The 54,404-nt window shown below is 64.2% G+C and carries 59 protein-coding genes (1 of these 59 only partly in view); 39 read left to right on the plus strand and 20 right to left on the minus strand.

What is annotated here, in order from left to right; all coding sequences use genetic code 11:
- The 3 genes in view from EBB56_RS10425 to EBB56_RS10435 are tightly spaced (at most 12 nt apart) and all read left to right on the plus strand, a layout consistent with a single transcriptional unit that may run on beyond the window.
- A protein-coding gene (locus EBB56_RS10425) for a VacJ family lipoprotein (protein ID WP_240184119.1) crosses the window boundary here: on the plus strand, positions 1–426 show its 3' portion. It extends 345 nt beyond the left edge of the window; only the last 426 of its 771 coding nucleotides appear in the window; the start codon falls outside the window, past its left edge; it ends in the stop codon at positions 424–426.
- 12 nt (positions 427–438) lie between these two features.
- A complete protein-coding gene (locus tag EBB56_RS10430; RefSeq protein WP_045993226.1) occupies positions 439–1,632 on the plus strand; it encodes a PP2C family protein-serine/threonine phosphatase in 1,194 nt (397 codons plus the stop codon).
- Entirely contained in the window at positions 1,619–2,128 is a 510-nt protein-coding gene (locus EBB56_RS10435) for an STAS domain-containing protein (RefSeq protein WP_045993227.1), read from the plus strand. Before EBB56_RS10430 ends, EBB56_RS10435 begins: the two co-directional genes overlap by 14 nt.
- Before the next feature lie 210 nt (positions 2,129–2,338).
- Here the strand turns inward: EBB56_RS10435 and tal are convergent, their stop codons facing one another.
- Positions 2,339–3,277, minus strand: a complete 939-nt coding sequence (tal, locus tag EBB56_RS10440; protein ID WP_108447650.1) for a transaldolase — start codon at positions 3,275–3,277, stop codon at positions 2,339–2,341.
- 132 nt (positions 3,278–3,409) lie between these two features.
- Between tal and EBB56_RS10445 the strand changes: the two genes are divergently transcribed.
- From EBB56_RS10445 to pstB, 6 genes are all read left to right on the plus strand, one after another.
- On the plus strand, positions 3,410–4,609 hold the full coding sequence (locus EBB56_RS10445) for a Bcr/CflA family multidrug efflux MFS transporter (protein WP_045993229.1): 1,200 nt from the start codon (positions 3,410–3,412) through the stop codon (positions 4,607–4,609).
- Positions 4,606–5,376 (plus strand): sulfite exporter TauE/SafE family protein, encoded by a 771-nt coding sequence (locus EBB56_RS10450; protein ID WP_308812435.1) that lies wholly within the window; start codon positions 4,606–4,608, stop codon positions 5,374–5,376. The genes EBB56_RS10445 and EBB56_RS10450 overlap by 4 nt, the downstream gene beginning before the upstream one ends.
- Before the next feature lie 318 nt (positions 5,377–5,694).
- Positions 5,695–6,708: a substrate-binding domain-containing protein gene (locus EBB56_RS10455; protein ID WP_108132630.1), complete on the plus strand. Its 1,014-nt coding sequence runs from the start codon at positions 5,695–5,697 to the stop codon at positions 6,706–6,708.
- Positions 6,709–6,814: 106 nt separating this feature from the next.
- Positions 6,815–8,071: a phosphate ABC transporter permease subunit PstC gene (gene pstC / locus EBB56_RS10460; protein WP_045993231.1), complete on the plus strand. Its 1,257-nt coding sequence runs from the start codon at positions 6,815–6,817 to the stop codon at positions 8,069–8,071.
- An 18-nt stretch (positions 8,072–8,089) separates the two neighbouring features.
- Positions 8,090–9,256: a phosphate ABC transporter permease PstA gene (gene pstA, locus EBB56_RS10465; RefSeq protein WP_045993232.1), complete on the plus strand. Its 1,167-nt coding sequence runs from the start codon at positions 8,090–8,092 to the stop codon at positions 9,254–9,256.
- A 63-nt stretch (positions 9,257–9,319) separates the two neighbouring features.
- A complete protein-coding gene (gene pstB, locus EBB56_RS10470; RefSeq protein ID WP_045993272.1) occupies positions 9,320–10,129 on the plus strand; it encodes a phosphate ABC transporter ATP-binding protein PstB in 810 nt (269 codons plus the stop codon).
- Between the two features lie 182 nt (positions 10,130–10,311).
- Here pstB and EBB56_RS10475 read toward each other — a convergent pair whose 3' ends face one another.
- Positions 10,312–11,502, minus strand: a complete 1,191-nt coding sequence (locus tag EBB56_RS10475; RefSeq protein WP_124804336.1) for a nitrate/nitrite transporter — start codon at positions 11,500–11,502, stop codon at positions 10,312–10,314.
- A gap of 194 nt (positions 11,503–11,696) precedes the next feature.
- On the minus strand, positions 11,697–12,881 hold the full coding sequence (locus EBB56_RS10480) for an acetyl-CoA C-acyltransferase (protein ID WP_045993234.1): 1,185 nt from the start codon (positions 12,879–12,881) through the stop codon (positions 11,697–11,699).
- Between the two features lie 231 nt (positions 12,882–13,112).
- On the opposite strand from EBB56_RS10480, the gene EBB56_RS10485 reads away from it, so the two are divergent.
- The 9 genes from EBB56_RS10485 to EBB56_RS10525 all read left to right on the plus strand — a co-directional run bounded on the left by EBB56_RS10485 (position 13,113) and on the right by EBB56_RS10525 (position 23,175).
- Positions 13,113–13,679, plus strand: coding sequence for a TetR/AcrR family transcriptional regulator (locus tag EBB56_RS10485; RefSeq protein ID WP_045993235.1), 567 nt, complete (start codon positions 13,113–13,115; stop codon positions 13,677–13,679).
- A 380-nt stretch (positions 13,680–14,059) separates the two neighbouring features.
- A complete protein-coding gene (locus tag EBB56_RS10490; protein ID WP_045993236.1) occupies positions 14,060–15,712 on the plus strand; it encodes an AMP-binding protein in 1,653 nt (550 codons plus the stop codon).
- A 106-nt stretch (positions 15,713–15,818) separates the two neighbouring features.
- Complete coding sequence (locus EBB56_RS10495; protein WP_045993237.1) at positions 15,819–16,580, plus strand: SDR family NAD(P)-dependent oxidoreductase; 762 nt, start codon at positions 15,819–15,821, stop codon at positions 16,578–16,580.
- A 121-nt stretch (positions 16,581–16,701) separates the two neighbouring features.
- Positions 16,702–18,513: an acyl-CoA dehydrogenase C-terminal domain-containing protein gene (locus tag EBB56_RS10500; RefSeq protein WP_124804337.1), complete on the plus strand. Its 1,812-nt coding sequence runs from the start codon at positions 16,702–16,704 to the stop codon at positions 18,511–18,513.
- Between the two features lie 259 nt (positions 18,514–18,772).
- Positions 18,773–20,842: a biofilm regulation protein phosphatase SiaA gene (siaA, locus tag EBB56_RS10505; RefSeq protein WP_185696416.1), complete on the plus strand. Its 2,070-nt coding sequence runs from the start codon at positions 18,773–18,775 to the stop codon at positions 20,840–20,842.
- Entirely contained in the window at positions 20,830–21,360 is a 531-nt protein-coding gene (gene siaB / locus EBB56_RS10510) for a biofilm regulation protein kinase SiaB (RefSeq protein ID WP_124804339.1), read from the plus strand. The genes siaA and siaB overlap by 13 nt, the downstream gene beginning before the upstream one ends.
- A 15-nt stretch (positions 21,361–21,375) precedes the next feature.
- The gene (gene siaC, locus EBB56_RS10515; protein WP_249742852.1) at positions 21,376–21,768 is read left to right on the plus strand and encodes a biofilm regulation phosphoprotein SiaC; all 393 of its coding nucleotides are present in this window, start codon (positions 21,376–21,378) and stop codon (positions 21,766–21,768) included.
- Positions 21,765–22,550, plus strand: coding sequence for a diguanylate cyclase (locus EBB56_RS10520; RefSeq protein ID WP_124804340.1), 786 nt, complete (start codon positions 21,765–21,767; stop codon positions 22,548–22,550). Before siaC ends, EBB56_RS10520 begins: the two co-directional genes overlap by 4 nt.
- An 85-nt stretch (positions 22,551–22,635) precedes the next feature.
- On the plus strand, positions 22,636–23,175 hold the full coding sequence (locus tag EBB56_RS10525; protein WP_185696417.1) for a GNAT family N-acetyltransferase: 540 nt from the start codon (positions 22,636–22,638) through the stop codon (positions 23,173–23,175).
- 11 nt (positions 23,176–23,186) lie between these two features.
- Here the strand turns inward: EBB56_RS10525 and EBB56_RS10530 are convergent, their stop codons facing one another.
- Positions 23,187–24,092: a cation diffusion facilitator family transporter gene (locus EBB56_RS10530; protein WP_124804342.1), complete on the minus strand. Its 906-nt coding sequence runs from the start codon at positions 24,090–24,092 to the stop codon at positions 23,187–23,189.
- Between the two features lie 110 nt (positions 24,093–24,202).
- Here EBB56_RS10530 and EBB56_RS10535 point away from each other — a divergent pair, with 110 nt between their 5' ends.
- Positions 24,203–24,553, plus strand: coding sequence for a hypothetical protein (locus EBB56_RS10535; protein WP_124804343.1), 351 nt, complete (start codon positions 24,203–24,205; stop codon positions 24,551–24,553).
- Between the two features lie 50 nt (positions 24,554–24,603).
- Here the strand turns inward: EBB56_RS10535 and EBB56_RS10540 are convergent, their stop codons facing one another.
- A complete protein-coding gene (locus EBB56_RS10540) occupies positions 24,604–24,921 on the minus strand; it encodes a helix-turn-helix domain-containing protein (RefSeq protein WP_045993245.1) in 318 nt (105 codons plus the stop codon).
- Positions 24,922–25,144: 223 nt separating this feature from the next.
- Here EBB56_RS10540 and EBB56_RS10545 point away from each other — a divergent pair, with 223 nt between their 5' ends.
- The 4 genes from EBB56_RS10545 (at position 25,145) to EBB56_RS10560 (ending at position 28,463) form a co-directional block, all read left to right on the plus strand.
- Positions 25,145–25,690 carry an iron transporter gene (locus EBB56_RS10545; protein WP_108132645.1) on the plus strand — a complete coding sequence of 182 codons (546 nt, stop codon included), beginning with the start codon at positions 25,145–25,147 and terminating at the stop codon, positions 25,688–25,690.
- 12 nt (positions 25,691–25,702) lie between these two features.
- Positions 25,703–26,101, plus strand: coding sequence for a cupredoxin domain-containing protein (locus tag EBB56_RS10550; RefSeq protein WP_231498632.1), 399 nt, complete (start codon positions 25,703–25,705; stop codon positions 26,099–26,101).
- Positions 26,098–26,940, plus strand: coding sequence for an FTR1 family protein (locus tag EBB56_RS10555; RefSeq protein WP_124804344.1), 843 nt, complete (start codon positions 26,098–26,100; stop codon positions 26,938–26,940). The genes EBB56_RS10550 and EBB56_RS10555 overlap by 4 nt, the downstream gene beginning before the upstream one ends.
- Positions 26,941–27,047: 107 nt before the next feature.
- On the plus strand, positions 27,048–28,463 hold the full coding sequence (locus tag EBB56_RS10560) for a 4Fe-4S binding protein (protein WP_260425332.1): 1,416 nt from the start codon (positions 27,048–27,050) through the stop codon (positions 28,461–28,463).
- Positions 28,464–28,503: 40 nt separating this feature from the next.
- On the opposite strand, the gene bioA is transcribed toward EBB56_RS10560, so the two are convergent.
- From bioA to EBB56_RS10625, 13 genes are all read right to left on the minus strand, one after another.
- Positions 28,504–29,778 carry an adenosylmethionine--8-amino-7-oxononanoate transaminase gene (gene bioA / locus EBB56_RS10565; RefSeq protein ID WP_124804345.1) on the minus strand — a complete coding sequence of 425 codons (1,275 nt, stop codon included), beginning with the start codon at positions 29,776–29,778 and terminating at the stop codon, positions 28,504–28,506.
- Positions 29,779–29,942: 164 nt separating this feature from the next.
- Positions 29,943–30,467, minus strand: a complete 525-nt coding sequence (locus EBB56_RS10570; protein WP_124804346.1) for a hypothetical protein — start codon at positions 30,465–30,467, stop codon at positions 29,943–29,945.
- A 51-nt stretch (positions 30,468–30,518) separates the two neighbouring features.
- Entirely contained in the window at positions 30,519–30,788 is a 270-nt protein-coding gene (locus tag EBB56_RS10575; protein ID WP_045993249.1) for an HPr family phosphocarrier protein, read from the minus strand.
- A gap of 2 nt (positions 30,789–30,790) precedes the next feature.
- On the minus strand, positions 30,791–31,672 hold the full coding sequence (rapZ, locus tag EBB56_RS10580) for an RNase adapter RapZ (RefSeq protein WP_045993250.1): 882 nt from the start codon (positions 31,670–31,672) through the stop codon (positions 30,791–30,793).
- A gap of 53 nt (positions 31,673–31,725) precedes the next feature.
- Entirely contained in the window at positions 31,726–32,211 is a 486-nt protein-coding gene (gene ptsN / locus EBB56_RS10585; protein WP_045993251.1) for a PTS IIA-like nitrogen regulatory protein PtsN, read from the minus strand.
- A gap of 5 nt (positions 32,212–32,216) precedes the next feature.
- Complete coding sequence (gene hpf / locus EBB56_RS10590; protein ID WP_045993252.1) at positions 32,217–32,525, minus strand: ribosome hibernation-promoting factor, HPF/YfiA family; 309 nt, start codon at positions 32,523–32,525, stop codon at positions 32,217–32,219.
- Positions 32,526–32,684: 159 nt separating this feature from the next.
- Entirely contained in the window at positions 32,685–34,097 is a 1,413-nt protein-coding gene (locus EBB56_RS10595) for an RNA polymerase factor sigma-54 (RefSeq protein WP_124804347.1), read from the minus strand.
- A gap of 270 nt (positions 34,098–34,367) precedes the next feature.
- Positions 34,368–35,093 carry an LPS export ABC transporter ATP-binding protein gene (lptB, locus tag EBB56_RS10600; RefSeq protein WP_045993254.1) on the minus strand — a complete coding sequence of 242 codons (726 nt, stop codon included), beginning with the start codon at positions 35,091–35,093 and terminating at the stop codon, positions 34,368–34,370.
- Complete coding sequence (gene lptA, locus EBB56_RS10605; RefSeq protein ID WP_083970449.1) at positions 35,093–35,623, minus strand: lipopolysaccharide transport periplasmic protein LptA; 531 nt, start codon at positions 35,621–35,623, stop codon at positions 35,093–35,095. The genes lptB and lptA overlap by 1 nt, the downstream gene beginning before the upstream one ends.
- A gap of 12 nt (positions 35,624–35,635) precedes the next feature.
- The gene (gene lptC, locus EBB56_RS10610) at positions 35,636–36,211 is read right to left on the minus strand and encodes an LPS export ABC transporter periplasmic protein LptC (protein ID WP_108447662.1); all 576 of its coding nucleotides are present in this window, start codon (positions 36,209–36,211) and stop codon (positions 35,636–35,638) included.
- On the minus strand, positions 36,208–36,774 hold the full coding sequence (locus tag EBB56_RS10615; protein ID WP_108447663.1) for an HAD family hydrolase: 567 nt from the start codon (positions 36,772–36,774) through the stop codon (positions 36,208–36,210). The genes lptC and EBB56_RS10615 overlap by 4 nt, the downstream gene beginning before the upstream one ends.
- A gap of 32 nt (positions 36,775–36,806) precedes the next feature.
- Positions 36,807–37,805: a KpsF/GutQ family sugar-phosphate isomerase gene (locus EBB56_RS10620; protein ID WP_124804348.1), complete on the minus strand. Its 999-nt coding sequence runs from the start codon at positions 37,803–37,805 to the stop codon at positions 36,807–36,809.
- Positions 37,806–37,835: 30 nt separating this feature from the next.
- Positions 37,836–38,786, minus strand: coding sequence for a calcium/sodium antiporter (locus EBB56_RS10625; protein WP_124804349.1), 951 nt, complete (start codon positions 38,784–38,786; stop codon positions 37,836–37,838).
- A 249-nt stretch (positions 38,787–39,035) separates the two neighbouring features.
- Here EBB56_RS10625 and EBB56_RS10630 point away from each other — a divergent pair, with 249 nt between their 5' ends.
- The 9 genes from EBB56_RS10630 to hisD all read left to right on the plus strand — a co-directional run bounded on the left by EBB56_RS10630 (position 39,036) and on the right by hisD (position 46,059).
- Positions 39,036–39,848: an ATP-binding cassette domain-containing protein gene (locus EBB56_RS10630; RefSeq protein WP_045993258.1), complete on the plus strand. Its 813-nt coding sequence runs from the start codon at positions 39,036–39,038 to the stop codon at positions 39,846–39,848.
- Positions 39,845–40,627: a lipid asymmetry maintenance ABC transporter permease subunit MlaE gene (gene mlaE / locus EBB56_RS10635; RefSeq protein WP_045993259.1), complete on the plus strand. Its 783-nt coding sequence runs from the start codon at positions 39,845–39,847 to the stop codon at positions 40,625–40,627. Before EBB56_RS10630 ends, mlaE begins: the two co-directional genes overlap by 4 nt.
- A 17-nt stretch (positions 40,628–40,644) precedes the next feature.
- Positions 40,645–41,109 (plus strand): outer membrane lipid asymmetry maintenance protein MlaD, encoded by a 465-nt coding sequence (mlaD, locus tag EBB56_RS10640; protein ID WP_045993260.1) that lies wholly within the window; start codon positions 40,645–40,647, stop codon positions 41,107–41,109.
- Positions 41,110–41,143: 34 nt separating this feature from the next.
- Positions 41,144–41,794, plus strand: coding sequence for a phospholipid-binding protein MlaC (locus tag EBB56_RS10645; protein ID WP_124804350.1), 651 nt, complete (start codon positions 41,144–41,146; stop codon positions 41,792–41,794).
- Positions 41,791–42,126, plus strand: a complete 336-nt coding sequence (locus tag EBB56_RS10650; RefSeq protein WP_260425333.1) for a lipid asymmetry maintenance protein MlaB — start codon at positions 41,791–41,793, stop codon at positions 42,124–42,126. The genes EBB56_RS10645 and EBB56_RS10650 overlap by 4 nt, the downstream gene beginning before the upstream one ends.
- 283 nt (positions 42,127–42,409) lie before the next feature.
- The gene (locus EBB56_RS10655) at positions 42,410–42,664 is read left to right on the plus strand and encodes a BolA family protein (protein WP_045993263.1); all 255 of its coding nucleotides are present in this window, start codon (positions 42,410–42,412) and stop codon (positions 42,662–42,664) included.
- A 13-nt stretch (positions 42,665–42,677) separates the two neighbouring features.
- Positions 42,678–43,940 (plus strand): UDP-N-acetylglucosamine 1-carboxyvinyltransferase, encoded by a 1,263-nt coding sequence (gene murA, locus EBB56_RS10660; RefSeq protein ID WP_045993264.1) that lies wholly within the window; start codon positions 42,678–42,680, stop codon positions 43,938–43,940.
- 88 nt (positions 43,941–44,028) lie between these two features.
- Positions 44,029–44,679: an ATP phosphoribosyltransferase gene (gene hisG, locus EBB56_RS10665; RefSeq protein WP_045993265.1), complete on the plus strand. Its 651-nt coding sequence runs from the start codon at positions 44,029–44,031 to the stop codon at positions 44,677–44,679.
- 66 nt (positions 44,680–44,745) lie between these two features.
- Complete coding sequence (hisD, locus tag EBB56_RS10670; protein ID WP_124804351.1) at positions 44,746–46,059, plus strand: histidinol dehydrogenase; 1,314 nt, start codon at positions 44,746–44,748, stop codon at positions 46,057–46,059.
- Positions 46,060–46,215: 156 nt separating this feature from the next.
- On the opposite strand, the gene EBB56_RS10675 is transcribed toward hisD, so the two are convergent.
- Positions 46,216–47,469, minus strand: a complete 1,254-nt coding sequence (locus EBB56_RS10675; RefSeq protein WP_124804352.1) for a Do family serine endopeptidase — start codon at positions 47,467–47,469, stop codon at positions 46,216–46,218.
- Between the two features lie 122 nt (positions 47,470–47,591).
- Here EBB56_RS10675 and EBB56_RS10680 point away from each other — a divergent pair, with 122 nt between their 5' ends.
- The gene (locus EBB56_RS10680; protein WP_124804353.1) at positions 47,592–48,353 is read left to right on the plus strand and encodes a Nif3-like dinuclear metal center hexameric protein; all 762 of its coding nucleotides are present in this window, start codon (positions 47,592–47,594) and stop codon (positions 48,351–48,353) included.
- Between the two features lie 81 nt (positions 48,354–48,434).
- Here EBB56_RS10680 and EBB56_RS10685 read toward each other — a convergent pair whose 3' ends face one another.
- Positions 48,435–48,878, minus strand: a complete 444-nt coding sequence (locus tag EBB56_RS10685; RefSeq protein WP_052704392.1) for a YhcB family protein — start codon at positions 48,876–48,878, stop codon at positions 48,435–48,437.
- Between the two features lie 215 nt (positions 48,879–49,093).
- Here EBB56_RS10685 and zapE point away from each other — a divergent pair, with 215 nt between their 5' ends.
- The 6 genes from zapE (at position 49,094) to EBB56_RS10715 (ending at position 54,321) form a co-directional block, all read left to right on the plus strand.
- Entirely contained in the window at positions 49,094–50,266 is a 1,173-nt protein-coding gene (zapE, locus tag EBB56_RS10690) for a cell division protein ZapE (RefSeq protein ID WP_124804354.1), read from the plus strand.
- Positions 50,267–50,487: 221 nt separating this feature from the next.
- Complete coding sequence (gene rplM, locus EBB56_RS10695; RefSeq protein WP_045993422.1) at positions 50,488–50,916, plus strand: 50S ribosomal protein L13; 429 nt, start codon at positions 50,488–50,490, stop codon at positions 50,914–50,916.
- Between the two features lie 13 nt (positions 50,917–50,929).
- Positions 50,930–51,319 carry a 30S ribosomal protein S9 gene (gene rpsI / locus EBB56_RS10700; RefSeq protein WP_045993363.1) on the plus strand — a complete coding sequence of 130 codons (390 nt, stop codon included), beginning with the start codon at positions 50,930–50,932 and terminating at the stop codon, positions 51,317–51,319.
- A 373-nt stretch (positions 51,320–51,692) separates the two neighbouring features.
- On the plus strand, positions 51,693–52,292 hold the full coding sequence (gene petA, locus EBB56_RS10705) for a ubiquinol-cytochrome c reductase iron-sulfur subunit (protein WP_045993364.1): 600 nt from the start codon (positions 51,693–51,695) through the stop codon (positions 52,290–52,292).
- The gene (locus EBB56_RS10710) at positions 52,292–53,551 is read left to right on the plus strand and encodes a cytochrome bc complex cytochrome b subunit (protein WP_045993365.1); all 1,260 of its coding nucleotides are present in this window, start codon (positions 52,292–52,294) and stop codon (positions 53,549–53,551) included. Before petA ends, EBB56_RS10710 begins: the two co-directional genes overlap by 1 nt.
- On the plus strand, positions 53,551–54,321 hold the full coding sequence (locus EBB56_RS10715; protein WP_045993366.1) for a cytochrome c1: 771 nt from the start codon (positions 53,551–53,553) through the stop codon (positions 54,319–54,321). Before EBB56_RS10710 ends, EBB56_RS10715 begins: the two co-directional genes overlap by 1 nt.
- Positions 54,322–54,404: the final 83 nt, after the last annotated feature.

A 54,404-nucleotide genomic window follows, 5' to 3' on the forward strand; every position in this document is an offset into this window, starting at 1 on the left:
ATGAACACCACCTTCGGTCTGGGTGGTCTTCTGGATCCGGCGACCCACGCCGGCTTTATCGCCGACGAGGAAGACTTCGGCCAGACTCTGGCTGCCTGGGGCGTGGGCGAGGGGCCCTTCGTGGTGCTGCCGTTCCTCGGCCCCAGCACAGTGCGTGACACCAGCGCCTTGCCGGTCGACTGGTACACCTACCCGCTGACCTACGTCGAGGACGACACCGTGCGCTACTCGCTACGCGGTCTCGAGCTGCTCGACGCGCGTGCCAGCCTTCTCGATCAGGAGGATCTGATTCGCGGTGATCGCTACAGCTTCATTCGTGACGCCTGGCTACAGCGTCGTCGTTTCGAGGTCACCGATGGTGAGCTTGGTGACGACAGCTTTATCGACGATGGCTTTGACTACGACGAAGATGCCTTCGCCGAGTAAGGTGGCATCTGCATGCAAGCAGCCAAACCTCTGATCGGGGTAATCGACCACCCGGGCGAGCACCGCGACGCCCTGGTGGACGCGATTGCTCGCGACGGACTTGCGGTCTTTGCCGCCGCCAGCGCCGATGAGCTTCCCGGCTCCACGGCGCTGGTGGTAGCACATTCGCTGGCGGTACCGAGTCGCGAGTGGATGGTGCTGGCCGAGCGCTGGCCCACCCTGGTGGTCAGCGAGGACCGGCGAGACGACGATCTGCTCAAGGCCGTTGACGCGGGCCTTGTCGACTACGTGATCGACCCCTTGCGCCATGCCCATCTGCTCAGGCGGATGATCCGGCGTGTGGTGGACGTCAATCGTCTGGCCCGGGAGCGCGAAGAGGATCGAGCGCGACTGGAAGAGCTCAACGAGAGCCTGGAGACCCACCTGGCGATGCTCCGGCTCGACCAGCAGGCCGGCGGCCAGATCCAGCGTCGCATGCTGCCGCCGAGGCCGCAGCAGCTGGGGGCGATCGGCTGTGACTACTGGCTTGCGCCCTCGTTGTATCTGTCAGGCGACTTTCTCGATATCCAGGCGTACAATGAGCGCTATACATTATTCTATTTCGCTGATGTGTCGGGCCACGGAGCCTCGTCCGCCTTCGTGACGGTGCTGCTCAAGTATCTGTTCAATCGCTGGCAAGGCGAGTGGGACGGTGAGGCACCCGAGGCATTGCCGCCGCGCTGGCTGTCCCAGTTGAATCGGGAGCTGCTGGACACGGGGATCGGCAAGCACGCCACCCTGTTCGTCGGCGTGATCGACCAGCAGAAGCGCTATCTGCACTATTCTCTCGGCGCGCAGCTGCCGATGCCACTGTTGAAGTCCGACGAGGGCGTCACCACGCTGGCGGGAGAGGGCATGCCGGTCGGGTTGTTTCCGGAGGTCAGTTATCCGGCACTGGGATGTGACTTGCCCGATGACTTTTCGCTCTGGCTTTGCTCCGATGGAGTGCTGGAGTGCTTGCCGGGGGACAGTCTCGAGGCGCGCCTTGACGATCTCAGGCAGCGGGTCGAAGACAGCGATTCCCTGGATACGATGCGTCGGGGGCTGGCCCTGGGGGCGCTCTCCAGCGATGAAGAAGCGCTGGAGGACCCCACCTCGGGGCGCGAAGAGCTGCCCGACGACTTGACGATCATGTTGGTGAGCGGGTTTGGCGATGAAAGTGCATGAAGGTCGACTGAAGGCGGCATTCGAGGCCGGTGTGTTCGTCCTGAAGCTATGTGGCGACGTGCGCCTGACCCTGTGTGCCACCCTGGATCTCCAGGCCCAGCAACTGGCCGACACGCCGGGACTCAAGGCGGTGATGATCGACCTGCGCGAGGCCAGCAACGTCGATTCCACGGCGCTTGGCTTCCTGGCCAAGGTGGCCATGGCGCTGCGCGGCAAGCTCGAGCAGGCGCCGACCATCGTGGCCGACAATCCCGACGTCAAGCGGATGCTCGAGGTGATGGGCTTTGGCGCTTTCTTTACCTTGCTGGAGCGTCCCATCGCCGAGGTCGACGACTTCGAGGAGCTCCCCGAAGTGCCCGCCGATGAAGAGGGGCTGCGGGAGCGCATCCTCGAAGCGCATCGTATCCTGATGCGCATGAACGAGCATAACCACGAACAGTTCCAGCCGCTGGTCGAGATGCTCGAGGCCCAGAACGACGCTTCGCACAAGGCCTGATCCAGCCCGTGCCGGGCCTGACGTCGACGCGCCGAAGGCGTGTTCAGCAGAAGGCGCCGAAGGCGTAGAAAATGGCGAACTCCAAAAGCGGAAAGCGGTGTCAGATCGCCGTAAGCTGGCAAGCGCATAATGCAAGAGGGCGATCCATGGATCGCCCTCTTGATCATCTGCAGCCAGGCCCAGCCAGGCTTGCCGGTGGTGCGCTCGTGATCATCCCTGGCGCAGTTCGGTCAGCAGGCTTTCCAGCTTGCGCTGATCGGCCATGAACTTGCGGATGCCTTCGGCCAGTTTTTCGGTGGCCATGGCGTCTTCGTTCATCGCCCAGCGGAAGTCGTCTTCGGTCTGGGGCTCCGGTGCGCTGGTCTCGGCGTCGCTACGGACGAGGCGGCGTTCGAGAGCGCCTTGCTGACCGTGCAATTCCTCGAGCAGTGCCGGCGAGATGGTCAGACGATCGCAGCCGGCCAGCGCCTTGACCTCGTCGGTGTTACGGAAGCTCGCGCCCATCACGATGGTCGAGTAGCCGTGGCCCTTGTAGTGGTCGTAGATGCGCTTGACCGATTGCACGCCGGGATCGTTGTCGCCGCTGAAGTCGGCCTCCGGCTGCTGGGCCTTGTGCCAGTCGAGGATGCGGCCGACGAAGGGCGAGATCAGCGTGACTCCGGCGTCGGCGCAGGCCTGGGCCTGGGCGAAGCTGAACAGCAGCGTCAGATTGGTGCGGATGCCTTCTCGCTCCAGCGTCTTGGCGGCACGAATGCCTTCCCAGGTGGACGCCACCTTGATCAGGATGCGCTCGGCGCCGACGCCTTTGCGGGCATAGCGCTCGATCAGTGAATGGGCGCGAGCCAGGGTACCTTCGGTATCGAACGATAGCCGTGCGCTGACCTCGGTCGACACATAGCCAGGCACCAGCTCGCTGATCTCGCTGCCGATGTCCACCGCCACGGCGTCGAGAGCGTCATCGATGTCGTTGGCCTCCTTGGCGATGGCGGCCAGGCGGGCGCGACGATCGGCGTGGCTGGCGGCCTGCAGGATCAGCGACGGGTTGGTGGTGGCGTCGGTGGGCTGGAAGCGACGAATGGCGTCCAGGTCGCCGGTGTCGGCGACCACCGTGGTCATCGCCTTCAGTTGGGTCAGCAGATCATCTGCCATGTGGCAATCTCCGTAGTTGGGCGGTGGTGAGCTGGACCTACTGTACCAAGGCGTCGATGTGGACAACAGCCGCAGCGGCGTCACGATCAACCCGATGACAATTTTTCAAACCTTGTTCTTCATGGAGCGCCTGTGTCCCTGAATGCCCGGCGTGTCGCCCTGCTGGTGGCCGCCAATACCGCCCTTGCCCCCTTCGCCATCGACGCCTATCTGCCGGCCATGCCGGCGCTGGCCGAGTCGGTGGGGGCCAGTGTTCATCACACCGAGCTTTCACTCAGCGTGTTCATGGTCGGCTTTGCCGTGGGCCAGCTCACTTGCGGGCCGCTTTCCGACCGCATCGGACGCAAGCCGGTGCTGCTGGCCGGACAGATCCTGTTCTTGATCGCCAGTCTGGTGATCGTCAGCGTCGATTCGTTGACGGAGCTTCTGGTCTGGCGCTTTGTCCAGGCGCTGGGCGGCGGCGCCTGCGTGGTCAATTCCGCAGCCATCGTGCGCGACTGTTTCAGTGGCCGCGAGGCCGCCAAGGTCATGTCGACCATGGCGATGATCCTGATGCTGGCGCCGCTGGTGGCGCCGATGGTCGGCAGCCTGCTGCTGTACCTGGCCGACTGGTGGCTGATCTTCGTCTTCCTGGCGGTCTATGCCGCCTTCCTGATGTGGCTGCTCGGGGCCTTTCTGCCGGAGACCCGGCCTGCAGGGGCACCGGTGGCCTCGCCCCGTCAGGTGCTGCGCAACTACGCAAGTGTGCTGACCGACCGTCAGGCCATGGGCTACATCCTGGCGGTGGCGGCGTCCTTCGCCGGCATCTTTGCCTTCGTCACCTCGTCGCCGTTTCTCTACATGCAGCACTACGGGCTGTCGCCGGCGGCCTATCCCTTCGTCTTTGGTGCAAATGTAGTGGTGATGGCGCTATCCAACCGGGTCAATATTCGCCTGCTGCGGCGGCGTACACCCCAGCAGAACCTGCGTCTTGGTCTCGCCATTCAGCTGGTCGCCGCCGGCGGCCTGCTGGTGGTAGTGGCCACGGGGACGGACTCGCTGTTCACGGTGGTGCCTCTGGTGATGGCGTTTCTGGGCGTGGTGGGGCTGATCTCGCCCAACGCCATTTCGTCGCTGCTGGAGCGCTTCAGTCATATGAGCGCTACCGCCACGGCGCTGCTCGGCAGTATCCAGTTCAGCAGTGCAGCACTGTCCGGTGCCCTGGTCACCGCCTTTGAAATCGACTCTGCCTGGCCCATGGTGATCGCCATGGTCACGGTGGCGTTGATCGGCAACGTCGGCCTGCGCGTGCTCGCCGGACGTCCGCCTCGGGTCGAGGAGGCGGCGTCATGATGGCGTCGTTGCTGGCCGCAGTGCAGGACTGCGCAAGGGAGTGGTGGGTGCTCAGCGAGCTGACCCTTGGCTCGTGGCTGTGGGTGGGGGCGGTACTGGCGCTGGGGACCTTCGTCCAGCGTACCACCGGCTTCGGCATGGCGGTGGTGGGGGCGCCACTGATCCTGTTGAAGGCGCCGTCCCTGGTGCCGGTGGTGCTGGTGGTCTACGGCTTTCTGGTGTCCTGTCTGGTGGTACGCCGCTATCGTCGGGAAGTCGCCATGACCGATATCTCCATGGCCCTGGTGGGCAAGGTGCCGGGAACCCTGCTCGGGGTCTGGCTGTTGCTGGTGGCGCCCATGGCGACGCTGGAGGTGATGATCGCCAGCATCGTGCTGTTTGCGGTGGTGGTGACGCTGTTCAAGCTGCGCCTGCCGGTCAACCGCTCGTCACTGTTTGGTGCTGGTTTTCTGTCGGGAGTGTTCGGTGCCGTGGCGGCGATCGGCGGACCGCCCATCGTGCTGCTGATGCACGGCATGCCGATGGACCGCCTGCGGGGCAACCTGGCGGCGTTCTTTCTTATCTCGTCGTTGATGACCCTGGCGAGCCTGGCCGCCGTGGGCAGGGTGCCGCTGTGGCTGTTGGGCGTGAGCCTCAGTTTCATGCCCATGGTGGTGGCGGGCCACGCCCTGGGGGCGGTGCTGGCGCCGAAGTTGCCTCGGCGACTGTTGCAGGCGGCGTCCTTGACCCTGTGCGCCGCGGCGGCATTGGGGCTATTGATCAGCTGACCCCGTTGTTTCATGTCGTCGCTATCGCAGCGACACCAGATGGGCCGTCCGGCGCAAAGCCGGGCGGCCTTTTTTTGCGGCACCTTCTTTTGTGTCCGCTCAGGTTGCCGTCGGCTGTAAAAGCGTGGCGATGACCGGGGTCGCGGTGACAGGGCCGTGACGCCGTCATGACATGGCCGGGCAGGAGGAGGGGCAGGGGGGAAACGTAAGAGGTATCGGGAAGGCGTCAACCGGAGTGCACTGTCATGAAGCTGTCATTTTTCTGCGGCATTGTGTGTTTCGCGAAGGTTGACCATCTCATCATCAGGAGCTTTCTCCATGAACCGCATCCTCAAGACTACCGCTATCGCCGCCGCCGTCATGGGCGTGGTGGGTGTCGCTCAAGCCCGCGATCAAGTCCGTATCGTTGGTTCCAGCACCGTCTACCCGTTCTCGAGCTACGTGGCCGAAGAGTTCGGTGCCACCACCGACTTCCCGACGCCGGTCATCGAGTCCACCGGTTCCGGTGGCGGCATGAAGCTGTTCTGCTCCGGTCTGGGTGACGATACCCCGGACATCACCAACGCCTCGCGTCGCATGAAGACTTCCGAGTTCGAGACCTGTGAAGCCAACGGCGTGACCGACATCACCGAAGCCTTCATCGGCTATGACGGCATCGCCTTCGCCCAGTCCGGCGACAACGAGGCGATGGACGTCACCCGCGAGCAGATCTTCCTGGCGCTGGCCGCCAAGGTGCCGGTCGATGGTGAGCTGGTCGACAACCCCTACACCAAGTGGAGCGACATCGATTCCTCGCTGCCGGATCGCGAGATCGCCGTCTATGGGCCGCCCACCACCTCCGGTACCCGTGATGCCTTCGCTGAGCTCGTGATGGAAGCCGTTTCCGAGGACATGGAGGCCTACGGCGGTGAAGGTTACACCGACGTGCGCGCCGACGGTGCCTTCATCGACGCCGGCGAGAACGACAACCTGATCGTTCAGCGCCTGGCCGAGAACACCGATGCCTTCGGCATCTTCGGCTACTCCTTCCTGGAAGAGAACTCCGACACCCTGATCGGCTCCAGCATCGACGGCGTCGAGCCGACTCCGGACGCCATCGGCAGCGGTGAGTACCCGGTGTCTCGCTCCATGTTCTTCTACGTGAAGAACCAGCACGCCGAAGACGTGCCGGCCATGTACGAGTACGCCAACATGTTCATGAGCGAGCAGATGGTCGGTGACCTCGGCTACCTCAAGGGCATCGGCCTGATCCCGGCGCCGGAAGACGAGCGCGCCGAGGCTCGCAGTGCCGTCGAGAACCACGAGACCCTCGAGCTGGCCGACCTGAAGTAAGGGACACGGTCCTGATCACGCCGGCCGGCATCCTGCAACGGGTGTCGGCCGGTACACGTTCCGGCAAGCCTATGCTTGCTTGAGCACAGAACCCCGAGAGACACCCATGCAGACCAATCAACTCCTGGCGATGTTCAGCGGCTCGCTGCTTCTGCTCGGTCTGATCGCCTTCTTCCTGGCCCGCGGCAAGGCCGCCAGAGTCCGAGCCTCCGGCACCTCCATGTACGCCCAGCCCGATCAGTACGGCTGGTTCACCGTCATGTCAACGGCGGGTCCGGCGCTGGTGGTCGGTGCCGTGGGTGGCTTCATCATGCTGCTCGTGGGTGCCGAGATTCCGCCGCTGCTGCTGCTGGCCAGTTGCCTGGTCATCGCCTGCATCGGCCTGGTGTTGGGCGTGGCGATGGTGCGCCCCGACTTCCACGCGCGTCAGGCGATCGAGCGGGTCATCCGCTTCTTTCTTGCCGGCGCGGCTCTGATCTCCATCTTCACCACCCTGGGGATCCTGCTGTCCATCGTCTTCGAGGCGATTCGTTTCTTCCAGATGCAGAGCTTCTGGGACTTTATCACCGGCACCACCTGGAACCCGGGTGCCAGCTTCCTCGAGGCCGCCGGTCGCGCCGAGGAAGGGGCCAGTGCCGCCAAGTTCGGTTCGGTGCCGCTGTTCGCCGGTACCTTCATGATCACCTTCATCGCCATGCTGGTGGCGATTCCGATCGGTCTGCTGGCGGCCATCTACATGGCCGAGTTCGCGCCGCCCAAGGTGCGCACCATCGCCAAGCCGGTACTCGAGGTGCTGGCCGGCATTCCGACCGTGGTCTACGGCTTCTTCGCCGCCATCACGGTGGCGCCGATCATCGTTGCCGTGGCCGGGTTCTTCGGTCTCGAGGCCTCGTTCAACAACGCCCTGGCCCCGGGCATCGTCATGGGCATCATGATCATTCCGTTCATCTCCTCGCTGTCCGATGACGTCATCAACTCGGTGCCCAACAGCATGCGCGAAGGCTCGCTGGCGCTGGGCCTGACCAAGGGCGAGATGATTCGCGACATCGTGGTGCCGGCAGCCCTGCCGGGCATCATCTCGGCCTCGCTGCTGGCGGTATCCCGGGCGCTGGGCGAGACCATGATCGTTGTGATGGCGGCAGGCATGCGCCCCAACCTGACCTTCAATCCGCTGGAAGACATGACCACCGTGACCGTGCGCATCGTCGCCGCGCTGACCGGTGACCAGGAATTCGCCAGTGCCGAGACGCTGTCGGCGTTCGCACTCGGACTGATGCTGTTCGTGGTGACCCTGAGCCTGAATCTGGTGTCGGTGATCATGATCCGTCGCTTCCGCGAAAAGTATCGCGTCAACAACCTGTAAGCCGTGGAGCCAAAGCCAATGAGACAATCCTTCGATGACATCAGCGCCCAGCTCCGCGCTCGCCACCGCAGGTCGGCCCGACTGAAGTGGGCGTCCATGGGAGCGCTCGGCCTTGCCGGCCTGTTCCTGGTGCTGTTCTTTGCCGACATGCTGGTCAAGGGGCTGCCGGCCTTCCAGCAGGCCCAGATCCAGGTCGAGGTGGACTACTCCGAGCAGGCCAGCCAGATCCCCCTGGCGGCGGTTCAGGAAGACGTCCGCCCGCTGGTCAGTCGCGGCTATCTGCGCCTGATCCCGGGTCGCATGGAAGACAACCCGGACCTGCTCGGCACCACCCGCATGGAGTGGGTGCTGGCCGACGGCCAGGTGGACCAGTACCTCAAGGGCCACCACGCCAAGCTCAGCAACAAGGAAATGGCGGTGGTCGATCGGCTGAAAGAGGATGGGCGGGCCGAGTTGCGTTTCAACTCGACCTTCTTCTCCAGCGGTGACTCCAAGATGCCCGAGCTCGCCGGTATTGCTTCGGCGGCCATGGGCACCGTGCTGACCCTGCTGGTGACCCTGGCGGTGGCCTTTCCCATCGGCGTGATGACGGCGGTCTACCTGGAGGAGTTCGCGCCGGACAACCGCTTTACCCAGTTGATCGAGATCAACATCAACAACCTGGCGGCGATTCCCTCGATCCTGTTCGGTCTGCTGGGCCTGGCGATCTTCATCAACTTCTTCGGCGTGCCGCGCTCTTCCCCGGTGGTCGGTGGCCTGACCCTGGCGCTGATGACCCTGCCGGTGATCATCATCGCCACCCGGACCGCGCTTCGCAGCGTGCCGGACTCCATCCGTCATGCCGCCTTCGGCGTCGGCTGCTCACGCTGGCAGATGGTGCGCGATCACGTCCTGCCGGTGGCGCTGCCGGGTATCATGACCGGTTCGATCATCGGCCTGGCTCAGGCCATGGGCGAGACCGCTCCGTTGATCATCGTCGGCATGGTGGCCTTCATCCCCGATGTGACCAACTCCTTTACCGAGGCGGCCACCGTGCTGCCGGCACAGATATTCACCTGGGCGGGCGAGCCTGACCGGGCCTTCATCGAGAAGACGTCGGGCGGCATTCTGGTGCTGCTGTCGATCCTTATCACGCTCAACGCCACCGCGGTGGTGCTGCGCAAGAAATTCGAGCGGCGCTGGTAAACCGGCCCCCAAACAGGATACGTTGCCATGAACATGAAAGTTGCCCAGCGCGGAGATAGCGTGATGAAGCAGGACCAGCCCGGCCAGCCGGTCACTCGCAACGAGGATGCCAACCACGAGTTGAGCATTCGAGTGAACGACCTGAATCTGTGGTACGGAGACTTCCACGCGCTGAAGTCGATCGACATGGATCTGTACCAGAAGAACGTGACCGCCCTGATCGGCCCGTCCGGTTGCGGCAAGTCGACCTTCCTGCGTTGCCTGAATCGCATGAACGATCTGATCCCGAGCGTACGCGTCAAGGGCCTGATCGAGATGGACGGCCGCGACGTCTACGAGCCCAAGATGGACGAGGTCGCGCTGCGGCGTCGGGTCGGCATGGTGTTCCAGAAGCCGAACCCCTTCCCCAAGTCGATCTACGACAACATCGTCTATGCCCCGAAGATGCATGACCTGGTCAGCCGCAAGGCCGACCAGGACGAGCTGGTCGAGCGCGCCCTGCGTGACGCCGGCCTGTGGGAAGAGGTCAAGGACAAGCTGCACCAGCCCGGCACCTCGCTGTCCGGTGGCCAGCAGCAGCGTCTATGCATCGCCCGTGCCATCGCGGTCCAGCCGGACGTGATCCTGATGGATGAGCCGACCTCGGCGCTGGACCCGATCTCCACCGCCACCATCGAAGACCTGATGGACAAGCTCAAGCAGCAGTACACCATCATCACGGTGACGCACAATATGCAGCAGGCGGCTCGTGTCGCCGACTACACGGCGTTCTTCCACCTGGGAGAGGTCATCGAGTACAACGACACCAAGACCATGTTCTCGACCCCGCATACCAAGAAGGCCGAGGACTACATCACCGGTCGTTACGGCTAGGCCGAAAAGCGTCGGTCAGCGTGGTAGCGTTCACCGCGGTAGCAAAGGGAGGCCTTCGGGCCTCCCTTTTTACTACCTGTGAACCGGGGCCAGTAGCCGTGGTGGCCCGCTCTGGTGGCAGGATTGGTGTCTGCATCTGATGTCAGGGTCTGGTGCAGGGGTCTGGTGTCAGGGGGCTGGCATCAGGAACTGGCGGGCTGGCGGCGGACGTAGGCGGCGACACCACGCATCGACCACAGTCCCAGCACCGGTCCGGGCAACAGTAGCCACAGCACGCTCAGTTCGTGCTCCTGCCACAGGCTGGCACCGAGCCAGATACCGGGCAGGGTAAGGGTGAAGCCGATGGCGTTCATCACTGCCAGGGTCGCGCCGATGTGTGCCCTGGGGGCGGTGGCCGAGGCCAGTGACGAGAACTGGGCCGAGTCGGCGATGACGCTGAAGCCCCAGAGGTACAGCAGGCCCAGCAGCAGCAGGGGGCTGGCCTGACCAAGCCAGGGGTAGATCAGGCACAGGGCGCCGGAGGTGGCGAGCGCCAGGTTGGCCGCACTGGCGCTGCCGTGGCGTCGGCTGAGGGCGCCGGCCAGGATGCAGCCCAGTGCCCCCACGGCGATGACCGAAAAGCTCAGCCAGGGCGCCCAGTCGGCTGGCGCCTGAAGGCGCGTGACCTCACGGCCGACCAGGAAGGGCACCAGCAGCCAGAAGGCGTAGAGTTCCCAGCAGTGGCCGAAGTAGCCGCCGGCGACGCTGAGAAAGTGGCGATCACGAAAGGCGGCAAGGCCATCCTTCAGTCTGGCGCGAGACGCGTTTGCTGGCAGGTGCGGGCCGTCGCCCAATAGCGCCACGGCGATGCCACCGGCCACCGCCAGGGCCGAGGACAGGATCAGGGTCCAGGCCCAGGGGAGGTCCAGGGTGGCGCCGCGCAGCAGATGGGGCATGGCCGTGCCGAGTGTCAGCATGCCCACCAGCCAGGCCAGGGCGACCCCGGTGTGACGCGGGGTCCAGCCGATCACCAGCTTCATGCCCAGCGGGTAAATGCCGGCCAGGCAGAGCCCGGTGGCGAAGCGCAGCAGCAGGGCGAGGGCGTGCTGCTCGGCAACGGTGATAAAGGCGAGGTTGACCAGAGCGCCTGCCAGGCTAGCGCTCAGAAAGATGCGACTGGCGCGGTAGCGATCGGCGAGACCGCTGGCGGCGATCGTCAGGGTGCCGACGATAAAGCCGAGTTGCACTGCCAGGGTCAGGTGACCGATTTCGGCCTCGCGAATGCCGAGGTCGCTTCCCAGCGAGGCGGCAACGCCGTTGATGCTGAACCACAGCGATGTACCGCACCACTGTGCCAGCACGATCAGCGGCAGGGCCAGGCGAGAGCGCTCCATGCGTGAGTCCTGTTGTGGATCCAGACCTGAGGTCAAAAAAATGGCCGGGAGCGCCTGTGAGCGCCCCCGGCCATGCTGACCGCTTATCGGCGTGGAAGGCAAGCGTCGCGCCTGCCTTTCAGACTACGACGTTGGCTAACCAGGTCTCGACGTCAGTCGATCAGCTCTCGGCCTCATTCGATCAATGGCCGGCCTCAGTCGATCAGTTCCACCGCCACGGCGGTGGCTTCACCGCCGCCGATGCACAGACTGGCGATCCCTCGTTTTCCGCCCTTGGTGCGCAGGGCGTGGATCAGGGTGGCGATGATCCGTGAGCCAGTGGAGCCGACCGGGTGACCCTGGGCGCAGGCGCCGCCGAAGACGTTGACCTTGTCGTGGGGCAGTCCCAGATCGTCCATGGCCATCAGGGTGACCACGGCGAAGGCCTCGTTGATCTCGAACAGATCCACATCATCCACCGACCAGTCGAGCTTCTTCATCAGTGACTCGATGGCGCCCACCGGGGCAATGGTGAACTCGCTGGGGTGGCGCGAGTGGGTGCTGTGGCCGAGCATGCGGGCCAGCGGGGTGGCGCCGAGGCGATCCGCCGCTGCCTGGGTGGACAGGATCAGGGCAGAGGCGCCATCGGAGATGGAGCTGGCATTGGCCGCCGTGATGGTCCCGTCCTTGGCAAAGGCCGGCCTCAGGGTGCGAATCTTGTCCAGACGAGCCTGGAAGGGTTGCTCGTCATGCTCGACAAGGGTGTCGCCCTGACGGCTGGAGACCGTGACGGGGGCCATCTCGGCGGCCAGGTGGCCGGCCTCGGTGGCCTGCATCGCCCGCTCCAGCGAAGCGATGGCGAAGTCGTCCATGCGCTCGCGTTCGTAGCCGCGCTCGCTGGCGACTTCCTGGGCGAAGCCACCCATCAGCTTGCCGGTCTCGGCGTCCTCCAGGCCATCGAGGAACATATGGTCCTTGAGTTCGCCATGGCCCAGGCGGTAGCCGCCACGGGCCTTGGTCAACACATGGGGGGCGTTGGACATGGACTCCATGCCGCCGGCCAGCATGACCTCGGCGGTGCCGGCCCTGATCAGGTCGTGGGCCAGCATGGTGGCCTTCATGCCCGAGCCACAGAGCTTGTTGATGGTGGTGGCGCCGCGGTGGTCGGGAATGCCGGCCTGGCGCATGGCCTGACGGGCCGGCCCTTGCTTGACCCCGGCCGGCAGCACGCAGCCGAAGATCCCTTCTTCGATGGCGTCTGCCGGAATCCTGGCACGCTCGATGGCGGCGCGAATGGCGCAGGCGGCCAGCTCGGGGGCGGTCTGACTGGACAGGGAGCCCAGCATGCCGCCCATGGGGGTGCGGGCAGCGGCAAGAAAGACGATATCGGACTGACTCATGGCGTGACTCCTGAAACCGTTGCATGTCGATTCTGCGATCGAGCGGCAAGGTGTTGTGTTTGTGTGGGCCGTGGACACGGCGCTGTGATGTCAGTGTGGTTCAGTCCCCGGGGTTTCGCTCGCGACGCGAATCGCGTACGACAAGGTCAGCAAACGACGTTGACCCCGAGGGTGGGCTATGCTTTTCTCAACGAAACCAAGCAAGCGCTAGTGTAACTGTCGATGAATGTAATGAATGACTCGCCCCGTCGCAAGGAGCTGACCCGGCTCGCCGCTCAGCTGTTTGTCCAGGAAGGCTTCGATCGCACCACCGTGCGCATGCTGGCACAGGAAATGGGGATCAAGTCAGGAAGCCTCTTTCACCACTTTCGTGACAAGCAGGAGATTCTTGCTGCGGTCATCGAAGAGGGCACCCAGAACGCCTTGACGTTGGCTCGAGCCGCGCTCAAGGACAGTGCGCCCGACCCCTTGTCCAGGCTGCATGCCATGGCGCGGGCCCATCTGGATACGCTGTTGACCGACCGCAACGCCCACGTGGTAGCGCTGTATGAGTGGCGGCGCCTCGACGATGGCGCTCGGGACCACCTGACCCACCTGCGTGACGCCTACGAGGCGCTGTGGAACGAGGTGCTGGATGACGCCATCGCAGCGGATCTGGTCACCGGCGATCGCGCCCTGGTTTCGCGCTTTGTGCTGGGCGCCCTGAACTGGACGGTGCGCTGGTACGACCCGGACGGGCCGCGTGACCCCGAACAGCTGGCCCACGAACTGGTCGTGATGATCACCCGCCGTCCTTGATCTGCCAAGGGCAGAGTAGCGGGCCGCCCCCTGTGATGGACAGCTGGGGCGCGCCGTGTGCCTGGTAGTCGGTTCTGCTCGTCTTTTCTCTTTCTCTTTTCTCTTTTGCTCCTGTTCTCCTTTTCCCATTCCCGCGTTGTCGTTGCCTCGATGAGGTTCATTCTTTCGCCGAGTGCGCGGGCACGTCCGTCGTGCTCGGTCGGTGCGGTACTTCGAGGTATTCCTAGACGATGGTCTAGCGCACTCTTGCTTGTGTCATGACGTTGAAGCCTCTAGCTTCAACCCTAGCGCTTGCTAGGTTGACGCTTACGTCAACGGAATATTGCTGCCGGGGTCACCCTGGAGAGCTTCATCAACAATCACAACGCAAGAGGCCCGTCATGAGCCACGTCACGCCCGTCGATGCCGAGAGCTATCGCGAGACCTTCGACATCCAGCAGGTGATCGATCGTCTGGACGACCACCAGGATGGATATCTCAACGCCTATCATGCCTGCTGTGGTCGACATCTAGGGCAGGGCAGGGGCGACGTCCTGGCGCTGGTGCATGAGGACACCGCCGGTCAGGTGAGCCGGTTGACCTATCGTGAGCTCGACCAGCAAAGCGCGCGCCTGGCGGGCTGGATGGCGGCTCGGGGGCTGGGTGTCGGTGACCGTATCGCCTGCATGCTGCCGCGTTCGCCGCAACTGCTGGTCGCCGTGGTGGCGACCTGGCGTCTGGGTGCGGTGTACCAGCCGCTGTTTACCGCCTTCGGGCCGGATGCGGTGGACTATCGCCTGGGACGCGCCGACACCCGCCTGGTCATCACCGACGCGGCCAATCGTCACAAGTTCGACGGCCTGGAAAGCTGTCCCCCGGTGCTGGCGCTGGGTGGGGCCAGCGAGACGCATCCGCAGGACCTGTCCTGGGATGAGGCCTTGGCCAGCGAAGCGCTTCAGGACTCGCCGCCGCGGCTGTCGCCAGACGCCCCCTTTCTGCAGATGTTCACCTCCGGCACCGTCGGCAAGCCCAAGGGGGTGGCGGTGCCGCTGTCGGCCATGCCGGCCTTTGCGCTGTACATGGAGCTGGCCGTGGACCTGCGGCCAGAAGACCGCTTCTGGAACATGGCCGATCCAGGCTGGGCCTATGGCCTCTACTACGCCATCGCCGGGCCGCTGCTGCTGGGCGTCACCACTCACTTTTGCGAGGCGGGGTTCAGCGCCGAGGGAGCGCTTGCCTTCATGCAGCGCCATGACATCACCAATTTTGCCGCGGCGCCCACCGCCTATCGACTGATGAAGGCCTCGGGTCTGTTCGACAATGCCCATGAGACGCTGTCGCTGCGCGCGGCAAGTTCAGCGGGCGAGCCGCTCAATACAGAAGTGGTGAGCTGGGTGGAGTCGGCGCTGGGCTGTCCGGTGATGGATCACTACGGCCAGACCGAGACCGGCATGACCTGCAACAACCACCATCGGCTCGAGCACCCGAAGCACATCGGCGGCATGGGCGTACCCATGCCCGGCTACCGCCTGGTGATCCTCGATGCCGAGTACCAGGAGTTGCCCCCCGGTGAGCCCGGCGTGCTGGCGGTGGATATCGAGCGCTCGCCGGCGCACTTCTTCCCCGGCTATACCTGGCAGGAGAAGCATCCCTTCGCCGAGGGTTACTACCTGACCGGAGACGTGGTGGTGCGCAACGAGGACGGCAGCTTCCAGTTCGCCGGGCGCGACGACGACATCATCACCACCGCTGGTTATCGGGTCGGCCCCACCGACGTCGAAAACTCGGTACTGACCCACCCCGCGGTGGCGGAATCTGCGGCAGTGGGGCAGCCGGACGAGATCCGCGGCGAGATCATCAAGTCCTATGTGGTGTTACGTGACGGCTTCGAGGCCAGCGATGCCCTGGCCGACGAAATTCGTCAGCAGGTGCGAGAGCGCCTGTCGACCCACGCCTTCCCTCGGGTGATCGAGTTTGTCGATGAGTTGCCGAAGACCCCGAGCGGCAAGATTCAGCGCTTCAAGCTGCGAGCCGATGCCGCCGAAAAGGCCTGAACGAGCCGTCGGTATGGTGTCGGGCCAGGCATCCAGATAGACGTTTTTACCTTACGCCCCGAGCGAGTGCTCGGGGCTTGTTGCATGATTGATCAGGAGAATTCGCATGCGTATCGAGAACGCGACCTTTGTCATCACCGGTGCCGGCTCCGGCCTTGGCTCCGCCTGTGCCGAACGCCTGGTGGCCGCCGGTGGTCGAGTCGTGCTGTGCGACTTGAGCGAGGGCGTGCAGGACCAGGCCAGACGTCTGGGCGACGCTGCCATCGCGGTGCAGGGCGATGTCACCTCGGCGGATGACATCCAGGCGGTGATCGACGCGGCCCAGGCCCACGGTGACGGCCTTGCCGGAGTGATCCACTGCGCCGGTGTGGTCAGTGTGGCCAAGCTGGTGGATCGCCACGGCAACCCGGCCGACCTCGACGCCTATGCACGCACCGTGCAGATCAACCTGGTCGGGACCTTCAACGTCATGCGCCTGGCGGCGGCGGCCATGAGCCAGAACCCGCCGGGAGACGACGGTGAGCGTGGGGTCATCATCAATACCGCTTCGGTCGCCGCCTTCGATGGCCAGGTGGGGCAGTGCGCCTACAGCGCCTCCAAGGCGGGGGTGGTAGGCATGAGCCTGCCGGCCGCCAGGGAACTGTCGCGTCACGGCATCCGGGTGATGGCGATCGCGCCAGGCGTGTTCGAGACGCCGATGATGGCGGACATCCCCGAGGATGCCGTCGCCGCGCTGTCCCAGGCGGTGCCTTTCCCCAAGCGGCTGGGCAAGCCCGATGAATTTGCCCGCCTGGCGGAGCAGATCATCACCAACAGCATGCTCAATGGCGAAGTCATTCGCCTGGATGGCGGTATTCGCATGCAGTGAATCCTGCCCTGAAACGAACGCTTGACTTAGAGGGCGGTCGTCGCTACTTTCAAACACATGTTTGAAAGTGCGTCCTGGCGAGGTCCATCGCAGGCGCAGCCACCGAATCCAGGAGTGCCCCATGCCCGACTATCAGGCCCCGCTGCGCGACATGCGCTTCGTGATGGACGAACTGTTCGACTACCCGAGCCATTATGCTCGTCTTCCTGCGGGGGATGATGTCTCGCCCGACGTGGTGGCGGCGATCCTCGAGGAGGGCGCGCGCTTCGCCCGCGAGGTGCTGCTGCCTCTCAACCAGAGCGGTGATCGCGAGGGCTGTCGTCTCGAAGGTGGCGAGGTCAAGGCGCCGAGCGGTTTTCGCGAAGCCTATCGACAGTACGTGGAGGGTGGCTGGCCAAGCCTTGCCGCAGAGCCCGAGCACGGTGGCCAGGGCCTGCCGCCGTCACTGTCGATGCTGCTGTCGGAGATGATCTGTGGCTCGAACCTGGCCTGGGGCATGTATCCGGGTCTGTCCAACGGGGCGGCAGACGCGCTGCGACACCACGGCACCGAAGAGCAGCAGCGTGTCTACCTGACCAAGCTGGTGGAGGGGAGCTGGACCGGCACCATGTGCCTGACGGAGCCCCACTGCGGTACCGACCTCGGGCTGATCAAGACCCGCGCGCTGCCCCAGGATGACGGCAGCTACCGCATCAGCGGGACCAAGATATTCATCTCCGCCGGTGAGCATGATCTGGCCGACAACATCCTTCACCTGGTGCTCGCCAAGCGGCCGGATGCACCCGAGGGATCCAAGGGCATCTCGCTGTTTCTGGTGCCGAAATTTCTGCCAGATGGCCAGGGCGAAGCGGGGGAGCGCAACGGCGTGGTGTGCGGCTCTCTCGAACACAAGATGGGCATCCACGGTAACGCTACCTGCGTGATGAACTTCGACGGCGCCACCGGCTACCTGATCGGTGCGCCGAACAAGGGTCTGGCGTGCATGTTCACCATGATGAACGCCGCGCGTATCGGGGTCGGTATCCAGGGCCTGGGGCTCGCCGAGGCGAGCTTCCAGAACGCCCTGGCCTACGCCCGGGATCGACTGCAGATGCGCGCGCTGTCGGGCCCCAAGGCACCCGAAAAAGCCGCGGATCCGATCATCGTCCATCCGGACGTGCGGCGCATGCTGCTGACCCAGAAGGCTATCGCCGAAGGCGGCCGGATGCTGGTGCTGTATACCGCCCAGTTGGTGGACGTGGTCGAGCAGTGTTCGGCCGGCGAGGAGCGCGAGCGGGCCGAGACCCTGCTGGGCCTGTTGACCCCGGTCGTCAAGGCGTTCCTGACCGAGCTTGGTTTCGAGGCCACCAATGAAGGGGTACAGGTGTTCGGCGGCCACGGCTTTATCCAGGAATGGGGCATGGAGCAGATGGTGCGTGATGCACGCATCACACGGCTGTACGAAGGCACCACCGGGATCCAGGCGCTGGACCTGCTGGGACGCAAGGTGCTGATGAACCAGGGCGAGAGCCTGAAGGACTTCACCAGAGAGATCCACAAGTTCTGCCAGGCCAATGCCGATGACGAGGCCATGGCGCCCTTTGTTGGCCCGCTGGCCAAGCTCAACAGTCAATGGGGCGAGCTGACCATGGGCATCGGCATGAAGGCCATGAGCGATCGTGAAGAAGTGGGGGCAGCCTCGGTGGACTACCTGATGTACTCGGGCTACGTGACCCTGGCCTATCTGTTCGCCCGGTCGGTCAAGTGCGCCCGGGAAGCGCTGGCGGACTCGCCCAGCGACGCCAGCTTCTACCAGGCCAAGATCCACACCGCGCGCTTCTACTTCGAACGGCTGTTGCCGCGCACCCGTACCCACGCCGCCCAGATGCAGGCAGGGGCCGAGGGCCTGATGGCGATGGACGCGGAAAGTTTCGGCCTTGGTTTCGAGGTGTAGACGGGACTGCCTGTCGACACGATGTTTTGCTGAGCTCTCTCGATCGGGTGACTGATCGTTGATGGGCGGCGAGCCTGGCTCGCCGCCCTTTTTTATCGAGGCGAAGCGAGCCCGGGGGATGCGTCTGTCGGAGCAGAAGACTGAGACACTTCATTAGCCGCCATACGGGTTTCATGGCATGATGCGCCGATACGCATATTCTTATAGTGAAGGTGATGCAAGACTCTCTCCATCTGTCGATTCTCGCCAAGGAGGCATCATGAGCCGCCACCTGGGATTGGGGGTCAAGTCGTTACTTATCCCGTTGTTGTCCTTTCTGGTCGCACTGGTGCCGGTGCTGTGGATCGGCAGCCACGCGCTTCAGGACGTCGAGCGCCACTTCGGACAACGCTTCGCCGAGCAGTACAGCCAACTGCATACCCAGCGCATGCTGACGCCGCTTTCCACCGAGCTGGCCCTGGCCAGGCGCTTCGGCGATCTGACGGTCACCCGCGACTGGCTCTCGGATATCGACAACGAGGAACTCAAGGCCCGTTTCTTCGCCGAGTCCGAGGGATTTCGCCAGCAGTTCGACGGTGACGACTACTTTGTGGTGCATCACGACAGCCGCCAGTTCTACTTCAACGACGGCAAGATGAGTCCGAGCCGTGCCCCCCGCAACCAGCTGTCACGCAGTGACAGCGAAGACAGCTGGTACTTCCGCATGATGGACAGTGGGGCGCCTACCCGGGTTCAGGTCGCCTATAGTCCGGCGCTGGACATCACCCGGGTGTGGATCAATGTTCGCGTCGACGGCGAGAACGGGCCCCTTGGCATGGTCGGTGGCGGCCTCAATTTCAACCGCCTACTGGCCAGCAGCTTCGACGATCAACCGTTGGGTGTGGCTTCCTTCCTGCTCGGCCGCGAGGGTCGGGTGCTGGCGATGGCAGAGGACGGAGAGCTCCAGGCGACCGACTTGAGCCAGGTCGATGAAGGCGGCGGCGTGCTTGATGCGGCGGTCGAGGATCCCGAGGCCCTCGCCGAGATGCTGGCATCGGCCCGAGAGAGCGGCGGAGATGTGGTGACCCGCACCCTCGAGTGGTCCGGTGAGGAGCGAGTGGTGGCGGTCAGCTACATGCCGGAGCTCGACTGGTGGTTGGTGTCGGCGGTCGATCCCTACGCCGCCACCTTGCTGGAAAAGCGTTGGTTGTGGCCGCTGATGTTCGCCCTGGTGGCCAGCCTCGGGGTGGTGCTGCTGGTGGTGGTGATCGCCCTGCGGCGGCTGATCGTCAACCCGATGCGTCGCCTCAGTCAATCCGCCCAGGCGCTGGCCCAGGGCCGTTATGACACCAGGCTCGACAGTGACCGCGGTGATGAGATCGGCGATCTGTCACGGGATTTCCAGCGCATGGCCGATCAGGTTCAGGCCCATACCGAGGAGCTCGAGGAACGCATCCGTCAGCGCACCATGGATCTCACCCTGGCCAATCGGCAGATGAGCGAGGCCAAGCGTCAGATCGATGATTCCCTCGACTGCGCTCGGGTATTGCAGCAGGCGATCCTGCCCAGCCGCGACATGCAACGCTGCGCCGGGCTAAGGCACGGCGTGCTGTGGAGTCCCAAGGATACGGTCGGCGGCGACATCTTCGTGTTCCGGGATTTCGGTCATGACCGCGGCTATCTGCTGGGGGTTATCGACTGCGCGGGACACGGCGTGCCCGGCGCCCTGATGACCATGCTCGCCCGTGCGGCCTTCGACAACTCGGTCAACCAGGTGGGGCCCGAGAATCCGGCGGGTATCCTCGAGGAGATGGACCGGCGCATTCGCCGCACGCTCGAGGCCGACAGCGAGGCTCACGGCGTGACGCCGCACATGGATGCGGGGCTGGTGTGGGTCGGCGCCGACCAGCAGCAATTGACCTTCTCCGGCGCCAAGCTGGATCTCTATGCCACCGATGGCCAGCGCCTGGAGGTACTGGCCGGTGGTCGACGTGCCCTGGCGTTCAAGCGTCGTGGGGAGTTCACCAATCAAACGTTGGCACTGGTACCTGGCTGGTCCTGTACGCTGTGCAGTGACGGCTTCCTGGATCAGGCGGGCGGCGAGCACGGGTTCGGCTTCGGCAGGCGGCGTTTCGAGGCCATGCTGCTGGAGCACGCCGGGCTCGATCCCAGGGCACAGGTTGCGGCCTTCCTGGATGCGCTGGCGCGTTTCCAGGGTGAGGCGCACCAGCGTGACGATATCACCCTGCTGTGCTTCCAGCCGGCGGTCGAGGACGAGCAGGACGGCACCGCGTCCGCGACGTCCAATATTCACCACGGTCACGATGAGGGAATTCCATGGACCTCTTGACGCTGCGCGACCAATTCGACAAACAGCGCGTGCTGCTAAGCTTCAATGGCCCTATTTCCCATAGCCTGATCGAAGAGATCGGCAAGGCCATTCGCAACTACCTCAACAACGAATCTGCGGCACCATCGGCGGCGATGGACGTGTTCTCGACCTACATCGAAATGACCCAGAACATCAGCCATTACGCCACCGCCATGGGCTATGACGAACAGCGCGCCACCGCCACCGTTGCGGTGGCGCGGGGCGAGCAGGGGCACTATCTGGTGTCGGCGGGCAACGTGGTCGAGCATGCCGATGGCCAGCGTCTGATGGCGACCGTCGAGGAACTCGGCGAGATGGACGCGGTCGAGCTCAAGCGACGCTACAAGCAGCAACTCAGAAAGCCGCGGGAAGACGGCTCCCGGGGAGCAGGGCTGGGATTGATCGACATGGCGCGCAAGTCCTGCCAGCCGCTTCAGTCGAACCTGACGCCGCTCTCCGATCAACAGAGCTTTTTCTGCATCACCGCCACTATCTGACGGAAAGTCGAGAAAATGATCAACGACATTGCGATTGACGGGACCCAGTCGACCCCTGACATTCGTTCTGACTGGGACGCCGGAACGCTGACCATGCGCGGCGACTCCTATCCCGAAAACACCTTCGAGCTCTACAGTGGCGTGCTGAACTGGGTAGATCACTACCTGCGAGACGGCGAGAGCCCCCTCGAGGTGTGCCTGGAACTGGTCTACCTCAACACCAGCTCGGTCAAGGCGATGATGGACATCTTCGACCTGATGGAGGAGGCTCACCTGGAAGGCAAGGCCTGCAGCGTGGATTGGCGCTACGATGTCAGAAATGAACGCATCGCCGAGCTGGCCGAGGAGTTCAAGGAAGACTGCAGTTTTCCGTTTGCGATCACCCCCGTCGAGGACACCAGTTCATGACCGAAAGGGATCGTCAGCTGCTGCGGGACATCGAGGCGCTGCTGGCCTCGTCCGAGCATCAGGACAATCCACTGAAGGCACCGCTCGAAGCGCTCTACCGGCGGCATACCGAGCAGCTTGAGCGGCTGGAGCGCATGGCTTCCATTTCCGATGGCTTTCAGCGCAACGTCAAGAGCGACCTGTCCACCGCCGAACGCCGGCTGGAGCGACAGCAGCGTCGCCAGCACAAGCTGTCACGCATCGCCGATGGTTATCAGGAGCTATTGCACGAGCGCAAGCAGACGCTGGAAAGCGAGGTCATGCTCGATCCATTGACCAAGATCCCCAATCGTCGTGGCCTGCACACCGAGCTGCGTCGACTGATGGCCGCCTCCAGCCGACAGCAACGCCCTTTTACCCTGGCGATGGTGGACATCGACCACTTCAAGCGCTTCAACGACGAGCATGGGCATGATGTCGGCGATCAGGCGCTGCTGGTAGTGGCCAAGGTCCTCGATGACACCCTGCGTGGTGGCGATATCGTCGGCCGCTGGGGGGGAGAAGAGTTTCTGATTGCCTTGCCCGGCGCTTCGCTGTGGGCGGCTGAGCCCCTGTTCGAGCGGCTCCAGGCCAAGTTGCGTACCACCCAGGTGGTGAGCGACGCCTCCCTGTCGCTGACCGTCAGCATCGGCGCGGCGGAGCACCGTCATGACGAGACCTACGAGCAGACCATGAATCGCGCCGACCAGGCGTTGTATCAGGCCAAGCGCAATGGGCGAGATCGCTGGGAGGCCGCCGAGTGACGGGCGTTCTGACTCAGCATCAGATGGTGTGTCGGCGTTGGAGGTTGCGCGAGTCCGGAACTGGCAGGCAGGAGGTGCCGGCAGCATGCTGAGGGTGTCCGAGCGGCTGTGGCTTGCGTCGATCGGCAAGGAGCACTGTGACGCTCTGTGGCACGCCATCGATGCCAGCCGGGAATCGTTGAGGCCCTGGCTGCCGTGGGTCGATGCCACCCGCGAGCCGGGAGATTGCGAGGTCTTCGTCACCGCTGCCATGGCCGAGCGGCGTCTCGGCAGCGCTCGACACTTTGCCTTGCTCGAGGACGACGCGCTGATCGGCGTCGTCGGCTTCAACCGCATCGTCGAACGTCACCGCTGGGCGTCGCTGGGCTATTGGCTGCGCAGCGACCGCCAGGGCGGAGGCCGCATGTCGCAGTCCGTGGCAACCCTGGTGGACTGGGGCTTCGCCGAGCTCGAGCTTCATCGACTCGAGATTCGTTGTGCCGAGGGCAATAGCCGTAGTCGCGCTATCCCGGAGCGACTCGGCTTTCGGCAGGAAGGCGTGCTGCGCGAGTGCGAATGGGTCGGCGGACGGGCGCTGTCCCATGTGGTCTATTCGCGTCTTGCCGGTGACCCCGCGCCAGGCTGACGGCCTCGCCTTCAGGCCCAGCGTTCCTCGGCGGTAAAGGCGACGGTAAACCAGCGGCGCTCGGGGGGAATGCTCAGTCGTGAGGAGATCTCCTCGCGGATCTCGTCCATCTCTACCATGCCGCGCCCGGCAGCGAAGTTCGGCGCGGTGACGATATGGATCTCGATAAAGTGGCCCCGGCCACTCTTGGCCACATGACTGTAGTAGTGGCTGAGACCCTCTCTTTGCATGATCTCCTTCATCGCCACGTGCACCTCACGATCGATGGCGCTGGGTGCCATCAGCAGGATGTCCTTGGCGGATCGCCGAATGATGTTGATGGGCACCGGCATGAACACCAGGGTCAGCACCACCAGCAGCGCTGAATCGACGTAGGGTGTCCAGTGGTCGAGCGCGGTACCTTCCAGCATAAGGGCGATCACGAAGGCCACCAGCAGCGCGCCGGTGATCAGCGCCGCCATTAGCCAGTTCTTCTGATCGATTCGCAGAAACTCGGAGTTGGCCCTGCGATTGATCTTCTTGAGGTACACTGCCATGGCGCTGCAGATCACCAGCACCACGGCGGCGTAGAGGGTGGCCGCGCCGAAGGCGAGGGCGTGGCCGCCGCCCAGCAATTCCCGCAGCGCGTTGAGAAAGGCGTAGAAGCACAAGAGCAGCAGAATGCCACCGTTGAGCGCCGCCACCATCGGCTCGAAGTGCCAGAAGCCATGCTGGAAGCGCGAGGTCGCCTCGCGCACGACCAGCCGTGACACCGCCAGCGCAAGCCCCGACATGGCGGCGTCGATGGTGGAAAAGACGCCGTCGAAGAGGATCGACTGGGAGCCGGCCAGCAGGCCGAAACTGACCCCGAGCAGGGCGACGCCCAGGGTGGTGATGATCGAAAGCGACAAGGCCCGTTGTTCGAGTCGTGAATCCATGATCCGATGCAGTGTCGAGGAAAGCTCGACTATAGGGGCTGGCGTCGTTTGGCGCCAGCCGGGGCGTTTGCGTCGGCTATCACAGGGCGTGGATCAACAGGGAGAACACCATGAGCAACAATCTCTACGCCAGGGCAGAGTGTGGCTGTGGCGCCGTTGCGCTGCTGGTCGCCGGTGAACCCGAGGCCGTCGATCCTCGCCTGAGGCTGGCCTGGTGGCCGGAGACAGCGCTGCAGTTGACGCAAGGGGCGGACTGGCTCGAGCTCACGGATGAACGCCGCGGAGAGCATCGCTTGCTGGTGGAGAGTTGCCGCCGCTGTGGTGACCGGCTCATGGTCTCACGGGACGGTTGGGTCGAGACGACGCTTGAATGGGTGGAGAGGCTGGGGCTGGAGGTATCGACGCTCCGTGCCAGTGATGCACTTCGAGAGAGCTTCGGGCATGCACGCCCCGTTGACTGAGTCGTTGTGATCTCCACCCATGGGCGCTCGCTGCCTGCGCGGTGAAGGGATCAAGGGTGCGCGTTGGCGAGCGAGGGGTATCCCAGCAACTGTCCCAGGCGCTCTGCGTGAAGCGACAGCCAGTCGGGATCGATCGGCCCCCAGTCATCGATGCGATAGTGACCGATATTGTGAGGCTTGCCTGGCTGATGCTCGAAGCGGCAGCGGATGTCCAGTTCCTCGAGGGCGGCGAGGGTGTCCTGAGCGGTACGTCTCGGCATGCCGGTGGCGGCGGTGATGGCCGGCACGCTATCGATGCCGGTGGCCACCAGATGGGCCAGGTAGAGGCGTCGATAGAAGCTGGTGCGGGTCTTGCTGAGGCTGGTCATGGGCTTTCGCTATCTCGTCGGGGGCCTTTGGTACCGATGGTGCAGCGTCACGTAAAAGCGCGGCCAGTGCAACAGAGGTTCGAGACTTTGATGCACGTCACAGGCGTGCCTGCCGGCGCAGGCTAGAGTGTGGCGACACCGGGCGGTGCTTCATGAACTTCGTCATGGAAATGATTCTTGAAGCGCGAACGGTTCTCGCCATTTTCTATCCCGAGGTTCTCGCATGTCTGCATCGCCGATCTTTGACCGCTCCGCCCTGGCCGCCCTGGCCACCACCGTCTGTCTTGGTGTCTTTTCCAGCAGTGCCTCGGCGCTGGAGTATCCGATCGGCGAGCCCGAACTGGTCAACGGCATGGAAGTCGCCGCGGTCTACCTGCAGCCGGTGGTCATGGAGCCTGCCGGTGAGCTGGCCGCTGCCGAGGCCGATATTCATCTCGAGGCGGATATTCACGCCCTCGAGGACAACGACAACGGTTTTCCTCCTGGCGCCTGGATTCCTTTTCTGCACATTGACTATCGGTTGCAGAAGGAAGGCAGCGACAGTGTGATCGAAGGTAGCCTGATGCCGATGATCGCCAGCGACGGCACCCACTATGGTGTCAATGTGGCGCTCGAAGGCATGGGGCGCTATCACCTGAGCTTCCACATCGAAGCGCCGCACCTGATGCGTCACATCGACAAGGAAACCGGCGTGGCACCCTGGTATGCGCCCTTCGACGTCGAGTACGACTTTGTCTACGCCGGCGTGGGCAAGAAGGGCGGCTACTGAGAGGAGGCGGTCATGTTGCTGCTACGTCGTTCCCGTCTCTCGGGCGCGCTGATCACGGCGCCGTTGGTCGCGCTGTCGCTGATGACACTGTGCGCCACCTCTGGTCAGGCAGAAGCCGGAGCGCTGCCTACCTACCGGTTGACCCTTGTTGACGGCAGGCTTGATCCCGTCGAACTCGAGGTCGTCGCCGGGCAGCGGTTCAAGATCGAACTGCATAATGCCGGAAGTACGCCGGTGGAATTCGAGAGTCGCCGGCTTCGCCAGGAAAAGGTGATGGGTCCCGGCGTTCACTCCTTCGTCGTGGTCCACCCGCTGAAGCCGGGGCGTTACGACTACTTCGACGAGTTTCACCTGCCCGATGCCCAGGGCGTGATCATCGCTCGGGAAGCCTCCGAGGAGGCACACCCATGAACGAAGCGGCCTTTATCGTGGTCCTGCGCGAGAGCCTGGAGGCCATCCTGGTGGTCGGCCTCGTCTACGCCTGGCTCGCCCGAGAGGGGCGTCGTGATGCCTTGAATTGGCTGTGGGGCGGTGTCGCGGCGGGTATCGCCCTGGCGGTGGTGCTCGGTGCTGTGCTGATGGGAGTAGGGCGCTGGTTGACCGGTGACGCCCAGACCCTGTTTCAGACCGCCATGTCGGCGCTGGCCGCCGCGTTGATCGTGCAGATGGTGTCGTGGATGCGCCGTCGCGGTGCCTCCTTCAAACGCTCCATGGAGTGTGACGCCATGCTGTGTCTGTCGCGCTCACGGCTGTGGGGCATCGCTACCCTGGTGGCCCTGGCGGTGGCTCGGGAAGGCGCCGAGACCCTGGTGTTTCTGTACGGTCTGGGGCTGGCCCAGTGGCGAGGCGGACAACTGACCTCCTTCGCCCTGGCCGCAGGTCTCGGCTTTGTCACGGCGGCTGCCTGCTTCGTGATGCTGCAGTGGTCCTCGCGACGACTGGCCTGGCGCGGGTTCTTCCGGGCCAGCGAGATCCTGCTGCTGCTGGTGGCGGCGGGCCTGTGGGTAGCGGCGCTCGAGCGGCTGATGAATCTGGGCTGGTTGCCGGTCGGGATCGATCCGCTGTGGGACACCAGTGCCTGGCTGGATGATGGCCAGGGAGTCGGCGGACTATTGGCCAGTATCGCCGGTTACCGTGCCTGGCCTTCCTCGACGCTGGTGCTCGGCTACCTGTGCTATTGGGGCCTCGTCTACTGGTGGGTGGGCGGGCAGCGCCCGTCGCACAACGTCGTCGAGGGAGCGGTGTCGTGAACGAGGCGGCGGCGGTGACGGCAACAGGGACGACAACAGTGACGCCAGCAGTGATGCCAGAAGCCAGCGATCGTCGCTGCGGGCCTGGCAAGGAGACTCGGCCAACCGTGGCTGAGAATCGGCATCCAGGCGCCCGCAAGACCCGACGCTGGGCACGTCTGGGAGCCTGGCTGAAGCATCATCGGCGCTGGATTCTGACACTGCAGTGGGCCGTGGTGGCGTTCTACGCTGTGCTGCTGCTGGTGCCGCCCTTGTTGCCCCTGCCGAACCATGAGGCACGCATCCTCGATCACCTCACAGTGTTCGCCGAGTTCGTGTTCTGGGGTATCTGGTGGCCCTTTGTCATGGTCAGCATGGTGGTGGCGGGGCGGCTATGGTGCGGGATGATGTGTCCGGAGGGTGCCATCACGGAAGCCGCCAGTCGTGTCGGCATGGGCCGGGCGATACCGCGCTGGATGCGTTGGGGTGGCTGGCCGTTCGTGGGCTTCGCCATGACCACGATCTATGGGCAGCTGGTCAGCGTCTACCAGTATCCCAAGGCTGCACTGCTGGTGCTGGGGGGCTCGACCCTGGCGGCGGCCGTGATCGGTCTGGTCTACGGCAAGGGCAAGCGCGTCTGGTGTCGCCATCTGTGTCCGGTCAGCGGCGTCTTTGCGCTGTTGGCCAAGCTGGCGCCGTTGCACTACCGCGCCGACCCCGAGGTGTGGACCGAACACGGACGGCGCCAGCGCCGGCGTGAGGTGTCAAGAAGCCGGGCTCCGGACTGCCCGGTGCTGATCCCGCTGAAGCAGCTGGACAGCGCCAGTGACTGCCATCTGTGCTCGCGTTGTTCAGGCTACAAGGATGCTATCCATCTCGAGCTCAGGGCGCCCGGCATCGAGGTGGTGTCGCCACCGCCTCAGCGACCCGCGACCCTGTGGGAGTTCGTGCTGGTGGTATTCGGCCTGCTGGGCATCGCGGTGGGGGCATTCCACTGGTCGGCGAGCCCCTGGTTCGTGGCCGCCAAGCAGCAGGCGGCCGTCTGGCTCTATCAGCACGGTTGGGGATGGCCGCTGGAAACCAGCGCACCCTGGTGGCTGCTGACCCACTATCCCGAACACAACGACGTCTTCACCCTGCTCGATGGAGCCCTGCTGCTGGGCTATATCGGTGCCACGACCCTGGTGCTGGGGGGGCTTGTCTCGCTGTCGCTGTCGCTGACCAACCGTCTGCTTGGCCGCTGGCGCTGGCAGCGCCTGTGGCACCTGTCCTACGCCCTGATACCCCTGGCCGCGGTTGGCGTCTTCCTGGGCCTGTCGATGACCACCCTGACCCTGCTGCGAGGCGATGGCCTGCTGATCCACTGGGCCAATGACGCCAGGGCGCTGTTGCTGGGGCTTGGCGTACTGGCAAGCGCGGGGCTTGGCTGGGGCATCCTTGGACGCTACGCCAGTGGTCTGCGTCGACTCGCTGCCATGCTACCTATGCTCGCCGCCCAGGCGCCGGTGATCGGTGCCTGGTGGCTGCTGTTCTGGGGCTGGTAGAGCGTGGTAGCGCCTGGTAGAGAGCCAGCCACCGCACTAATTATGCGTTTGCTGTGAAAGGAGCCTTCATGGCCTTGATGATCTGGCGCATTTCGTCATCCGAGGTGATATAGGCCGGCATGGTGTAAAGCCATCTGCCGAAGGATCTCAGCCACACGCCCTGTTCACGGGCGATGGCGGCGGCGCCTTTCAGCGCTTTACTGTCGTGCACCTCGATCACGCCGGTGGCGCCGAGCACACGGATGTCGGCCACCGCAGGGTGGGCGCGCAGGTCACTGTCGCCGGCGAGTTCCTGCACAAGGATGGCGTTGAGCCGAGCGATACGGCCCAGATAGTCGTCCTCCTCGAAGACCCTGAGGCTTTCCAGTGCCACGCGACAGGCCAGCGGATTGCCCATGAAGGTCGGGCCGTGCATAAAGGCGTGAAGCTCGCTGTCGCCGATAAAGGTGTCATGGACACGGTCGCTGGCCAGGGTCGCTGCGTGGCCAAGGTAGCCGCCGGTCAGCCCCTTGGACAGCACCATGATGTCCGGACTGACACCGGCATGGTCGGCGGCGAACATGCGCCCGGTGCGTCCAAAGCCGGTGGCCACTTCGTCGAACACCAACAGCACGTCGAACTCGTCGCACAAGGCGCGAGCACCCTTCAGATAGTCCGGAGAGGTCATGTTGAGACCTCCGGCGGCCTGCAGCAGGGGTTCCATCAACAGCGCGGCGATCTCGTGGTGGTGGGCTTCCAGCACCGCTCGCAGGGCGTCGAGGTCGGCGGCGACCTGCTCTGGCGTGGCCGTATAGGGTGCCGTCGGCGCCGGGGCGAAATGGTGCTTCGGAAGAAAGCCGGAAAACAGCGAATGCATGCCCTCTTCGGGGTCACACACCGCCATGCAGCCGGCGGTATCACCGTGGTAGGCCTTCATCAATGACAGCATGCGGTGCTTGTTGGGGCGGCCGCGCAGATGGTGGTACTGCACCGCCATCTTCATCGCCACCTCCATGCCCACCGAGCCGCTGTCGGAGAAGAACACGTGGTTGAGGCCCTCTGGCGTGACGCGAACCAGTTCCCGCGCGAGCTGGTCGGCGGGATCGTGGGTCAGTCCTCCAAGCATCACGTGACACAGCGTGGCAGCTTGCTCCTGAATCGCCTTGACCAGCCGTGGATGTCCGTAGCCGTGGATCATGCACCACCAGGAGCAGGTCGCGTCGAGCAATGATTCGCCGCTGTCCAGGGTAAAGCGGGTGCCCTGGCCGCCGACTACCCGGGGGGCAGGGGCCTGGGTCTTGAGATGGGCGTAGGGATGCCACACCGGAGAGGTCATGTCGGCTCCTGAAGGACGCTTGGTGGTAAACTGAGTGGCGAGTTAAAAGTTTACCACTGCTGCTGCTACCGTCGCCAACGCCAGCGCTCCCACCCGGAAAACCGGGGTAGAGCGGGGCAGGCGAGGGCACAAGGAGGAGCGGTTCTTCCTTAGGGATGCTGGGCTCAGGGATGCTGGGCGTCGACACGTTCGAGAAAGCGCTCGAACAGGAACGCCTCGTCGTTTTTCAGCGAGCGACTCAGACAGTCGATGAACTCTCGGCGCGGATAGGTGAAGACCCGCGGCGCCTTGTAGGCATCCAGATCGATGGCGATCACCTCTCCGTCGACGACCAGGAAGTTCTCTGTGTGCAGGCCACGACAGTGGATACGGTCACGGTACAAGGCTTCGAGAATGTCCAGGTAGCGGTTCTGCAGTTCCGGAGAGTCGAGGACCAGCTTTTTAAGCGCGATGCCGTGCACGTTGGCGGTGACCAGGCGATAGCGCTCTGCCGACAGGATTTTCGGTGTGGCGATACCCAGTCGCTCCAGTCGGCCGGCGACATAGCGAAAGTTGTGGCCGGGGTAGCGCCGGATGCCCAGGCGGTAGCGCCAGCGATCGCTGGTCTTGGGCGTGAAGGTCTTGATGAAGGCGTCCTGGTCCGGATCGTAGTGGACCTCGGTGTACTTGCCGGTCTGGATCAGTTGCATGGCGTCCTTGGCAGGCAGGGGGTGGCGGTCAAAACAAGGAGAGGGAAGACGTCAGGCGTCTTCGTCGAAGCGTGCGTCGAACAGTGCCTCCAGAGCGTCCAGCACCGCGTCCGCGTCCTTGCCTTCGGCCTCCAGGGTCAGCTCCGTACCGCAGGGGGCGGCCAGCATCAGCAGCGACATGATGTTGGCGGCGTCACCCGAGCGGCTGCCATGGTGGACGGTGACGGTGGCGTCAAAGGGTTGGCAGCAGGTGACCAGGCGTGTCGCGGCGCGTGCATGCAGGCCACGACGATTGGTCAGGGTCAGGGTGCGTCGGGCCACGCCTAGAGTCCTCCGCTGTCCAGTCGGCGTTGCTGGCCGAGTTCGCGGTGGCGTAGACGGACGCGGGGATGCTGGTCGGCCAGGGCCGAGGCGATTCCCTCGGCCAGGTAGACCGAACGATGCTGTCCTCCGGTGCAGCCCACCGCCACGGTGAGGTAGCTGCGCTGGCTTTGCTGATAGCGCGGTAGCCAGGTGCGCACCCAGGCGAGAATGTCGCGTTTCATGTCGGCGACGTCCTGATAGCGTTCGAGGAAGTCGATGACGCTGGGATCGCAGCCATTGGCATCACGCAGCGATGGTTCCCAGTAGGGGTTGGGCAGACAGCGGGCATCGAACACGATGTCTGCATCCGGCGGCACGCCACGCTTGAAGCCGAAGGACTCCACGGTCAGGCTCAACTGGCCGCTGCGGTGGTCGGCGACCTGTTCGGCGATGCGCGAACGCAGTTCGTGTACCGACAGGCGAGAGCTGTCGATGACCAGATCGGCCAGGTCTCGAATGCCCGAAAGGGCCTTCTGTTCGGACTCGATGGCTTCCGCCAGGGTCATGTCGCTATCACGGGTCAGGGGGTGACGGCGCCGCGTGTGGGAATAACGCTCGAGCAGAATTCGCGCATCACTGGTCAGGTAGACCACCTGGCAGTCGATCGGACTCTGCTTGAGGGACGCCAGCTGGGCGGGGAAGCGTTCCAGCGCCTCAGGCAGGTTGCGGGCGTCGACGCTGACGGCGATACGGCGGGAATGACCGTTTTCCAGCTCGTCCACCAAGGCGCCCAGCAAGGTCGCGGGAAGGTTGTCGATGGCGTAGAACCCCAGGTCCTCCAGGGCCTGAAGGGCCACGGACTTTCCCGAGCCGGAGCGACCACTGATGATCACGAGCTGCATGTCCTGTCTCCTTGGGCAGGCGTCCATTGCTGATGGCCTAGGCAAGGCCGCGATCAGGAGGGAGTGTCGTCCCCTGGCGCCTGTTGGCGGATGGCTTCCTGCAGGCGCTCGTGAAGCTCGCGCTGAGAGCTGGCGTGGCGCAGACGGTGACGTGTGTCGGCGTCGTTCATGACGCCAGCGACCTGGCCGAGCAGGGCAAGATGGGCGTCGTCGGCCTCTTCCGGCACCAGCAGCACGAACACCAGATCGACGGGCTCACCATCGATGGCATCGAAGTCGACAGGTTCCGCGAGTTTGAGGAAGCCGGAGATGGGCGCCTTGCAGTGGGGGTTGCGGGCATGGGGAATGGCGACGCCATTGCCGATGCCGGTACTGCCCAGGCGCTCACGTCCGATCAGCCGACTGAAGACCTCCTGGCTGTCCAGGCTCGGGGTGTTCTGCGCAATGAAGGTGCTGAAAAACTCCAGCACCCTCTTCTTGCTGCCTCCCGGGACATCGAACAATGTGCGCTCGGGAGGGAGAATGGCTTCCAATGTCATGAGAGTCAGCGAATTCCGGCGCCTTGGGCGCGGGCTTGGGATTTTTCCTTGTGCTTGACCAGCTGGCGGTCCAGCTTGTCGGCAAGGGCGTCGATAGCAGCATACATGTCGCCGTCCTGCGCTTCGGCATGCAGGTCGGCACCGGCGGCGTGAAGGGTGCAGGCGGCCAGCTGGCGTTCCTTTTCCACCGAGAGGGTCACCTGGACGTTGGTGATGTTGTCGTAGTGGCGCTCCACACGGGCGAGCTTCTCTTGTACGTAGTCACGCAGGGGATCGGTCAATTCGACGTGGTGGCCGGTGATGTTGACTTGCATGACAGGCTCCTTGCTCTTTCGGGTGGTGGCTTGATTGTAACCCTTTTTCCGATCCTGCAAACCCCCTCGACGCTACGCAGAAAGACGCAGATGTCATGCGAAATTTCAAGTGCTTGCGCTTTCCCGATAACTAGGCTAGCGACGCCGCAGCGCAAGGCCTCAGCGCAGTCGCTTGCGCTCGCTGGAAGACGGAATATTCATGGCTTCCCGGTACTTTGCCACGGTGCGTCTGGCGACATTGACACCGTCTTCCGCCAGCAATTCCACCAGTTTGCTGTCCGACAGAGGTTTGCGGGCAGGTTCCTTTTGAATCAACGATTTGATCATGGCGCGGATGGCGGTACTGGAATGGGCGTCGCCATCCTGGCCGACCTGGCTCGAGAAAAAATACTTCAACTCGAACACGCCGCGAGGCGTGTGCACGAACTTCTGGGTGGTCACGCGGGAGATGGTGGACTCGTGCATCTCCACCTTGTCTGCGATATCGGCCAGCACCAACGGTTTCATGGCCGCTTCTCCCTGCTCGAGGAAGTCGATCTGACGCACCATGATTTCCCGGCCGACCTTCAGCAAGGTGTCGTTGCGGCTGGACAGACTCTTGATCAGCCAGCGCGCCTCCTGCAGGTGGTCCTTGAGGAACTGGTTGTCCTGGCTCTTGTCCGCGCGCCGAATCAGCGCAGCGTAGTCGGGCTGGATGCGCAGTCGGGGCATTGCATCCGGGTTGAGTTCAACGCGCCAGCCCTCTTCGGTGTGGCGTACCACCAGGTCGGGAATGACGTAGTCGTTATCGCTGTCACCGAACTGGCTGCCGGGACGTGGGTCGAGGCTTCGGATCAGCTCGATGACGCTGTCGAGTTGGTCGTCATCGAGTCCTAGCCGGCGCTTCAGCAGACGTCGGTCGCCGCTGGCCAGTGCCTCGAGAAACTGTCTTACCAGTCGTCCGGCCTGGGGCAGCAGGACGGTATCGCGAGGCAGACTATCCAGTTGCAGCATCAAACACTCGCGCAGGTCGCGGGCGAACACTCCGGTCGGTTCGAACTGTTGCAGCCGAACCAGCACCGCCTCCACCTCGGCGAGGGGAGGGGGGCGACGACCGTCTTGCTCGAGCCCCTGGGCGATGTCATCCAGTGTCTGCTCGAGATAGCCGTCGGCGTTGACCGCGTCGAGCAGGCTCTCGGCGATCAGGCGCTCCTGGTCGCTGACGTCGAGCATCGCCAGTTGCCAGCTCAGGTGGCTGTGCAGTGACTGGGAGCTTGCCTGGCGCTCGAAATCCGCCGCCTCGCCACTGCCGGCGGGGGTGGTGCCCAGGTCCTGGTAGGTGTCGGACCAGTCGCTGTCCACACTGAGTTCCGAGGGAATCTGATCCGCCCAGTCATCTTCCGCGGCTTCCCTGGTCTGCTGTTCGCCGAACTCGTCCTCGAGTTCGAGCATGGGGTTGGCCTCCAGCGCCTGCTGGACCTCCTGGCGCAGGTCCAGAGTCGAAAGCTGCAGCAGGCCGATCGCCTGTTGCAGTTGCGGGGTCATGGTCAGCTGGGTACCGATGCGCAGCTGCAGTGACGCCTTGAGGGCCATGGGTCGGGATCCACCAGTGTTGTCGAAAGGCTTTACCCTAACGACGAGTCATCAGACATGCAAGCATCTTGCCAAGTTGGTGTTTTTTGACCTGTGGGAGGGAGTGAAAAGGTCGATGTGGAACAACTTGGTAGGGGGGGAGGTGTTTCTTTCGAGGGAGGCCCTGTGTGCAAGGTGAGGCCGACCCTTTCGGGGCCGGCGCTTGGATGCTGATGCTGGCAAGTGTTGCGGCCGCTTGAGGCGACTGCGGCTGTCGGGCGGCCCTGCGGTCTAAAGGCGGAAGTTTTCGCCCAGGTAGACCTCCTTGACGCGCTGGTTGGCAAGGATGGACTCGGCGCTGCCCTCGGCGATGATCTGGCCGTCGCCGACGATGTAGGCACGATCGCAGATATCGAGGGTCTCGCGCACGTTGTGATCGGTGATCAGGACGCCGATATCGCGGGCCTTGAGTTGACGAATGATGGACTTGATCTCGCCCACCGAGATCGGGTCGACCCCGGCGAAGGGTTCATCGAGCAGGATAAAGGCCGGCTCGGTGGCCAGGGCGCGGGCGATCTCGACCCGGCGCCGCTCCCCGCCGGACAGGCTCATGCCGGGGTTGTCGCGAATATGGCTGACGTGGAAGTCCTCGAGGAGTTGCTCGAGACGTGCTTCTCGGCCCTCGCGGTCGAGGTCCTTGCGGGTCTCGAGGATCGCCATGATGTTGTCGGCCACCGACAGCTTGCGAAAGATCGAAGCCTCCTGAGGCAGGTAGCCGATACCGGCCAGCGCGCGCTGATGCATGGCCGCGCGGCTCAGGTCCCGATCATCGATGCTGATGCTGCCGGCGTCGGCTCTGACCAGGCCGACGATCATGTAGAAGGAGGTGGTCTTGCCGGCCCCGTTGGGGCCCAGCAGACCGACGATGCTGCCCTGCTCGATCGACAGGCTGATGTCCTGGACGACGCGACGCTTCTTGTAGCTCTTGGCCAGATGGCGAGCGTGGAGAGTCTTCATCAGTTTCCTTGGCTTTCCGGCTCGAGGGTCATGCGAATGCGCTGCTCGCCCTGGACGCCCTGGGCGCTGGAGCGGGCCTGGACCACGCGGCGATCGAGGAAGTACTCCAGATAGGCACCGTCGAAGGTGTCATTGGCCTTGTGCAGCTCAGCCTGGTCGATCAGCTCCATGCGGCGTTCGGCCACGTGGTAGATCACCTTGCGGCCCCAGCCCTTGACCACCGGTTCTTCCGGGGATGGCTTCTGCTCGAGGTAGGCACGTGAGCCGGTCGCGGTCGCCAGTGACAGTTGTCCTTGGTCGTTGCGCTGGATCTCGACGCGTTCGCCGGTGAGGATCATGCTGCCTTGCACAATGCGCACGTCGCCGGTATAGACCGCGGTACCGGCGCGATCATCGAGATCCAGCTGGTCGGCCTCCACCTGAATCGGTGCGCTGCGATCACTTTCCAGCGCCAGGACACTGCTGCCGGTGGCGCCGGCGGCCAGGCCAAGGGCCAGGGCAAGCAGGAGGGCGGGACTTGGACGCATCATGGAAGGGGCTCCTTATTGAGGCTCTGGCGGATGATGACCGGTGACATTGTCGGTCAGGCGAGCGGTATTGTCATGGATCCAGGCGTCGAAGCGCTCCCCTTGCATCTGTTGAGGGGGTTGGCGTAGGACGGCTGGCGTTTCGCTCCAGACATGGCCACTGTCGCTGTCGTAGACCAATACCTCTGTATCAAGCTGCCAACGCTCTGCGGGGGCCTCGAGATGGGCGTCGCCCGACAGGGTCAGGGGGTTGCCGTCCGGACCCAGTTCACCGTTGTCGGCGTCGGCGATCCACTCTCGGCCGCTGTCGTCGATCAGCGCAAGGTCCGGCTGGTCCACCCGGGTGATGTCGTCGAGCGGTGTGTGCACAAGGCGTGGCGTATCGATGCGTTGGTGGGGGGTGCCCTGGGCATCGAAGCGGGTCAGGCGGGCATCCACCAGGTAGTAGTCGGGCTCGCCAGCCTTGTCATTGGGTACCAGGTCGGGGACGTTGCTCTCGCGGGGGTCGAGCAACGTCAGGCCGCCACCGAGTACCAGCAGCAGGATGACCAGCCAGAAGCGAAAGCCTGGACGCAGTGCGCTCAGTTTCATGTCAGCGGTCCGTTGCTCAGGTAGCTGTCGATGATATCGTCGAGGCGGCCCTGGGCCATCAGCAGGGTGTCGGTGATCTCGCGCACCGCGCCATGTCCGCCGGCAACCTGGGTGACCCAGTCGGCGTGCTGACGAAGGTAGCAGGGGGCGCCTGGCACGGTGATGCCGACCGCACTGCGATGGATGCAGGGCAGATCCGGCAGGTCATCGCCGCAGTAGGCGACCTGGTCGAGGGTCAGGCCAAGCGAATCGCACAGCGATTCAAGGGCGGGCAGCTTGCGCTCGACCCCTTGCTGTACGTGCTCGATGCCGAGTGCTCTGGCTCTCTGGGTGACCATGGGGGAGCTGCGCCCGGTGATCAGGGCCACCTGGATGCCGGCGCGCTTGGCCAGCTTGAGGCCGTGGCCATCCAGGGTGTTGAACGCCTTCAGCTCGGAGCCGTCGGCGTGGAAGTACAGTCGACCATCGGTCAGTACGCCGTCCACGTCCAGCGCCAGCAGCTTGATGTGGCGCAGGCGCTCCACCAGATCCGGCGCGAGGGAGGCGAGAAGCTCGTGAGACATGACGGCGTTCCTTGTAAAGGGATAAATGAGGCTCAGATGACACCGGCGGCCAGCAGGTCGTGCATATGCAGTGCACCGACTGGGCGCTGCTCGTCATCGACCACCGCCAGGGCGGTGATCCGGCCTTCCTCCATCAGCTTGACCGCCTCCGCCGCCAGGGTGGCGGGGCCGATGCGTCGCCCGGGGATGGTCATCACGTCATCCACGGTAAGCGAGCTGAAGTCCTGATGGCGATCCAGGGTGCGGCGCAGGTCGCCGTCGGTATAGACCCCGGCCAGGGTGCCGTCGGGGGATACCACGCAGGTAAAGCCGAGTCCTTGACGGGTGATCTCGAGCAGGGCGTCGCGCAGCGGCGAGCCCGACGGTACCGAGGGCAGGCGGTCGCCGGTATGCATCAGGTCGGCCACGGTCAACAGCAGTCGCTTGCCCAGGCTGCCGCCCGGGTGGGACAGGGCGAAATCCTCGGCGGTGAAGCCGCGGGTCTCGAGCAGCGCCACCGCCAGGGCGTCGCCCAGCGCCAGCGCTGCAGTGGTCGAAGAGGTCGGGGCCAGGTCCAGCGGGCAGGCCTCGCGCTCGACCCCTGCGTATAGATGGGCTTCGGCGTGGCGGGCCAGGGTCGACTGTGCTCGGCCGGTCATGCTGATCAGTGGAATGCCCATGCGCTTGAGCAGCGGCAGCAGGGCAGTGACCTCGGCGGTTTCGCCGGAGTTGGACAGTGCCAGGACGACGTCGCCGGGCGTGATCATGCCCAGGTCACCATGACTGGCTTCGCCGGGATGGACAAAGAAGGCCGGCGTGCCGGTGCTTGCCAGGGTGGCGGCGATCTTGCCGCCGACATGTCCCGACTTGCCCATGCCGGTGACGACCACCCGGCCGCGGCAGGCCAGCAGCAGTTGGCAGGCACGGTCGAAGTCGCCGTCGAGACGCCCGATCAGGGCGTCGATGGCGTCACGTTCCAGCTCCAGGGTGCGTCGTGCGATATCGCGGACGCTCAGGGTCGGCGTCTGCGCCGAGGAGGGGTGTTTGCTCATGGCCATGATTGTTGCCGTTTACTGCCGTTGTCACAAGGGGCCTGCCGCGACCGAAAGGCCGAGCCAGGTCAGATAAAGCGCATAGGTGCAGGCCAGCAGCGCGCCGATCCAGCGCCCCAGGCGCCCTCGGCGTTGCCACAGCAGCAGCGCCGCCAGCAGCAGCGTCAGGCCAAGCATTACCGGAAAGTCGCGGCCGGCGGCTGCGGGATCGGTGGCTCCCGGCGCCAGCAGCGCCGGTACCGGCAGTACCGCCAGCATATTGAACAGGTTGGAGCCGATGACGTTGCCGATGGCCAGATCGTGGTGGCGCTTCAGCGCGCTGGCCACGCAGGCGGCGAGTTCCGGCAGGCTGGTGCCGATGGCGACGACGGTCAGACCGATCACCAGCTCGCTTACGCCAAAGGTGCGTGCCAGCTCAGTGGCGCCCCAGACCAGGGCGCGGGAGCTTACGATCATCACCGCCAGGGTCAGCACCAGCCAGCCGATGGCCTTGCCCAGTGCCATGCCGGGAATGTCGTCGGCCATCTCCTGTTCGGCCTCGTCGGCGCGAAACAGCCACCACAGACTGAATACCAGCAGCGCGATCAGCAGGGCCGCGTCGAGGCGTTCGAGGCTGCCATCGGCCAGGGCGTAGCCGGCGAGGCCGGTGGCGCCCAACAGCAGTGGCAGCTCGCGGCGCACGATGGTGAAGCGCACCGGGATCGGCACCACCAGTGCAGTCACGCCCAGTACCAGCGCGATGTTGGCGATATTGGAGCCCAGCGCATTGCCGGTGGCCAGGTCGGGGGCGCCATCCAGCGAGGCCATCACCGAGACCACGATTTCCGGGGCAGAGGTGCCGATGGAGACGATGGTCATGCCGACCAGCATGATGCTCATGCCGGCGCGGTAGGCGGTGGCGGCGGCGGCGCCGACAAAGCGATCCGCGCTCCAGAGCAGGCCCACCAGGCCCAGGGCGACGACGACAGACGGTAACAGCATGGAGAACGACTTGGTTGCAGAAAGGGCGCCCATTGAACCCTTAGATAAACCTGCGCGCAAGCGCGCAACCGGGGCACTGGCATGCTGCATTTGAGTTAAGATACGATGTTCGAAAACCGAGCGCGGCTCAAGGCGCTCTATTCTCAAGGTTCGGGCTCAGGTCTGGCCAGGCGTCGAATCCGAGGATTCGGGGCGGGCGTCCGGTCTGAACCGCCGGTTCACGGTGATACTGACTCTATAGGGACTGCGATGACGGCTTCCTCCTTGGTGGAGGTGGAGAATCTGCATTTCACGCGCGGCGACAGGGATATCTTTCGCGGCGTGGATCTCTCCATACCCCGCGGCAAGATCACGGCCATCATGGGGCCAAGTGGCACCGGGAAGACTACCCTGCTGAAACTGATCGGGGGGCAGCTCAACCCCAGTGGCGGACGCGTCCTGATCGATGGTCAGGACGTCCATCGCCTGTCGCGCAAGGATCTGTTCCAGATGCGTCGGCGCATGGGCATGCTGTTCCAGAGTGGCGCGCTGTTTTCCGATCTCAGTGTCTACGAGAACGTGGCCTTTCCGTTGCGGGTCCACACCGATCTGCCGGAAAGCATGGTGCGTGACGTGGTGCTGATGAAGCTCGAGGCGGTGGGGCTGCGTGGGGCCAGAGACTTGATGCCAGCAGAGCTGTCCGGCGGCATGACGCGGCGTGTGGCGCTGGCGCGGGCGGTGGCGCTGGATCCTGAATTGATTCTCTACGACGAGCCCTTCGTCGGCCAGGATCCGATCTCCATGGGTGTGCTGGTCCAGTTGATTCGGCGGCTGAATCAGGCGCTGGGCTTGACGGCGGTGGTGGTCTCCCACGATATCAAGGAGACCCTGTCCATCGCCGACTACGTCTACGTGGTCGCCGACGGGCGGGTCATGGCCCACGGCACGCCGGCATCGCTGGACGTGGAACAGGACGCCCGAGTCAGTCAGTTCGTGCATGGTGAGCCGGATGGCCCTGTGCCGTTTCACTACCCGGCCAACGATTTTCACGATGACATTCTGGGCCAGGGGAGCCGTCCATGATCGAACGAATCACCCATATGGGACGGCGCGGCTGCGACCTGCTGGAGGCCGTCGGCCGGGCCAGCATCTTTCTCGGCCAGTCCATGCTGGGGCGCCCCTCGGCAGAAGGGTTCAGCCTGTGGGTGGCCCAGGTCTATGCGGTCGGTGTGCTGTCGTTGGCCATCGTGCTGGTGTCGGGGCTGTTCATCGGCATGGTGCTGGCGCTTCAGGGTTACACCATCCTGGTCGGGTTCGGTGCCGAGGACGCGCTCGGCCAGATGGTGTCGTTGGCCCTGTTGCGTGAACTGGCGCCGGTGGTGGCGGCTTTGTTGTTTGCCGGGCGCGCGGGCTCGGCGCTGACCGCCGAGATTGGCCTGATGAAGGCCACCGAGCAGCTGACCAGCATGGAGATGATCGGCGTCGATCCGCTGCGTCGTATCGTGGCGCCACGCCTGTGGGCGGGGTTCGTCTCGCTGCCGCTGTTGACCATCGGCTTCAGCGTGGTCGGCGTGTACGGCGGCTACCTGGTCGGGGTCGAGTGGCTCGGGGTGTTCGAAGGCTCGTACTGGGGCAACATGCAGGCCAGCGTCGGCTTCTTTACCGATATCGGCAACGGCGTGGTCAAGAGCATCGTGTTCGCCATAGTGGTCACCTGGATTGCCGTGTTCCAGGGGTATGATCTGGTGCCGACCTCGGAAGGTATTTCGCGGGCCACCACCCGTACCGTGGTGTATTCCTCCCTGGCCGTGCTGGGCTTGGATTTCGTTCTTACCGCCGTGATGTTCGGCGGGCTTTCCTGATTCTGCGGAGACTGTCCATGAAGCGCAGCAAGACGATGGAGTTTGGTGTGGGCCTGTTCATGCTGGCCGGTATCCTGGGGCTGGTATTCCTGGGGCTCAAGGTCAGCGGCCTGGACCTGCAACGTGCCGACGACACCTACGAGCTCCGGGCCAACTTCGCAAATATCGGTGGGCTCAAGCCGCGGGCACGAGTGACGATGGCCGGGGTGACCGTGGGACGGGTAGAGAGCATCGAGCTGGATACCGAGTTCTACGATGCCGTGGTGGTGATGTCGCTGGACAGCTCCCTGGCCGGCAAGCTGCCGGATGACAGCACCGCGGCGATCCTGACCTCGGGCCTGCTTGGTGAGCAGTACATCGGGCTGTCGGTCGGGGGATCACCGGAGATGATCGCCGAGGGTGAGGCGATTCGTGATACCCAGTCCGCGCTGGTGCTCGAGGAACTGATCCAGCAGTTCGTGTCCAATCTGACGAAAGACTGATCCGGCAGTTTCCGGAGATACAAGGAGGCAACCCATGACCCGTTCTTTGCCCGCAATGGTTCACCTGCGCCGCTGGTTGATGGCGCTGATGATGGTGCTGGCCAGTCTGCCGGCCATGGCCCAGCAATCCCCCGAACAGCTGATTCGCGACAGCGTCAATGATCTGATGGGGATGATCGGCGGCCGAGAGGCCTACTTCATGGACCGTCCCGACGAGCTCAAGCAGATGGTCGACGAGAGTCTGCGTGGCGTCGCCGACTTTCGCTACATCGGCGCCAGTGTGATGGGCCGCTACTTCAACAATGCCACGCCGGAGCAGCGTTCGCGCTTCGCCGAGGTGTTCAAGCAGACCCTGCTCGACACCTATGCCAAGGGCCTGGTGACCTTCGAGTACAAGGAAGTTCGCGTGCTCGATAACCAGTCCGCCTCACGCTATGACGATCAGGACAGCGTCGAGATGGAAGTGGTGGCCACCGATGGCACCATCTACCCGGTCAACTACACCCTGCGCAAGTCCAACGGCCAGTGGCGGGTGGTCAATGTCATCGTCAATGGCATCAATCTCGGTCTGACCTTCCGCAACCAGTTCGATCAGGCCATGCGTGACCACAACCGTGACTACGACGCCGTGATCAACAACTGGTCGCCGGATGTCGGCGTCGACGAACTGGAGCGCGGTGCGTGAGCGTGTTGATGGAAGTGGCGTCGGCCCGCCTGCTCGAGGACGGAAGTACACTCCGGGTGTGTGGCAAGGTCGACTTCGATGGGGCCGCGGACATGGCCGAGGCAGGCCGTGAGTGGCTCCAGAGTCGGGCGTCGGGCACCTCGGTGTGCCTCGACCTGAGCGAGGTGGAGCATGTCTCCAGCGCGGCGCTGACCATGATGCTCGAGTGGGCGCGTACCATTCGCCGGATCGGGCTGTCGCTCAACAGCATCAAGCTGTCGGCGCAGCTCAGACAGTTGACCGAGCTGGCCGGTCTGGATGATCTGTTGCCTTCCAGCAGCGTTACCGTCTAGCGGCGGTTGTCTGGCTGCTGGTGTCCGTGATGCGCCTGATTCGACGTCTGAATCCAGCGCCTTGATCCGGGCTGCTCGCCCTCGCCGCTAGCCCTTCCGGCACCCCCGGCCACTGCAAGGTGGCCGGGGGTGTCTTTTTTGTGACGGATGTATAGGTGGAAACCTCGCTGCGTCATCGCCAAGCGCGCCGCTTTTCTTTACCATATGCCCTTTGAGTTTTTTCGGGACGTCACGGCGAGGCCGTGGGCGTCTCCCGTCATTGGTCTGGTCAAGGAGCAGGTGCATGCAACCCAGCGACGTCAAAGCGCTGCTCGAGAGCCGTGTCGACGGCTGTGAATTTCATATCCAGGGTGAAGGCTGCAACTTTCAGGTGATTGCGGTGGGCGAACGCTTCGCCGAGCTGTCACCGGTCAAGCGTCAGCAGGTCATCTATGGTGCGCTGTCCGAGGAAATCGCCTCCGGCGCCCTTCATGCGGTCAGCATCAAGACCTATACCCCCGCACAGTGGCAGGCTGCCGCCGAAAACACCGGAGCCTGATGGTACCGCCTTCATGGACAAATTGATCATTACCGGCAACGGACCCGCCGAGGGCGACGTCTGGGCCAGTGGCGCCAAGAATGCAGCGCTGCCCATCCTGTGCGCCACCCTGCTGTCCGAAGAGCCGGTCACCATCGGCAATCTTCCCCACCTGCAGGACATCACCACCACCCTGGAACTGCTCGGCCACATGGGCGTGCAGGCGGTGATGGGCGAAAAGATGTGCATTCAGCTTAACGGAGCCCAGGTCAGCGATTGCCACGCGCCCTATGAGCTGGTCAAGAAGATGCGCGCCTCGATCCTGGTGCTTGGACCGCTGCTCGCCCACTTCGGCAAGGCCGACGTATCGCTGCCGGGCGGGTGCGCCATCGGCTCGCGTCCGGTGGACCTGCATATTCGTGGCCTCGAGGCCATGGGTGCCGATATCCGGGTCGAGGGTGGATACATCCGTGCTACCACGCCGGGCCGCCTCAAGGGTGCCACCATCTTCTTCGATACCGTGACCGTGACCGGTACCGAGAACCTGCTGATGGCCGCGACCCTGGCCGACGGCACCACGGTGCTCGAGAACGCCGCCAAGGAGCCCGAAATCGTGGATCTGGCCGAGTGCCTGATCAAGATGGGTGCCGATATCCGTGGTCACGGTACTGACACCATCACCATCGAAGGGGTGGAGCGGCTCCACGGGGCTCGCCACGACGTCATGCCGGACCGTATCGAGACCGGCACCTTCCTGGTCGCAGCGGCGCTCAGCCGTGGCCGCGTTAGGGTGCGTCGTACCCGTGCCGACATTCTCGAGGCGGTGCTGGCCAAGCTCGAGGAGGCGGGGGCCAGGATTACCACCGGTGAGGACTGGATCGAGCTGGACATGGAAGGGCGCAGGCCCAGGGCGGTCAATATCAGGACCGCTCCGTATCCGGCCTTTCCCACCGACATGCAGGCCCAGTTCGTGGCCATGAATGCGGTGGCCGAGGGCTCCTCGCGAGTGGTCGAGACGATCTTCGAGAATCGTTTCATGCACGTGCAGGAGTTGAACCGCATGGGCGCCAACATCGCCCTGGAAGGCAACACTGCCGTCATCGAAGGCGTCGAGCATCTGTCCGGTGCACCGGTGATGGCCACCGATCTGCGCGCTTCGGCCTCACTGGTGATCGCGGCGATGATGGCCAAGGGCGAGACCCTGGTCGATCGTATCTACCACATCGATCGCGGCTACGAATGCATCGAGGAAAAGCTCCACCTGCTGGGTGCTCGGATCAAGCGCGTCCCGGGCTGAGCTTTCTTCGCCCAGCCGGCTCGGACTGCCCGAGCCGGCGCGGGGAAACACGCCACATTGACTTCCAACCCGACAACCGGGCGAGACCATGAGCAAGCAATTGATAGTGGCGCTCTCCAAGGGGCGCATTCTCGACGAGACGCTGCCACTGCTGGCGGATGCCGGCATCCGGCCCGCCGAGGACCTGGGCAAGAGTCGCAAGCTGTTGTTCGACACCAATCTGCCAGACGTCAAGCTGGTGGTGATTCGTGCCACCGATGTGCCGACCTATGTGCAGCTGGGGGCGGCGGACCTGGGGGTAGCCGGCAAGGATGTGCTGCTGGAGCACGGTGCCGAGGGGCTCTATGAGCCGCTGGACCTCAATATCGCGCGTTGCAAGCTGATGACGGCTGGTATTCAGGGTGCCGAGCCCGCCCGTGCCCGGCGTCGGGTGGCGACCAAGTTCGTCAATGTGGCGCGGCGCTATTACGCCGAGCAGGGCATCCAGGCCGAGGTCATCAAGCTGTACGGTGCGATGGAGCTGGCGCCGCTGATGAACCTGGCCGACGAGATCGTCGATATCGTCGATACCGGCAATACGCTGCGTGCCAACGGTATGGAGCCACGGGAACTGATGGCCCATATCAGCACCCGGTTGGTGGTCAATCAGGCCTCGATGACCATCAAGCATGATCAGATCAAACCGCTGCTGCGCCGCTTGAGCGACGCCGTCGAGGCGCGGCGGCAGGCGGCAAGCTGAGCGCACCAGCCAACGGAACCTGAGGGTTCTCAACGTATGGCCAAGACAGAAGCGGAGATTTCCGACATGAGCCAAGACACGCCCCTGGTGGCCCGACTCTCGACCCGGGACGAGGATTTCGAGTCCCGTCTCACCGACCTGCTGGCGTGGGAAGGCGTGTCGGACCATGGTGTCCAGCAGGCGGTCTCCGAGATCATCAGCCAGGTGCGTCGGGAGGGGGATGCCGCCCTGGTGGCGCTGACCTGTCGCCTCGATCGCCTCGAGGCCTCGAGCATGGCGGATCTGACCCTGGGGGCCGATCGTCTCGAGGCCGCCTACGCCGCTCTGCCCGACGACCAGCGTCAGGCGCTGACCACCGCCGCCGAGCGTATCCGCGTCTACCACGAACGCCAGAAGCCCACTTCCTGGCAGTACACCGAAGATGACGGCACCGTGCTGGGGCAGAAGGTGACGCCGCTGGATCGCGCCGGTATCTATGTGCCCGGCGGCAAGGCCGCCTATCCCTCATCGGTGCTGATGAACGCTGTGCCGGCCCACGTGGCGGGAGTGCGGGAGATCATCATGGTGGTGCCCACGCCCGACGGCGTGGTCAACGATCTGGTGCTGGCGGCGGCGCATCTGGCCGGGGTCGACAAGGTGTTTACCCTGGGCGGTGCCCAGGCCGTGGCGGCGCTGGCCTATGGCACCGAAAGCGTGCCCAGGGTCGACAAGATCGTCGGGCCGGGCAACATTTATGTGGCCACCGCCAAGCGCGCGGTCTTTGGTCAGGTGGGGATCGACATGATCGCCGGGCCCTCCGAGATCCTGGTGGTGTCCGACGGCCAGACCGATCCTGACTGGCTGGCCATGGACCTGTTCTCCCAGGCAGAGCACGACGAAGACGCCCAGGCGATCCTGGTCAGCTGGGACGTGGAGCATCTGGCGGCGGTGGAAGCGTCCATGGAACGGCTGCTGCCGACGCTCGAGCGCGAAGCCATCGCCGGGGCCTCGCTGCGTACGCGCGGTGCGCTCATCGCCTGTCGTGACGAGGGCGAGGCGCTGGAGTTGATCAATCGCATCGCGCCGGAGCACCTGGAGTTGTCGGTGGAGCACCCGGAGCGACTGGCGGAGCAGGTGCGCCATGCCGGAGCCATCTTCATGGGACGGCATACCGCTGAGGCGCTGGGCGACTACTGCGCTGGTCCCAACCACGTGCTGCCGACCTCGGGTACGGCGCGCTTTTCGTCACCGCTTGGCGTCTATGACTTCCAGAAGCGCTCTTCGATCATTCACTGCTCGCCACAGGGGGCGTCTACCCTGGGCAAGACCGCCTCGGTGCTGGCTCGTGGTGAATCGCTGACCGCCCACGCGCGTTCGGCGGAGTACCGCATCAAGGATTGAAGCGACGCAGGGCCGGTGGTCGTTGTGACCGAGCGCCCCCGGCCCCAGACAGGCATCCAGACGTGAAAAGGCCCGGAGCAATTCCGGGCCTTTTCATGTCTGGACGGTGGGGCACGCTTGGACACTGCTTCTGCGTTACCCACCTCGGGGTGCGTCTCAGGGGGGTGACTGGCTGCTGCCGGTCTGCTGCGACTGGGATTGGGGCGTGGGGCGCTCGCCGACTTCCAGTTCCACCTCGATCGGCTTGCCGTCGCGGGCGACGCTGACGGTCAGGGTGGTGCCGGGAGCCACCGCAGCGATGTCGCTCATGGTCCGACGCGGATCGATCACCGCGCGACCGTCGACCTCGAGCAGTACGTCTCCGGGTTTCAGTCCCGCCCGGTCGGCCGGTCCCTGGGACACCACGCCGGCGATGATTACCCCGGCTGGCGCCTGCAGGCCGAAGGAAGCGGCCAGTTCCTGGTTCAGCTCCTGGGCCTCGATGCCGAGCCAGCCGCGGATGACCCGGCCGTGGGTGACCAGCTCGTCGAGGATGCTGCGGGCCAGGTTGGCCGGGATCGCGAAACCGATACCCTGGGAGCCCCCCGAGCGGGAGAAGATGGCGGTGTTGATGCCGACCAGGGCGCCGTCGGGGTTGATCAGGGCGCCGCCGGAGTTGCCCGGGTTGATCGCCGCATCGGTCTGGATGAAGTCCTCATAGGCGTTGAGTCCCAGATGGCTGCGACCGGTGGCGCTGATGATGCCCATGGTCACTGTCTGGCCGACCCCGAAGGGGTTGCCGATGGCCAGCGAAACGTCGCCCACCGCGACCTTGCGCGAGTCGGTCAGCTCGATCACCGGCAGGTCGCCGAGATCGATCTTGAGTACCGCCAGGTCGCTTTCGGGATCGGTGCCGATGACCCGGGCCAGGGTCTCGCGGCCGTCGCGCAGCGCCACCTGGACCTGGTCGGCGCCGCTGATGACGTGGTGGTTGGTCAGCACGTAGCCGTCCTCGCTGACGATGACGCCGGAGCCAAGGCTCGAAAGCATGCGTTGGCGCGACGGCACGTCATTGTTGCCGAAGAACTGGCGGAAGAAGGGGTCTGACATCAGCGGGTGGGTTTCCCGTTCCACGACCCGCGAGGAGTAGACGTTGACCACCGCGGGCGCGGCCTTCTCCACCGCCTCTGCGTAGCTCACGGGGCCGCCACGGCGGTCCAGCGGCGCAGCTTCCTTGACCTCAGGGGCAGGCCGTTGCGGTGCCTGCTGCTCGGTGGGTGTCGCTGGTGGCGTGGCGGGAACTACCGTCAGGCTGTCACCGCTCGGTGACGGTAGTCTGCCGAGCCGTTCGGGGAAGGCATTGATCAGCACGATGGCGAGCAGAATGCCGATGAGGACCGGCCAGATATAGGTCGAGAGGGTGCGTCGCATGCGGCGATGATCCTTGGCGCTTGGCAGTGAGGCGGTCGCGGGCCGGCGGGGCGGTGCGTACAATGTGCGCCATTGTAGCATCGCCAACCTGATGCTTGTTTGGAGCTATTTCAGGAGATCTCATGATAGACCGCGACGAACTGGTATCGGCCTGCGAGCAGCTGCTGGAGGCCCGGCGCTTCAAGGACTACACCGAGAACGGGCTGCAGGTGGAGGGTGCACGCACGGTCACCCGTGTGCTCTCCGGCGTCACCGCCTGTCAGGCGCTGCTTGACGAGGCGGTGCGCTGGCAGGCCGATCTGGTGCTGGTGCACCACGGCTACTTCTGGAAGAACGAGCCGGTGGCGGTTACCGGCATGAAGCGCCGGCGGCTGGCGACCTTGCTGGCCAACGACATCAACCTGCTGGCCTACCACCTGCCATTGGACGCCCATCCCGAGCTTGGCAACAATGCGACCCTGGCGCAGCGCCTGGGGTGGACGGTGGAGGGAACGCTGGATGCGCCCATGGGCGAAGGGCTTCTGTGGCACGGTCGGCTGGAAAGGCCAATGGGCGTTGCCGAGCTGGCTGCCCAGGTAGGAGCGTCGCTGGCACGCGAGCCGTTGGTGATCGAGGCGCCTGGTACCGAGGCGGTGAGTCGAATCGCCTGGTGTGCCGGCGGCGCCCAGGACATGATCATCCCGGCCGCCGAGGCCGGTGCCGAGGTGTTCGTTTCGGGCGAGATATCCGAGCGCACCACCCACCTGGCGCGGGAGATGGGGATCCACTATCTGGCGGCGGGTCATCACGCCACCGAGCGCTACGGCGTCCAGGCGTTGGGGGAATGGCTGGCGCAGCGCTTTGGTGTCGAGCATCGCTTCGTCGACATCGACAACCCTGCCTGATCGGCAAGCGCCATCGACCGCTTGTGTCGCTGCCAACGCCAGAGCCCGCACCAGTGTGCGGGCTCTGTCATGGCGGGGTGGTCAGTAACGTGGCGGGCGCGGTTCTGCGTTCTGGTCGTCATTGGCCTGGCGCAGACCGAAGTCCTCTGACAGGGTGCCGCGGTTGCCGTCGGCGTAGTCCCGCGGAATGGCGATATCATCGCTGGTCTCGCCGGGTTCGCTGGGCGGTGTCACCTCGCCGCCGATGGCCTTGCTGCCAAGCTGGCGCGCCGACTCGTGAAGTTGGCGCTGCAGGGTGAGGGCGTCATCGCAGACCTGCCGGGCCAGGTCGTCCATCTGTTGCAGGTGATCGTCGACACCGTCTTTCCACTCGGTCAGCTGGCGTTCCCGTTCGGTCAGCTTGAGGCGCAGCCTTTGGGCACTGCGTGCGCCGCCGTTGAGCAGGTGGTAGCCCAGTGCGCCGAGTCCAATTCCGGCCACCAGGCAAGCCGCCGCCAGGATCATGTTGAAGTTGCTTGGTTCCACGTAGTTCTCCCTGAGCTCTTTCGGACGACCCGCGGCCGCCGCCGGCCTGGCCGACGGCCCATTATAGAGGCGTTGGCTCATAAAGGGTCAATGGCCTGGGGCCTCCCTTGTCGTGCTGGCGTGATGCGCTGTTGCCGGTCGCGGCCTGGGACCTGCCATTCCTGTGTGGTCTGCGTATAATGCGGCTCCGAACTTGTTGACAGTCAGGACGCTACATGAGCTCTTCCCCGTCGAGCAGTGGTCGGCCAGAAACTCCGCTGGAACGCTACCGGCGCGACCTCCAACGTGATGATTTCACGGAGGATGCCGCCCAGGCCAATGCCGTGGCGCATCTGCAGCGACTGTATGACGAGCTGGTGGCAGCGCCCAGGGCCAAGGCGCCGGCGGCGGCGGCGGCGCGTGACGGCTGGGCGTCGAAGGTGAAGGGCCTGTTCGGGCGCAAGGAGGAAGAGCAGGAGCCGGCGCTGCCAGCCATCTCCGGGCTCTATTTCTGGGGCGGCGTCGGTCGTGGCAAGACCTACCTGGTCGACACCTTCTACGAAGCGCTGCCGTTTCCCCAGAAGATGCGCACCCATTTCCATCGCTTCATGCAGCGTGTCCACAACGAGCTGGATCACTGCAAGGGCGAGAAGAACCCGCTCCGGCTGATCGCCGGCAAGTTTGCCGAGGAGGCGAGGGTGATCTGTTTTGACGAATTCTTCGTCAAGGACATCACCGATGCCATGATTCTGGCCAATCTGCTCGAGGCGTTGTTCGAGCGCGGTGTGGTGCTGGTCGCCACCTCCAACATCGTGCCGGACGATCTGTACAAGGATGGCCTGCAGCGCTCTCGCTTTCTGCCGGCCATCGATCTGCTCAAGCGCCACTGTGAGGTGGTCAACGTCGATTCCGGCGTCGACTATCGACTGCGGGCGCTGGAGCGCGCCGAGATCTTCCATTCGCCGCTGGACGAGGCGGCGGATCAGGAGCTCGAGCGCAGCTTTCGCGAGATCGCCGGTCAGGCGGGGGAAGAGCAGGTGCCGGTGGAGATCAACCATCGCATCCTCAAGGCGCGTCGACTGCACGAGGACGTGGTCTGGTTCGACTTTCTCGAGCTGTGCGACGGGCCGCGCAGTCAGAACGACTACATCGAGCTGGCTCGCGAGTTCCACACGGTCCTGGTGTCCTGTGTGCGGCGCATGGACGCCGCCACCGATGATCAGGCCAGGCGCTTCATCAACATGGTCGACGAGTTCTACGACCGTGGCGTCAAGCTGTTGATGTCCGCCGAAGCGCCGGCAGAGGCGCTGTACCAGGGTGGCAAGCTGGAGTTCGAGTTCGAGCGCACTCTGTCCAGGCTTCAGGAGATGCAGTCCCGGGAGTACCTGGCGCTGCCCCACAAGCCTTGAACCGACGGTGATTGCGTGTGTCCGAGGGGGTGACGGCACGCTTTCGCTCATGTAGAATGCGCGCTCGCTCGACCGTTGTGGCGGCATCGTCCGGATTTCCGGGTGCCGCGCAACCAAGAAAAATAGGGATGATCTCTTCGCGGCGTGGTCTCGCTGAACACCTGTCGGGTGTCCAGAACACGACGAAAGGGATCCAACACATCGAATTGGTGATTTCATCCATGAAGACGTTCAGTGCTAAGCCGCAGTCCGTCCAGCGCGACTGGTATGTCGTCGATGCCGCGGACAAGACGCTCGGTCGTCTGGCTACCGAAATTGCTCGCCGCCTGCGTGGCAAGCACAAGCCGGAATACACTCCTCACGTTGATACCGGCGACTACATCGTCGTGATCAATGCCGAGAAGGTTAAGGTCACCGGCAACAAGGCCAGCGACAAGATGTACCATCGTCACACCGGTTATCCGGGTGGCCTGCGTTCCATGACCTTCAGCCAGCTGATCGACCACGCTCCCGAGCGTGTCATCGAAGGTGCCGTCAAGGGCATGCTGCCGAAGGGTCCGCTGGGCCGTGCCATGCACGCCAAGCTCAAGGTCTACGCCGGTTCCGAACATCCGCACGCTGCCCAGCAGCCGCAAGAACTGAACATCTGAGGGGATCTTCGCCATGACACAGCAGTATTACGGTACCGGGCGCCGCAAGACCTCAACCGCGCGCGTCTTCCTCAAGCCGGGCACCGGCAAGATCACCGTCAACAGCCGTGACCTGAACGAATACTTCGGTCGCGTGACTGGCCGCATGGTGGTTCGCCAGCCGCTGGAACTGACCGAGACCCTCGGCCAGTTCGACGTCTATGTCACCGTCAAGGGTGGCGGCGGCAGCGCCCAGGCCGGCGCCATTCGTCACGGCATCACCCGTGCCCTGATGCAGTACAACGAGGACTTCCGTCAGCCGCTGCGTGCTGCCGGCTACGTCACTCGTGACGCACGTGAAGTCGAGCGTAAGAAGGTCGGTCTGCGCAAGGCGCGTCGTCGCCCGCAGTTCTCCAAGCGTTAATCACCCACGCTTGCCGATCAACAACGCCCGGGCCATTGGCCCGGGCGTTGTCGTGTCCGGGGTTCGAAAAATTGTGTGCTGTAGTGCTCTGATGGTGGGGATCATCGGGTCGCCTGGCGGCGCTTGTTTCCCTCGTTAATCTGTCATCGTCTATGCCTTTTGAGCCGCCCTGTCCCTCAAGGCGAACAGGCACAGTGGTATAAAGTTGTTCCACGTCAACTGTCTGGGGCTTGCGCAGGGGGTCTGGGTCAGCCGGCTTCTTGTGCCGGTGGGGGGGATTTCCTAACATACAATCCACTTGTATCCGTGGTCACGGACATTCAAGGGGCCGTGAAAACAACAACGGATAAAGTCTGATGGGAGAAACCAGATCATGGCAGACAACGGCGTGAACAAAGGGCGACGCCGTTTCCTCGTAGGGGCGACCTCCGTAGTTGGAGCAGTCGGCGCCGTCGGGGTAGCGGTACCCTTTGTGGCTTCCTGGCAGCCTAGTGCCAGGGCTCGGGCGGCGGGTGCGCCCGTTCAGGCGGATATTTCGAAGCTCGAACCCGGGCAGCGAATGACCGTCGAGTGGCGGGGCCGTCCTGTATGGGTCATCAATCGCACGCCGGAGATGATCGAACGTACCGAGGCGTTGACCGACGAGGTGCTGGCAGACCCGGATTCCGCCAAGCCGATGCAGCCGGACTATGCCGGCGGTTCGCTGCGCTCCATTCGGCCCGAGATCGGTGTGCTGGTCGGCATCTGTACGCATCTGGGCTGTTCACCGCTGTTCAAGCCCGAGCCCAACGCCGAAGGCGTCGGTGTCGATGACTGGCCCGGTGGCTTCTTCTGCCCGTGCCATGGTTCGCGCTTCGACCTGGCGGGCAGGGTGTTTCGCAATGTGCCCGCTCCGGTGAACCTGGAAGTTCCACCCTACTACTTTGTCAACGAGTCGGTCATCGTGGTCGGCGAAGACGGGGAGGGCGCATAATGGCGAATCCCAACAAGGCCAAGGCCGAACGCGGTTTCATGCGCTGGGTCGATGATCGCTTCCCCGCCACCCAGATGTGGCAGGAGCATCTGTCCGAGTACTACGCGCCCAAGAACTTCAACTTCTGGTACTTCTTCGGCTCCCTGGCGCTGCTGGTGCTGGTCAATCAGATCCTCACCGGTGTCTGGCTGACCATGAGCTTCAACCCCAGCGCGGAGGGTGCCTTCGCCTCCGTCGAGTACATCATGCGTGATGTCGAGTACGGCTGGCTGATCCGCTACATGCACTCCACCGGCGCCTCGGCGTTCTTCCTGGTGGTCTACCTGCACATGTTCCGCGGCCTGCTCTATGGCTCCTACAAGGCGCCGCGTGAGCTGGTGTGGATCTTCGGCATGGCGATCTACCTGGCGCTGATGGCCGAAGCCTTCATGGGCTATCTGCTGCCCTGGGGACAGATGTCCTACTGGGGTGCCCAGGTCATCATCTCGCTGTTCTCCGCCATCCCGAGTATCGGTCCCGACCTGGCCCAGTGGGTGCGCGGTGACTATCTGATCTCCGGGATCACGCTGAACCGCTTCTTTGCCCTGCACGTGGTGGCGCTGCCTATCGTGATCCTGGCGCTGGTGGTGTTGCACATCATTGCCTTGCACGAGGTGGGGTCCAACAATCCCGATGGCATCGATATCAAGGCCAAGAAGGACGAGACCGGCAAGCCGCTGGACGGCATTCCCTTCCATCCCTACTACACGGTGAAGGATATCGTCGGAGTGGCGGTGTTCCTGTTCGTGTTCTGTGCGGTGATCTTCTACTTCCCGGAAGGCGGCGGCTACTTCCTCGAGAAGCCCAACTTCGAACCGGCCAACCCGCTGAAGACGCCGGATCATATCGCCCCGGTGTGGTACTTCACGCCCTTCTACGCGATCCTGCGCGCCATCACCTTCTCGCTGTTTGGTCTGGACGCCAAGTTCCTCGGGGTCATCTTCATGGGGGCGGCCATTGCGGTGCTGTTCGTGCTGCCCTGGCTCGACCGCTCTCCGGTGCGCTCCATGCGCTACAAGGGCTGGATCTCCAAGGTGATGCTGGTGCTGTTCGCGATCAGCTTTGTCATCCTCGGGGTGCTCGGGGTGCTGCCGCCGACCGGCGCCAGGACACTGCTGGCCCAGATCTGCACCGTGATCTACTTCGCCTTCTTCGTGTTGATGCCCATCTATACGCGGCTGGAGAAGACCAAACCCGTTCCTGAAAGGGTGACTGGCTAATGAAAAAGCAACTGTTCGCACTGCTCTTCGCGCTGGTCCCGCTTTGCTCCTTCGCCGCGGGCGGCGAGGGGGTGCACCTGCGCAGCATGTCGCCGGATCTGGAGAACCAGGCCTCGCTGCAGAACGGGATGAAGCTCTACGTCAACTACTGCATGGGCTGTCATTCCCTGGAGTACCAGCGTTTCTCCCGCGCGGCCGAGGATCTGGGGATGCCCCAGGATCTGGTCGAGGACAATCTGATCTTCTCGCCGGAACTGGGGTACAACGACCAGATGCACAAGGCGATGAGTGCCGAGGATGCCGAGGTATGGTTCGGCAAGGCGCCGCCGGATCTGACCCTGGAGGCCAGACTGCGCGGCACCGACTGGATCTACAGCTATCTGCTGAGCTTCTATCGTGACAGCGAGCGTGCCACCGGGGTCAACAATGTGGTGTTCCCGGCGGTGGGCATGCCCAACGTGCTCGAGCCGCTGCAGGGGGTGCAGGAGAAGGTCTGTGCAGCCTCCGATCATGCGGTCGGTGACGCCGAACTCGATCCGCTGACCGGCAAGTACCAGTCCTGCGAGACCCTGCAGGTGACGTCGCCGGGCAGCATGGAGCCCAAGGAGTTCGAGCAGGCGGTGTATGATCTGACCAACTTCCTGGCCTACGTGGGTGAGCCGTCCAAGCTGCATGCCCAGGCGCTGGGACCGAAGGTGCTGATCTTCATCCTGCTGTTTGGCATCATCGCCTACTTCCTCAAGCGCGAGTACTGGCGAGACATTCACTGACCGATTGGTCCACCATGGCGGGCGCGGGGTCGATGACCACGCGCCCGTTGCCTTTTCTGGTATCATCGTTGCGCCCGGGCGGA

Source organism: Halomonas sp. YLB-10, assembly GCF_003856855.1.
Taxonomy (GTDB): Bacteria; Pseudomonadota; Gammaproteobacteria; order Pseudomonadales; family Halomonadaceae; genus Halomonas; species Halomonas litopenaei.

Bases quoted from the DNA above. Each gene is read 5' to 3' on its own strand.
- EBB56_RS10430 (WP_045993226.1), top strand. From the start codon at position 439: ATGCAAGCAGCCAAACCTCTGATCGGGGTAATCGACCACCCGGGCGAG.
- EBB56_RS10435 (WP_045993227.1), top strand. From the start codon at position 1,619: ATGAAAGTGCATGAAGGTCGACTGAAGGCGGCATTCGAGGCCGGTGTG.
- tal (WP_108447650.1), bottom strand. From the start codon at position 3,277: ATGGCAGATGATCTGCTGACCCAACTGAAGGCGATGACCACGGTGGTC.
- EBB56_RS10450 (WP_308812435.1), top strand. From the start codon at position 4,606: ATGATGGCGTCGTTGCTGGCCGCAGTGCAGGACTGCGCAAGGGAGTGG.
- EBB56_RS10455 (WP_108132630.1), top strand. From the start codon at position 5,695: ATGAACCGCATCCTCAAGACTACCGCTATCGCCGCCGCCGTCATGGGC.
- pstC (WP_045993231.1), top strand. From the start codon at position 6,815: ATGCAGACCAATCAACTCCTGGCGATGTTCAGCGGCTCGCTGCTTCTG.
- pstA (WP_045993232.1), top strand. From the start codon at position 8,090: ATGAGACAATCCTTCGATGACATCAGCGCCCAGCTCCGCGCTCGCCAC.
- pstB (WP_045993272.1), top strand. From the start codon at position 9,320: ATGAAGCAGGACCAGCCCGGCCAGCCGGTCACTCGCAACGAGGATGCC.
- EBB56_RS10475 (WP_124804336.1), bottom strand. From the start codon at position 11,502: ATGGAGCGCTCTCGCCTGGCCCTGCCGCTGATCGTGCTGGCACAGTGG.
- EBB56_RS10480 (WP_045993234.1), bottom strand. From the start codon at position 12,881: ATGAGTCAGTCCGATATCGTCTTTCTTGCCGCTGCCCGCACCCCCATG.
- EBB56_RS10485 (WP_045993235.1), top strand. From the start codon at position 13,113: ATGAATGACTCGCCCCGTCGCAAGGAGCTGACCCGGCTCGCCGCTCAG.
- EBB56_RS10490 (WP_045993236.1), top strand. From the start codon at position 14,060: ATGAGCCACGTCACGCCCGTCGATGCCGAGAGCTATCGCGAGACCTTC.
- EBB56_RS10495 (WP_045993237.1), top strand. From the start codon at position 15,819: ATGCGTATCGAGAACGCGACCTTTGTCATCACCGGTGCCGGCTCCGGC.
- EBB56_RS10500 (WP_124804337.1), top strand. From the start codon at position 16,702: ATGCCCGACTATCAGGCCCCGCTGCGCGACATGCGCTTCGTGATGGAC.
- siaA (WP_185696416.1), top strand. From the start codon at position 18,773: ATGAGCCGCCACCTGGGATTGGGGGTCAAGTCGTTACTTATCCCGTTG.
- siaB (WP_124804339.1), top strand. From the start codon at position 20,830: ATGGACCTCTTGACGCTGCGCGACCAATTCGACAAACAGCGCGTGCTG.
- siaC (WP_249742852.1), top strand. From the start codon at position 21,376: ATGATCAACGACATTGCGATTGACGGGACCCAGTCGACCCCTGACATT.
- EBB56_RS10520 (WP_124804340.1), top strand. From the start codon at position 21,765: ATGACCGAAAGGGATCGTCAGCTGCTGCGGGACATCGAGGCGCTGCTG.
- EBB56_RS10525 (WP_185696417.1), top strand. From the start codon at position 22,636: ATGCTGAGGGTGTCCGAGCGGCTGTGGCTTGCGTCGATCGGCAAGGAG.
- EBB56_RS10530 (WP_124804342.1), bottom strand. From the start codon at position 24,092: ATGGATTCACGACTCGAACAACGGGCCTTGTCGCTTTCGATCATCACC.
- EBB56_RS10535 (WP_124804343.1), top strand. From the start codon at position 24,203: ATGAGCAACAATCTCTACGCCAGGGCAGAGTGTGGCTGTGGCGCCGTT.
- EBB56_RS10540 (WP_045993245.1), bottom strand. From the start codon at position 24,921: ATGACCAGCCTCAGCAAGACCCGCACCAGCTTCTATCGACGCCTCTAC.
- EBB56_RS10545 (WP_108132645.1), top strand. From the start codon at position 25,145: ATGTCTGCATCGCCGATCTTTGACCGCTCCGCCCTGGCCGCCCTGGCC.
- EBB56_RS10550 (WP_231498632.1), top strand. From the start codon at position 25,703: ATGTTGCTGCTACGTCGTTCCCGTCTCTCGGGCGCGCTGATCACGGCG.
- EBB56_RS10555 (WP_124804344.1), top strand. From the start codon at position 26,098: ATGAACGAAGCGGCCTTTATCGTGGTCCTGCGCGAGAGCCTGGAGGCC.
- bioA (WP_124804345.1), bottom strand. From the start codon at position 29,778: ATGACCTCTCCGGTGTGGCATCCCTACGCCCATCTCAAGACCCAGGCC.
- EBB56_RS10570 (WP_124804346.1), bottom strand. From the start codon at position 30,467: ATGCAACTGATCCAGACCGGCAAGTACACCGAGGTCCACTACGATCCG.
- rapZ (WP_045993250.1), bottom strand. From the start codon at position 31,672: ATGCAGCTCGTGATCATCAGTGGTCGCTCCGGCTCGGGAAAGTCCGTG.
- ptsN (WP_045993251.1), bottom strand. From the start codon at position 32,211: ATGACATTGGAAGCCATTCTCCCTCCCGAGCGCACATTGTTCGATGTC.
- hpf (WP_045993252.1), bottom strand. From the start codon at position 32,525: ATGCAAGTCAACATCACCGGCCACCACGTCGAATTGACCGATCCCCTG.
- EBB56_RS10595 (WP_124804347.1), bottom strand. From the start codon at position 34,097: ATGGCCCTCAAGGCGTCACTGCAGCTGCGCATCGGTACCCAGCTGACC.
- lptB (WP_045993254.1), bottom strand. From the start codon at position 35,093: ATGAAGACTCTCCACGCTCGCCATCTGGCCAAGAGCTACAAGAAGCGT.
- lptA (WP_083970449.1), bottom strand. From the start codon at position 35,623: ATGATGCGTCCAAGTCCCGCCCTCCTGCTTGCCCTGGCCCTTGGCCTG.
- lptC (WP_108447662.1), bottom strand. From the start codon at position 36,211: ATGAAACTGAGCGCACTGCGTCCAGGCTTTCGCTTCTGGCTGGTCATC.
- EBB56_RS10615 (WP_108447663.1), bottom strand. From the start codon at position 36,774: ATGTCTCACGAGCTTCTCGCCTCCCTCGCGCCGGATCTGGTGGAGCGC.
- EBB56_RS10620 (WP_124804348.1), bottom strand. From the start codon at position 37,805: ATGAGCAAACACCCCTCCTCGGCGCAGACGCCGACCCTGAGCGTCCGC.
- EBB56_RS10625 (WP_124804349.1), bottom strand. From the start codon at position 38,786: ATGCTGTTACCGTCTGTCGTCGTCGCCCTGGGCCTGGTGGGCCTGCTC.
- EBB56_RS10630 (WP_045993258.1), top strand. From the start codon at position 39,036: ATGACGGCTTCCTCCTTGGTGGAGGTGGAGAATCTGCATTTCACGCGC.
- mlaE (WP_045993259.1), top strand. From the start codon at position 39,845: ATGATCGAACGAATCACCCATATGGGACGGCGCGGCTGCGACCTGCTG.
- mlaD (WP_045993260.1), top strand. From the start codon at position 40,645: ATGAAGCGCAGCAAGACGATGGAGTTTGGTGTGGGCCTGTTCATGCTG.
- EBB56_RS10645 (WP_124804350.1), top strand. From the start codon at position 41,144: ATGACCCGTTCTTTGCCCGCAATGGTTCACCTGCGCCGCTGGTTGATG.
- EBB56_RS10655 (WP_045993263.1), top strand. From the start codon at position 42,410: ATGCAACCCAGCGACGTCAAAGCGCTGCTCGAGAGCCGTGTCGACGGC.
- murA (WP_045993264.1), top strand. From the start codon at position 42,678: ATGGACAAATTGATCATTACCGGCAACGGACCCGCCGAGGGCGACGTC.
- hisG (WP_045993265.1), top strand. From the start codon at position 44,029: ATGAGCAAGCAATTGATAGTGGCGCTCTCCAAGGGGCGCATTCTCGAC.
- hisD (WP_124804351.1), top strand. From the start codon at position 44,746: ATGAGCCAAGACACGCCCCTGGTGGCCCGACTCTCGACCCGGGACGAG.
- EBB56_RS10675 (WP_124804352.1), bottom strand. From the start codon at position 47,469: ATGCGACGCACCCTCTCGACCTATATCTGGCCGGTCCTCATCGGCATT.
- EBB56_RS10680 (WP_124804353.1), top strand. From the start codon at position 47,592: ATGATAGACCGCGACGAACTGGTATCGGCCTGCGAGCAGCTGCTGGAG.
- zapE (WP_124804354.1), top strand. From the start codon at position 49,094: ATGAGCTCTTCCCCGTCGAGCAGTGGTCGGCCAGAAACTCCGCTGGAA.
- rplM (WP_045993422.1), top strand. From the start codon at position 50,488: ATGAAGACGTTCAGTGCTAAGCCGCAGTCCGTCCAGCGCGACTGGTAT.
- rpsI (WP_045993363.1), top strand. From the start codon at position 50,930: ATGACACAGCAGTATTACGGTACCGGGCGCCGCAAGACCTCAACCGCG.
- petA (WP_045993364.1), top strand. From the start codon at position 51,693: ATGGCAGACAACGGCGTGAACAAAGGGCGACGCCGTTTCCTCGTAGGG.
- EBB56_RS10710 (WP_045993365.1), top strand. From the start codon at position 52,292: ATGGCGAATCCCAACAAGGCCAAGGCCGAACGCGGTTTCATGCGCTGG.
- EBB56_RS10715 (WP_045993366.1), top strand. From the start codon at position 53,551: ATGAAAAAGCAACTGTTCGCACTGCTCTTCGCGCTGGTCCCGCTTTGC.